A 54,096-nucleotide genomic window follows, 5' to 3' on the forward strand; every position below is an offset into this window, starting at 1 on the left:
ATGAGAGCACACGTGAAATCAGTGAAGATCGTATACCACCGTGACGAGGGCGCATGGTGGGCCGACTCCCCGGACATGCCGGGGTTCTCCGCCGTCGGGGACACCTTCGACGACACGAGGAAGCTTGCCCTCGAGGACATCCTCTTCTACTTCGATGGCAATAGGCCCGATATCGTGGACGAGCGCATGGAGAACGGGGCGAGCCTGATGCCAGGCAGCGTCATGTTCTTTCCTCGCCCGGCGGAATCCCGTATCGAAGTAAAGCGAAATGGTGACGGAATCGGATCCATCGTCAACGCGAACCAAACCCGAAGCCTGCAGGTGGCGTGACATGAGCGCGATATCTGAATCCGCGACCATCAACGTCATGCTCGCCGACTATGCCGCGATGGATTCGACCGGCGTGAAGGCGAACATCCTCGGGGTCGGCGGCAACATACTTCCCATCACGCCCGCCGGGCTCACCGTCCGGTTCTCCTTGGTCACCCAGATTCATGTGCCGGCGGACGCATGTCCGGCGGAGACTGCGTTGGAGATCGCCCTGAGAGACAGTTCGGGGCGGATATTTGAACTTCCCGGGCAGGTCCCACAGCCCGTCAGATACGCGGTTGTCCTCACGATATCGGCGAACCCCATCGCCGTCGGACTGGAGCAGACGAACTACATCGGCGCGATGAGCACGAACGTGGTCGATTTCAGCAACGGCATGCCCATTCCTCCTGGAGACTATGCCTGGCATGTCTCTCTGGACGGGGACGAGGATCATGCCGTCGACTTCCGGTTCTGCGTGCCCAAGCCGGTTACGACGCCGGTCATAGGCTGACGAAGTTTCATCTGAATCAGATATCTCACTGCCCCGATCCGCAAGAGCGACTTGTGAACCGGGTTTTCCCTGTGCCGTAACAGGGCCCTCTCTTCTAGAGATAGAACCCCGGCGCTCGCGGATATGCGGGCACCGGGGGCTTTTTCATTGCACGCACACGCCGGAATCGTACAATAGCTGCCGGTAGTCGTTCAGCACCTGGATGGTGACCCCCAATTCCACTGCCATCATCCACATATTGCCCTCGTACACCGTCTCGGCCATGCCGTAATCCACCGGACTGATCAACGCCAACGCGGTCTCCCTGCGGCAACGGCGCTCGCATTTGATTCCGTATTGGCTGCCACAGCCGGGGTCGTGGTGTCTGGCGTGTATGAGCTCGTGGCACAAGGTGCAGCGGCGTTGGAATCCGGCCAGCCGTTCGTCGAGGATGATGAGGCGGAGCGGATCGTAGTAGATCCCGCACCTGTCTCCGGACAACCGGCGTTCCTCGATCCGGACTCCCAATGTTTCCGACCAGGATGTCAGGATGCGGTCATTCACCTGTTTCGGTATCCTCGTTTCTGAAGCCGGTTCCCTCGATGCGCTTCTCGTCGCGCTTCGCCCTGCGCTCGACCTTCTTGATGTCCTCCATCGCCGGAAGGTCCTCCGGCGCGATGCCACGGCTGAACAGGCTCTTTCGCACGGCCTTGTTGTTGTCCACATGCTCCCGTGTGATCGCCGGCGTCCCGTGCAGGTCCCGTTCCTGGATCCCGTAGTTCGTCATCTGCGTGGCGAGCTGCTTCGCCGTCACGGCGATCGGATGGAGCACATCGGCCAGCGGACGGTTCTTCGGCACATCGAGCTTGAATTTCATTTCCGTCGTGCTCATGCCGAATAGCGCCTGATCGCCGCGTGAACGGATCACGCCGAAGTCCTTCTCTCCGACCCCGCGCTTGTATGCGAGCGAGCTGAGCTGCTTCTCCTCGGCGGTCAACGCGTGCCTTCCCGCGATGCGCAGGATCTCGCCCATGCGCTGCTCCAGAAGCTCCGCGGTACGTGTCTGCACGGCGAAATAGCTTTGCAGCAGCGCGACCTCCTCTTTGCGTGGATCGCCGTTCTGGGCCACCAGATAGCAGGCGTAACGGGTCAGCTTCACATCATCGATGGAACGGATGGCGCCGCTGCCAAGCTCGACGTCCCGTTTGGCATCGCGAAAATGCGCTTCGACCGGCTGCCCGGCGTTCTGGCATGCCGATTGGGCGCGCTGTATTACTTTTGCGAAGTTCTCCCATTTCGTATAGCCCATATACTTCATCAGTTCTCTTGCATGCCAGAATTCCACGCCATTCTCATCCTTATTGAGGAGCGTATCCAAGGACGCGGCGTATCGGGCAATGGTTTCCTTGTCCATATTCATCCTTTCCCAACCATTTTCCTGACGTCGGCAAAATGGTCTATTGCTAATGTTTCCAATGGTTTTTGGCCGGATTGCCGTTCACTGCTTGGCGGTCTTCACCACTGTGGTGGTGCCCATCGCGGTGGTCTCCCAGCTGACGCCGTCCGCCTTGGTGTAGGTGAAGTCCTTGGTGGCGTCCTGCGAGCCGAGCAGGGACGCCTGCATCGCCGCGGTGTCTCCCTGGCTCGTCCACTTCCAGTCGCCGGCCTTGTCCGGCGCATTGTAGGAGCCCTTCCAATACAGGCTCTTCGTATCGCCGTTGTCGCTGACCCACTGGACGGTGATCGTGTCGGCCGTGATCTCGGCCTCCATCCAGGAATCCGTGCTGCCGGAGTTGGTCTGCTTCCACGTGCCGGTCAGATCCGCAGGCTGTTCTACCGGCTTCTTCTCTTCCGGCTTCTTCGTCGTCTGCGATTGGCTCGCGCTGCCGGCGTCGGCGGTTTTGGCGTCACTGGCGCTGCCGCATGCGCCAAGCCCGAGAATGAGCAGACCGGCAACGGCCGTTGCGATTGTCTTCCTGTACATGGTTTCCTTCTTTCCTTGGTTGATTTGCATTAAAAATTCAATCTCTTGGCGTTTCCGCTTCGAGTGTCTTGTTCAAATCCTTGCTTGCGGCCACGTCGAAGTCCTCCGGGTGCGCGGCGATGCGATCCACCAGATCATCCGTGACCTGGAACTCGCGCTCGCGGGCGGCGTAGGCGCGGGCGGCCTCGCTGCCCAGGGCGCGGGTGTAGATGTCGAGGCTGGTGAGTCCGAATGTGGAGGCGATGTGCTCCACGTCTGACGTGTTCAACGGTGCCTCGTAGCGCATACGCATGTACCAGTAGTTGTTTCCTAATCCGCTAGCAGACAGGAATTCTTTAATACCCATACCGCTTGCCGAGAGCAAATCTCGGCAGATGTCAATGATCTTGCGGCTGTCTTCGGTGACTTCATTTTTTGCTTTGTATGCCATACGCCCATATTACGAATATGGGTAGAAAATGTAAAGATTACCGACTTTGGTAATCATATAATTACCGAAGTCGGTAAATTAAAGGTGTCGCAAGGGAACGGAGCAATCAAGAAAGGAGCGGCAACCAATGAGCGAAACGGAAACCATCGCACGAAACCTCAGCGGCGAGCTCGCACGGCACCGCAAGACACAGGCCGCGCTCGCCAAGGAACTCGGCATGAGCGAGAAAACCGTCAGCGAACGACTGCGAGGCAAAGGAGCATTCGATACCGAGCAACTCGAGAAAGCCGCCGGAATGTTCGGCATGAGCCTCTACCAGCTCATGATCAAACTCCTGCAACCAATCGACGGCATCAAACAGGTCAAACCGTGAGCAGCGCTCACCGACGAATGAATCGAAAGGAGAATCCGAAATGAGCAACGATATTAAGATTTGGCCGGCGACCAAGACCATTGTTCCGGTTTCAGTTGAGGAGTTCAAGAAGAGGCAACCGGCATTGCTGGGCGCGATAAGGGAGGTTGTCCGCGAGGAGCTGGCCGCCCGCGAGGAATCGCCGGTGTTCGATCATCCGCAGGACATGCTGCTGGGCGGTTCCGAGGATTGGCACCCGCGATTCAAGGTCACCCCGGCGTTCGGTGATGGCAGATTCCTGCTGACCATTCAGCTCGGCGCATCGTACGGGTTGAGCTTCCACTGTGATGCGCATGATCTGCTCAACCTCGTGAATCTCGTGTCCGCGCAGGTTCTGAAAGGTGAAGCATGAGCGGCAAGCTGAGGAAAATGCGCAGGTCCGATGTGCGCGAATGGATTCCCGGTGAACCGCTCGAACGTGTCGACTTCGGCAACGGCTGCACGGGGATGAACAAGAGCACTCCGAAAGAGCCGGGGAACGCTGGCGACTTCAAGCGTCTCATCTGGAAATGCCGCGCCATCGAAGCGGATGGAGGACCATGCCTTGATGTGCTTCCATCCGAATACTGGATCGATGACGTGAAGCAGGCCGGCTATTTCGATGTGGTCACCTGCACGTCAAACTCAGGGCCGTACCGATTCGATGACGCATGGATCTATCTCAGTGGAATCGAAAAAGGGTGGCATCTCGCGCGAAAGGAACATCATTCCAGGCATATACGCCATTTTGCACCCTTTTCAATCATGAAAACGTTTCTAAGGAGAATCTGATGAACAACGAAATCCAGAAGTTCGACTTCAAGGGAGCGGCATTGCGCACCTTGACCGATGAGGCGGGGGAGCCTTGGTTCGTCGCCAAGGACGCGTGCGACATCCTCGGCATTGACACAAATCATCTCCGCGAAGCTCTTGATGATGACGAAATCACAAACCTCCGTAATTCGGAGGTTTGGAATCAGCCAGGGCGTGCGCCTCTCATTATCTCTGAGCCAGGCCTGTACAAGCTCATCATGCGCTCGCGGAAGCCGGAGGCGAAGGAGTTCCAACGCTGGGTGACTCACGAGGTGCTGCCGCAGATTCGCAAGACCGGCGGCTACATTCCCACCAGCGAGACCGATGATGACATGACCATCCTCGCGAAGGCCGTGATGATCGGCCAGCGCACCATGGAAGCGCAGAAGCGGAAGATCGCCGCCCAGCAGTCGCGCATCGACGAGCTCCAGCCGAAAGCCTCCATGTGGGACAACTTCGTCGACATCCCCGACGTGCTCTCCGTGGGCAACAGCGCGAAACTGCTCAGCAACCTGGGCAGGCCCATCGGCCGCAAGACACTGTTCTCCTGGCTCGAACACAACGGGTGGGTCTTCCGCGAGAACGGCCACTGGAGCGCACGCCAGAACCGCATCGACGCCGGCCACCTCGTCATGGTCCCGCCGAAAACCCACGGCACCCACAGGGACGGCACCACATTCAGCTTCGCGCCGACAGTGAAGATCACCAGGAAGGGACTCGGCCTGATCGCCCGACGCATGAGCGAGGCCACCCTCCAGCTCGAATACACGAAAGCGGGCGCGTGATGGCTGGGACATGGCTGCCGGCATGCATATCACTCACGGCCGGGCTGTTCAGTCTTTCCCTGGCTTTGATCCGGATCCTCATTGATCTTGATCCGATCGGTTGGATCCTGTCGTTGGGTAAGAACCCAGAGTCCGGGAAATCGGATGCAGTCGGGGATGCGCAAATAACCATAATCCCAGTCTCGAATGCTCGAACCGGTATCTCGTCAGAGTCGGGAAATGCCGTCTCGTCTCCGGTATCGGATGACGTGGCTGTTCCGGGAGCGACCCATGAATCGAATAGGAGCGGAACACGCGGCGCATCAAATGCGTCGGTTGCTTCGTCCAATGGAGGCGGATTGCTATGACATCGACTTTCTCATCGGCGTGCATGATGATATACGCGCGGTCGGCCGCTTTGAATTGCGCGATGCTGCTCGGCGTCATGAACTCGGTGTTGTCGCCGATGGTTCTCAGGAGCAGGAAATACGCCTTGCATCCAATCCCCTCGATTGAGACGTTGTACGCGTCGCCGTCACCGGAATTGTACACGGAGCAGACGGAATCCGGCTCGGCCTCGCCGCGAGATTTCAGCCAACCGGAAAACCCGGGAATCGTTGCGGAGATTGGACGTCCCGGATCCGACAAGTGCGTCAACAGGGTCCAATCCGCCTGCGGCCTGTTATGCCATGGCCACCAAACTGTCAATCCGGCGCCAAACAGCGAGGCGGCGGCGCCAGCCCATGCGGCCAATACGGATCCATCCATTGATTCTTCTCCTAACTGTTCGGCCCGCACGTCGCAAATGCGGGATGACACCGATTTTAGGAGGGGGCCGGGCGGTTCTCCTAACGCCGCCCGGCATCACACACGCAAAGGAGGCGCGTGATGGCCCCGCAAACCGAATTCAAGGACCCGAGCCGCGTACCGCTCGGCGAACGGCTCGCATGGAGCCCGGAACAAGCGGCACAGGTGTACAGCCTCGACCCGCGCGGCCTGCGCCACGCGATCGACGTCGGCGACCTCGACAGCTTCCGGGCGCCAACCAGGGAAGGCAAACCCGGACGAAGAAAAGTCAGCAAGACAGCGATGGAACGCTGGATCAGATCAATGGAGGAATGAGAACCGATGAGCACCATCAAACACTGGCTCGAGGAACGCGAACAGACGCTCGCCGACATCACCGCACTCATCGCCAGGCAGGAGACCGACCCCATCGCCATCAAAGCATTCGACGCCGAAATGGACGCGCTCCTCGACCGGCTCTACCTGATCGACAACCCGAAGGAGACGAAATGAGCTGGATGGACGACGGCGGATTCGAGATGCAGACCTTCACCGCCCAGGACGGCAGGAAGATGGCGCGAATGGTCTTCCGCACATCGACCGGCCAATACGACGTCAACCTCACCAAGACCGAAGTGCAGCGCATCCGCCGCGAATACACCCGCACCCTCAAGGAAATGGAGGCAGACAAATGACCGACCACGACCACCGGCTCGAGGACGACCGCAGGCCGCTCACCGCCGCGCAACGCACACAGAAGACCATCGCCTGCGCCATCCTCGCCGCCGCCAACGCGACCGCAAGCCTGTGGGGACTCGCATGGACGCTCGCCGCCGCCGCGGACGGCACCCTCAGCATCCTCCACATCACGGTCATGCTCGCCTGCGGGCTGCTCGCCGTCACCTTCGGCGACATCGCCGAACGCGAACTGCCGAACCTCTAAGACATGCCCGCGCTTGTCGTCATGGGCGCGGGCACCCGGGGCGGATGCAAGGCTGGCCGCCCGCCGAGATCGCGCGACTTCCTTCCAACCATCACATTGGGCGCGGCAAAGACGGGCACGCGGTTCGAACCCGCGCCGCCCCACGAACAGGCCAACCAGCAGAAAGGAACACCAATGGACAACCAGACCAGGACCAAGGACGACATCGAAATCGAGACCGCCACATGGGACATCCGACGAAGGATCCTCGACAACACCGTCAACGTGATCGCCGACATCGCCAAAACCCGCGACACCAACCTCACCGACCAGGCATGCACCGCGCTCGCAGCCGTCAACCGGCTCCGCGGCCGCATAGACATCGAGCTCGAAATGCTCGACGACGAGGCCATGGAGATGGAAGAGAAGGAGGACGAGTGACATGGCAGGGGAGACCATCATCACGATTGTCGGCAATCTTACCGCGGATCCCGAGCTGCGCACCACGTCAAGCGGCGCTTCTGTGTGCAGCTTCACCATTGCTTCGACTCCGCGCACCTATAACCGTCAGACCGGCCAGTTTGAGGACGGCCAGCCCCTCTTCCTCCGCTGCAGCGCATGGCGCGACCTCGCCACGCATTGCGCACAGTCCCTCGCAAAAGGCATGCGCGTCATCGCCCAAGGCCGACTCCAGCAACGCAGCTACCAGGCGCAGGACGGAAGCAACCGCACCGTGCTCGAACTGCAGATCGACGACATCGGCCCATCGCTCCGCTACGCCACCACCCAGGTAAGCCGCACCAGCCACACACAGGCGCAACAGGGCGCATACACCGGCGGCGCCACCGGATACGGCAACCCGAACCCGACCGCCACCGGCGAGGACCCATGGAGCACACCCGACAACGGCCCCGTCTACGGAGCCGCGCAAGGCGAGGAGGAACCCGAATTCTGATGAGGGGAATCTACGACACGATCCTCAACGACCCCGCGCTCGCCACCCAGATGCGCCGGGCGCAGAACCGCACGGACTATCGAAACAAACCCGCAAAACCGAAGGAAAGGAAAACCACCATGCCACGACGCAGCACCAAGGAACTCGAAACCCTGTCCGAACGCAAATGGGGCGAACTCACGCCAGGCGAACGCAGAAGCGTCCGCAACTGGATGAAACGCACACACGACGACGACACCGAACTCGACCTCGAAACCGCCGACCTGCTCGAACACAACCAGCACATCAGCATCGCCAGAGCCTACGCCATCGTCCACAACGTCACCGCCGAACCCGCACCCACGGCACCCATGGAACCCGAACCAGCCGCCGAACCCGCACCCACGGCAGACACGCTCCAGGCGCTCGCCGACGAGAACAACATCCAATGGCTCGACGAATGGCCCGACGACGCGACCACGGCCCACAGGCGCATCGGACGCTGGCAGAAGGTCGCCGACGCGCTCCGCAGCACCGGCAGACCCGCCGTCATCTGCGACGGCCTGAACCGCAAAGGCTCCCTCGCGCTCGCACGCGCCATCAACGAGGGTCGGACCGGCACATGGCGGCCCAAGGGCGCATACCGCGCCGGCGTGCGCGACGGCGACCATCCGCAGGTCATCGCCCAATGGATCGGAGGCGAACGGTCATGAGCGCGCAGACCATCTCCATCCGCATCCCCAGGAACGAATGGTGGAGCCAGAACAGGCGCGGCGGCTGGCGCGTGAAGCACCTGCACACCAGAACCGTCAGACGCCGCGCCCTCCTCGCCGCATGCGACGCCGTCAACCGCGGGGCGCTCGACAGGCCGACACGATGGCCCGTGCGCGTCATCGCCGTCATCCACCCGCTCACCCACGGGCGGTTCGACCCCGAAAACGCGGCGCCAATGGTCAAGGCCATCATCGACGCGCTCACCCAGGCGGGAATCTGGCCCGACGACGACGGCACCCACATCACCGGCCCCGACTACAGGCCGGGCGATCCCAGCGAGGAACCCGGCTGGTACCGGATCGACATCGAAATCACCGAAGGAGAAGCATCATGAGCATGAAGGCGCTCGAATGGGCCATGTACGAAGTCCCCGCCGAAATGGTCAAGGGAGCGCTCCTGCGCATCCTGCTCACCCTCGCCGACCACGCCGACACCAAGGGCGAAGGCGCGTTCCCAAGCCAGAAGCGCCTCTGCGCCCTCACCGGATACAGCCGACGCACCATCCAGAACGGCCTGCACGAACTGGAGGCCTCCGGCCTGATCGTCAAGGGCGACCAGCGGCTCACCGAACACTACGGCCGCCACCGCCCAATCGTCTGGAACCTCAGCATGGAGGATTTCAGGGGCGCAAAAACTGCGCCCCTAAAAAACAACGAATCCGAGGCGCAGCATACTACGCCTCAAGCCGCTCTAGGGGCGCAATTAGGGGCGCAAAAAACAGCCGTAAGGGGCGCAATAAGGGGCGCAACATCACTACGCCCAAACCTATATAAGGAAGAAAGTTATATAGAACCGAGAGAGAGTAACGCGCGCGCGAGAAAAATCGGCGACTGGAAACCCACACCCGAACACCGCGCGCTCGCCGCCAGACTCAACCTCGACTGCGAGGCCGAAGCGGCCAAATTCACCGACCAGGCACTCGACCAGGGAACCCTCAGCGCCGACTGGGACGCCAGATTCAGAAACTGGCTCCGAAGAGGCCACGAACTCGGCATCACCAACACCAACACCACCGGCACCGGCAACAGCCACCAACACACCTGGAAATGCCGCCACACCCTCCAACTCCTCCACCGCAGCGAACCCGACGCCATCTGCGACGCGCTCGCCTGCACCGTGGCCAGCGCCCTCAACGACGGCATCGACCCCGACAGGATCGCCCGAACCATCCGCGACGGAGACACCGGCCGACTCCAGGACCTCACCTGGGAACCCGCATAACCCACGAACCCACGAAAGGAAAACCAATGACCATCGGCATGAAACCCGAAGCGCTCCTCTGGATCGACACCGAAACCACCGGCCTCGACCCCGAACACGACCAGCTCCTCGAAATCGCCATCCGATGCACCGACACGCACGCCGAAACCACCTACGGCGCATGCCACCGCATCATCCGCCCCCACCACCTCGACCTCACCGCCATGGACCCCATCGTCTTCACCATGCACACCGACAACGGGCTCCTCCACGACATCATCGACGCCGACCCGCAGGCCAACAGCCCCGAAGCCGCCCGCAACGCCATCGAGGAGACCATCGAAAGCCTCGCCCAACGATTCCACCTCATCCCCGCAGGCAGCAACCCCGCATTCGACCTCGCCTTCACCCACACGGCCGGATATCGCATCGAACACCTGCTCGACCACCGCCGATACGACCTCAACACCATCCGATGGCACCACAGATTCATAAACCAGCCCGACCCAATGGCCGACAACCACGCCACCAGCCACCGCGCACCCGACTGCATCCAACGCGACATCAACGAACACCGACACACCATCCAGAAGGAAACCAACCAATGAGAAACACCATCTGCGCCACACTCACCGCCACCACACTCGCCCTCTGCACCGCGCTCGCGGGCTGCGGGAGCGCGTCCAAACCATCGACCACGGCGCACGCCATCGCCGCCACCGGCACCACATGCTCCGCCTCGCAAAGCGGCATCAGGATCTGCACCGTCACATTATCCGACACACGGCAGGTCGACTGCGTCATCACGGCCGGCACCTACGGCAAAAGCGGAATCACATGCGACTGGGCGCATGCCAGCTGAAGCGACGAGGAGCCCACACGATGACCGAACGTGAGAAACGCGAGACCCTCAGAACGTTCAGCCTGATCTGCCAGACCAGCGCCAACACCGGAATCACCGCCGCCCGCAAAGGCGACACCGAAACCACCATCCACACCGCCCAACAGATCATCCACCACGCACGCGAGATCATCCGACTCATCAACACCGCCGACTGAAAGGAACCGCGATATGAACGCCAACTCGCTGGATGCCTACCGTCTTTTCGAACAGTGGCACCTGTCACAATCGGAGGCCGACGAATGAAAGACCGGACTCCGCATCTGTGCCGGAACGCTCTCGGCACAGCCATCTGCGCCAGCAATGGCATCGGACCATCCCAGGATGCCGACCGGCGTATAGAGCATTGCATCATCTGCGGCAGGTGGTGGAAGATCCACGCCGTCACGCCGCACCTGACCATCTGGGCCGAAGTGCCAGCCTGGATGATCTGGCTGTCCTGGCACAGAATCTGGGAGACCGGCCATAAATCATCCCACGGAAAGGAACCGGAACAATGAGCGAGGAAACACTCGAACAGGCGCTCGCCGCCATCCACAACCACAAGGAAACCAAATGAAACAAACCATGAAAGACCTCATCATCAACTGGGCACACGCCGGCTACACCATCGACGAAATCGCACCACTCATCCCACAAATCCCACGAGACGAAATCGCCGCCATCATCACCAACCAACAGGCATAAAAAAGCCCCCACCCGAAACCGAGCAGAGGCACACCCAAAAACCATCATAGCGCGGAACGGGAAGGCGAACAAATGTCCGAAAACACCAGCAGTCAAACCACACAACCAAACCCACAACACCAGCGCAAACTCGAACAGGCGCTCGCCGCCATCCACGACGGCGACGAGGCGCTGCTGGCCATCGCACGCAAGCAGTGCCGCATCACCACGCGCACGAGCGGCCACGGCGTGCGCACGGTGGCGCCGCTGCCGATCAACCTCGGCGCATGGCAGCTCGCCCAGGACATCGACGAGCTGATCCTCTCGATTGCGCGGGCGCTCGGACTGCCGACGCGGGAGAGGGACACCGTGGCGCTGACCTGGGCGATCGGCCAGCCGTGCAACATCGAACATCTGTTCGAACGCGACGACGCGGCCGCCATCGTGGCGCTCGTGGAACAGGCGGCCAGGCGCATGGCGCGGTTCCTGGAACCCGAGCCAGACCGCACCATGATCGGCCGGTGCCTGGGATGCGACGCCGACCTGTGGGCCGAGCAGTCGGACATCGACGGCGGGTGGATCGTCTGCGAGGCGTGTGGGCGCGAGCAGCGGGTGAGGGACGTGGCCGAGGCGCGGGTGCTCAGGCTCGTCGCCTGCGACGCGACCGGCACCGCTGCCGAGCTCGCCGCCCTGCTCGGCAGATGCGGGGTGACGGTCAGACGCAAGACCATCAGCGAGTGGAAGCGGCGCGGGATAGTCAGGCCCATCGGCTTGGAGGGAGGCAAGCCGGTCTACCGGCTGTGGGACATCTGGCGGGCGTCGAACCGCAACGCTGTGGACGAAACTTGACAGCGGCCTGCTGTGGACGTATAACACACTACAGTTAGATTTTTCATATCGGGAGCCACGGGCCAGCACGGTTCGTGGCTCCTGTCGTATACGGGGAGGGGTGTCTTCGCAAAGGGGAGGGACATCGTCGAACGACGGGGAGCCCCATCGAGATACGGGACCGGCATGCACGGGAGCGCCGGCGCCGTCCAGACGAAACGGAGCGAAGCACGCCGGCAAGCCACGGGATCCCGCATCTGCACATGGAGGCCACGATGAGCAAGCGCCGCAACGAGCGGGTCAGCAACGGGCACAGGCGTAGGCAGATCAGGGCAAGGGTGCTGGCCGCATACGATGTGTGCGCCATCTGCGGCAAGCCCGTCGACAAGACGTTGAAGACACCGCATCCGATGAGCGCCGAAGTGGACGAGCTCATACCGGTCTCACGAGGCGGCGACCCGTACAGCTTTGCGAACTGCAGGCTCACGCACCGCATCTGCAACAGGATGAAGAGCGACAAGACCGACGAACACGCACGAGCGCTGCTGGCCGGCAAGCAGGACATCAAACCAAGCTCGATTCCGTTCAAAACGTTCGGCATCTGACCCGATACCAGGGCAGGGTACCCGGTCATACCCCCTTGGGGTCGCCTCGGGTGCAGTGCCGATATCCCTCCCGGAATACAAACGTCGGAAACAGGGGAAACGACGAAAGGTCGGAAAGCGAGGGAAGCGCCGATGAAGTGCGAACTCTGCGGCAAGGAATTCCGGCCTTCCGGCCACGGGCGGCCGCAACGCTACTGCTCCAAATCCTGCCGCCAGAAAGCGGATTATCGTCGGAAAAAGAACCGGCCACCGCAGACGGCCGCGAAAAAGACCAAGACCAGGACGAAACAGGAACCGGAATCCGACCTCGACCGGCGGAGTTTCGAACGGATGATGGACGGCTCCCATGAGGACACGCTCCGCGAAATCGTCGGCAGACTGCGCGAGGCTCTGCATGACCCGTCGACGCCGGCCAACGCGTTGCCGTCGATCAGCAGCAAGCTCGCCGAATTCGACGAGCGGATGCGCATGGCCGAGGAATCCGGCAGCCTGTTCGATGCGAATGATGATGTGACGGAGGTGGCGGAGGATGTCGGAGCGTCGATTGTCTGAGATCGCCCAACGGCTCGTGAAGCCGGAAGACATCACGTCGAGCGACTTCAACCTGATCAACAACGCGGCGGCCAAGGCCGGAATCCACTACGACCTGTGGCAGAAGGGCTTCCTCTACCTGTTGTTCGCCAAACGCGCGGACGGCAAATACGCCTGTGGCTCCGGTGGGGCGGTACTGTCCAGCTGCAGGCAGATCGGCAAGACGTTCACGGTCGGCACCGCGATGTTCATCCTGTGCGCCGGACGCGCCGGGACATTGGCCATCTGGACCGCGCACCACACGCGCACCTCCGACGAGACGTTCGCCGACATGTGCGACCTGACACGCAATCCGAAACTGTCCAGGTACGTGCTGAACGTGCGTCGAGCGAACGGCCAGCAGGAGATCCGTTTCACCAACGGCAGCCGCATCATGTTCGGCGCCCGCGAGAACGGTTTCGGTCGAGGCCTGCACTCCGCAGACATCGAGGTGTTCGACGAGGCTCAGATCCTCACCATCAAGGCTTTGGACAACCTGATTCCGATCGTGAACACGAGTCCGAATCCGTTGATCGTGTTCATGGGCAATCCACCGAAGCCGGGCGACCAGTGCGAGGCGTTCGAGGAGAAACGTTCCACCGCGTTGTCCGGCAAGTCGGACGACATGCTCTACGTGGAGCTTGGCGCGGACCGCGACTGCGATCCGGACGACAGGAGCGCGTGGGCGAAAGCGAACCCGTCGTATCCGAAACGCACCAGCGAACAGGCGATACTGCGCATGCGCAATCTCCTCGCCGAGGATTCGTTCCGCCGTGAGGCGCTCGGCATCTGGGATGAGACCGCCGCCGCGTACGCCATCAGCCCCGACCTGTGGAAGGCCGCAGCCGTTGACGACGTGCCCGAAGGCGGCACGGTGAGCTTCGGCCTCGACATGCCGCCCGACAGGAGCGTGCTGACCATCGGCGCCGCATCGCGGTACGAGGACGGGTCGGCCGTCATCCAGATGGCGAACATCAAGGACGCGCGGCAGGCGGGAACCATGTGGGCCGTTGACTGGCTCGCCGAACGCTGGCCGAAGACCGCCAGCGTGGTCATCGACGCGCAGTCCCCGGCAATGAGCCTGCTGCCCGACCTGAAGGCCGCGCACGTGAGGGTCACGGTGACGAACATGCAGGAGATGGGCCGCGCATGCGGCCGGTTACTCGACATGCTCAAGGCCGGCACGCTCAAACACCCGCCGGACGAATACCAGCCGCAATTGGCCACCGCCGTCAAGGGCGCGACCACGCGGCCGTTGGGGCAGTCCGGCGCGATCGCCTGGAACAAGCTCGGCTCGGATATCGACATAACGCCGCTCGTATCCACCACACTCGCCCTGTACGGCGCGTTCACCACGAAACGGCACCCCGGAAGACGACAGGAGGTGATGGTCTGATGGTGTTCTACATGGCCGACGGCACCACAATCAGCACAGCGCCGAAATTCACCGGCAGCAGCTACCTCGACACAGCTAGCGGCAACGTCGGCACCATCCTCGGCGTCGACGACGAGGACATGCCCGTCATCCACGAGCTGCTGCGCGTCTGGCGCGAGAAATACCCGCGCAACCTGATCCGCGGAGCCTACTACGACTGCAAGGAACGGTTCAAGGACTTCGGCATCTCCATCCCCGACCAGATCAAGAACAAGGTCGAGGCGATGATCGGATGGCCCGAACTCGCCGTCCGATCGTTGAGCGACCTGAGCGACCTGGAAGGATTCAGCATCTCCGGCGACGACACGATGGGCATCAACGACCTGTTCGAGGACAACCAGCTGGATGTCACCGCATCCGAACTGATCGTATCCTCATACAAGCACTCATGCAGCTTCCTGACCATCGCCGCAGACCCGGAGGATCCGGAACGAATCAGCATGATCCCCCGTTCCGCCGACTGGTCCGCGGGAATCTGGGACAGGCGCAACCACCGCCTGGCCGCCGCGCTGACCATCACCGAGGACGACAAGGACGGACGGATCTGCTCGTTCAACGTATGGCTCCCCGGCAAGGTCTACGAATGCTCAGGGCGCCCACTGCCATGGCGCGCGGAGAAAATCGAAACGAACTTCGACCAGCCGACGGTCGTCGCGCTCGCCTACGACAGGCAGATGGACCGCCCGTTCGGCCACAGCCGCATCAGCCGCTCGCTCATGAGCCTCGTGGACGCCGGATTCCGCACCATGGTCCGCATGGAGGCATCGGCCGAATTCTACTCCGTCCCCAAACTCTGGTTCATCGGAGCGAACAAGGACGCGTTCAGCAGCAACACATGGAAAAGCCTCATCCAGGCGATCAACGCCATCAGCGCCGACGAGGACGGCAACCTCCCCCAACTGCAGCAGGTGCAGCAGGCGTCCATGACACCCCATTCGGACATGCTCAAGACCATGGCCATGCTCGTCGCCTCGCAGACCCGCGTGCCGGTCGACTACCTGGGCATCACCCTGGACAACCCGACCAGCGCCGAGGCCATGGCATCCGCCGAACGACGGCTCACCCGCATCGCCGACAAGCAGAACGTGGCCTTCGGACGCGAACTCAAACGTGCCATGGGCATCGCCGTGGCACTGCGCGAAGGCGCGAACGCGATACCCGACTCCATGCGCGACGTACACCCGGTATGGGCACCGACAAGGGAGATCTCCGACGCGGCGCGCGCCGACGCGTTCACGAAAATCGCCGACAAGGTCACCGGCTACGCCGACTCCGACGTCGGACTCGAACGCCTCGGCCTGAGCCGCGAGGAAATCACCCGCCTACGCGCCGACCAGCGCAAGGCTCGCGCACAGAACGTCGTGGACCAGCTCAAGATCCGAACAGCGCAAAACAGCCAGCAGGAGGCATCAGATGGAACTGAACAATCTGAACCTGCCGCCGGAACGCCGCAAAGCGCTGGAACAGGTGCTTGACCAGGCATGGAAGGACTATCAGGACGACCTCACCAACCTGACCGACGCGGCCGCCGATGAGATCGAAACCGTACTGGAACGCGACCCATTGAACGCACGCGAAACAGTACGCGAATACACGGCCGCGGCCAACAGGCTCGCCGACGACTACTACACGACCGTACGCACCGCATGGGCCGAATACGCCGGCGTCACCATGCCCGACTTCGACCCCGGCGCCGACCTGGAACCAGAACGCGTGCTCTGGCAGGTCCAAGGCGGCTTCTCCAATACCGACTACAACGGCCTGACCTACTCGCAGGTCATGGCCGGCCAGGCACGATCCGGTGCGACCATCGACGACCTATGGCCATCATTCTCGAACATCGACGACGCACAACAATTCATCACCGACATGATCCGCACCGGAGCACGCCTCACCGAACGACGGAACATCCGACTCGACCCCACGAAACCAAAATGGGCAAGAGTACCAAAAGGACCGAAAACATGCGCGTTCTGCGCCATGCTCGCCTCACGCGGCTACGCATACACCAGCGAGGAAGCGGCAGGCGGCAAAGGCAACACCTATCACACCGACTGCCACTGCCAACCCATGCCCAACTGGGGCAAACAAGCCCTCACCGGATACGACGAAGCCGCATACAAGGCCGAATACGAGCGGATGAAGGCGCTTGCCGACCGTGAATACGATGGCGACATCCTCAAGGCGTACAGGCGGTCTCCCGGCGTGTGTACGGATTCGGTCGTTCCCGAGGCTTTGAAGAAGACCCCCGGACGCCCGCCGAAGTTCGACGCGGATCATCCGTTCAGAACCTTCCTGGGTAGCAGGAACCTGAGGGATGCGGTCATGGGAACGAATCCGATGTTCGGCGAGGGGCCGGAATACCAAAACAACTGCCAGCGCTGCGTCGTCGCGTACGAGATGCGCAGGCGAGGATACGCCGTCACCGCGATGCCGAGACCTATGGATCCGAGAACGGGACTTCCGGCCATAGATACGGATACAAACCGATGGGTAAACGCGTTCAAGGGCGATTGGAGGTCTTGCGGCCCCGATACGGGATTGGACGGCGCTTCGAAGCTTTTGTGGGAATGGGGCAAGGGTAGCCGCGCGTTCATCGAAGTGGAATGGCTCGACGGAACAAGACATGTGTTTGTCGCGGAGAATCTGAAAGACGGAATACACTTCATCGACCCGCAAACCGGGTCGATGAACGCATCCCGGTATTTCGGAATCGTCAACCATGGCATGACCCGTATAATGAGGGTAGACGACGCAGATCCTACCGAACTGGTACTGAAATACTGCAAGGAGGGCTAGATGATATTAGATGATGCCATCAGTCTCGTCCTTGACGAGTACCCCGGCATGAAAGCGATAGGCGCCGCGGAGAGTCCCGACGCATGGATCATCGGCCTTGACTTCGCCTCTTCTACCAGCGAACACCCTGTGCCGGGCACGCCGAGCATCGCGGTCGAGAAGACGTCGGGCGTTCTGCACAGTCTTGTTCCAGGGACGGACGAATTCTGGCATTACATGACCGGCGCCAGAAAAGTGCCCATCCCACAAGTCTGAAATTCTTTTCAAGCCACCCACATGGGTGGCTTTTCTTATGCCTGAAATCAGGGTGGATTGCCGGAGCAGACGAACGGACCCGACTGTAAATCGGGCGCATTTTGCCACGCGGGTGCGAATCCCGCATCCACCACTCGACCAGCCGGTCCGGTTGGCGGCGACCATGCGCCGTATCACATGGGAGGACCATACAGCGCACCGTGGCGCGGTCGAACTCGAATCCACGGGAAACAGCAAGAAGGAGCACAGCATGTTCAATAGATTCCGATTCCCGACCCGTATCCGTCTCATCGACGGTGGCGTGGACGAGGGCGGTTCCGGCGAAGGCACCGAGCCCGAGCCGAAATCGTTCACTCAGGAGCAGGTCGACCAGATCGTGGAGAAAAGACTGGCCAAGGAGCGCGGCAAGTACAAGGACTACGACGAGCTCAAAACCAAGGCCATGAAACTCGACGAGATGGAGAACGCCGGCAAGAGCGAACTCGACAAGCTCAAGGAATCGAACGCCGCATTGCGCAAGCAGATCGACGACGCCGCGGCAGAGAAACAGCACGCCGAATGGGTGTCCGAAGTCGCCAAAGACAAGGACGTCCCCGCCGAACTGCTCCGAGGAAGCACCAGGGACGAGCTCGAAGCGCATGCGGAACTCCTCCACAAGGCGCTGAACCCGTCATCCAAAGCCCCACAGGTGAGGAACCAGACGGGCTCTCCATCGCATCAGAACAGCAACAAGGACGCCGAAGAGCTCTCGTACATCCACCAGCTCCTCGGCAAATAATCCGACCGACCGAAAGGACAAGCCATCATGGCGATGAAAACAGACCAGATCAAGCTCCCCGTGAGCGTGGCCACCGAAATCGTGAACAAGGCCAAGGACACCAGCACCATCGCGTCGCTGAGCCCCAGCACGCCGCAGATCTTCTCCGACGCCGACTACCTCGTGTTCAACGGCAAGAGCGAAGCCGAGGTGGTGGCCGAGGGCGCCGTCAAGAGCAGCTACGAGCAGACCGTGGATTCCGTCGTGGCGAAGCGCTTCAAAGTGCAGACCACCACTCGCGTCACCAGCGAACTCCAGTGGGCGGACGAGGACAACCAGCTGCAGATCATCCGCAGCATCCAGGCGGATCAGGCAGCCGCTTTGGGTCGTGCGCTCGACTACGTGATCTACCATGCGATTAACCCAAAGACCGGCGCCGTGCTTTCCGGATTCGAGTCGTTGAGCACGTCCGCCATGCAGGTGACCGCCGGCGATGACGACATCAGCAACGTGGATGCCTTGGCCGACGCGCTGAACGACTCCTACGACATCAACGGCGTGGCATTGTCCAAGACGTGGGCGTCCCGTCTGCGCAAGCTGCGCGTGCCCTCCACCGGCATGCGCTTCTACCCGGAGATCCCGCTGAACCTGCAGGCCGGCAGCCTGGACGGCATCACAGCCGCGACCTCCGGCACCGTCAACGGGCGACTGGCCACGACCCCGACGAAGGTGCTCGCGTTCATGGGCGACTTCTCGCTGATCAAATGGGGAATGGTGCGCGACCTGACCAGCGAGATCATCGCCTACGGCGACCCGGACCAGACCGGCGTGGACCTGAAGGCCCACAACCAGATCGCATACCGCACCGAGGCGATGTACGCGTTCGCCGTCATCGACCCGCACGCGTTCGCCGTGCTCAAGACCAAGTGAGGTGAACGATGAGCTTCCCCATCCAGACACTCGTGATCAACCCCGCAGGCGATGAAAAGCACACCGTCGGCCCATTGGACGCACAGGTGCGGCTCGTCAACCAGGACGGCACCGCCTTCCCGGGAACCGGACAGCACGCCTTCAACGAGATGATCGGCAACGCCAACAGCAACGTGGCCACGACAACGACGGCAAACCCGACCAAGGACGAGTACAACAAGCTCGTCACGGCCTTCAATGCGTTGGCCGCGCAGTTCAACACCCTCGTGACGGGACTCGCGGAAGGCGGACTCATCAAACTGCCGGATAAGGAGTGACCATGACGGACGAGCCCGACATGTTCGCCACCTCCGACGACCTCGAACGGAGGTGGCACAAGCTCACCGACGGGGAACGCGAGAAGGCCGACACGCATCTCATGGACGTGACCGACTACATCAAGGAACGCTCCCCGAACTGGCGACGTCTCCAAAAAGAACGGCCACGCCTGCTGACGAAGGTCACCTGCGACATCGTCCGCAGGATCATGCAGTCCGACCCGCTCGACATCCCCGGCGGCGTCACGCAGATGAACCAGACCACCGGCAGCTTCAGCGAGCAGTACAGCTTTGGGGCGCCGACCGGTGACCTGTGGCTGCGCGACGACGAGAAACGCATCCTCGGCATCAATGCCCAACGCGCGTTCAGCGTCGACATGGCCACGGGGGAGGTGTCCTAGTGGAAACCATCGAAGTGTGGCGCGGCCAGCCCACGGCCGACACGGACGGCAACCCCATCCAAGGCAAGCCAGTCCGAATCGGCACATTCCAGGCGATGGTCGCGCCGGTCTCCGTCATCGACCAGACCGAGGAAAACGCCAATCCACGGAACATCGAATACACGATCCACATCCGCGGCAGCCGACCGACCGGCATCCGGGCCACCGACCTGATCAAGGTCAGAGGCCGGCTGCTGCCGGTCAAAGGCATGCCGCAGGTGTGGGACAACCTCCGCGGACGGTACGTCGGCGACGTGGTCACCGTGGGCGAACGGAAGGGATAGGCCATGGCCAAACGATGCAGATTCGTGTTCAACCGCAAGGCGTTCAGCCAGCAGGTATTGAAGAACGAGACCCTGCGGGACCGTATGCGCGACGCGGCCCACGAGGCCGTCACCGACAGTCGGTGCATGGTGCGCGACCATGATGGCGCGAACCGCAATGGCGTGGCCATCCTCTGTCCCGCACCCGTGGAGCGGGCGCACGGCACGTTGGAGGACACGCTCGGGAGGATGCGCGTATGAGCATCCCCGTCACCCCGCGGCGCACGGAGCCGCTGCTCCTGCCCAGGCTGCTGGAGTTGTTCCCCGGCGTGACGTTCGACACCATCGAACGCAACGACCTCGAACCGCCCTTCACCGAAGCCACATTGGCCGACTCCATGCAGGGCATGAGCACTCCCATCTCCCAATACGTGCGGCTGCGGCTGGGCGTGCGCTGCATGAGAGAGGACCACACGGGCGACTGGGACAAGGCCGCCCGCCTGTGGGCCGACATCGCGGGGGAGATCATCAGGCTCGGAACCGTCGCGCCGCTCATCGACGCCTCCCTGGAATCCGGGCCGGTACGCATGACCGACGAGGACAAGAGGCTGGTGAGCGCGTACGGCGTGCTCCTGCTCGAGGTCTCCGTCAACTGAAACACAACAAGACGTGCCGCCACACGGGCAAGAACGAAAGGTATGGATGAATGTCCGACAACAACGAAGAAACCACCGTCGCCATGCAGGGGGCGGCCGACTACGGGTACGTGTCCAGCGGCAACGACTCCGGCAACGTGCGCCTGATCAAGAACTACGCGCTGTTCCTGTTCCCCAAGGGCGACAGCACGTTCACGGCCCCGACCGGCGTGAACTGGACGCCGCCGGAAAACAAGAAGCCGATCGGATACAGCACCGAGGACGGGGCCGTACTGCATCCGGAGCCGGGCGACAGCACCGACTACAAGGCGCACAACGGCGACATCGTCCTGTCCGACACGGATCCGGGCTACTGGACGCTCCAGCTCGCCGCGATGGAGGGACGCAAGGACGTGGTGTCCGCCTACTTCGACGTGGACGTGGAATCCGACGGCGGCATCAGCATCAAGGGAGCCGGCCTGAAGAAGGAATGGATTCTCGTCCTGGTCGCGCTCGACCAGCAGGACCGCCCCTTCCTCCTGTACGGCACCAACGCGAAGGTGAGCGACCGCGACGACGTGAGCCTGAAGTCCAGCGAGATCATGAACTTCAGCATGACGTTCAAGATGCTCAAGGGAGACAAGGGCGAGCAGTTCCACGCGTGGGGCCTCGTCACCGAAGACGCCAAGTAGCCCATCGATTCTTCCCGTGCCGCCGATGGCGGTCGACGGCACGGGATCCTTTTACCAACCGCCAACATCAGAACGGAGCCAACATGAGCGACAACACCTACCATGTCGTGGACGTGGACCTGACCGACGCGGAGGAGCTCAAGCCCGACGTGCACCTCGAGGTCGCCGGAGTGAAACTCGACCTGCCGAACCTCAACAACGCGGAACTGCCCATCGAACTCGTGCAGGCCATCCTCCTGGTCAAGAGCAGGCCGACGCTCTCCGACGAGGAGACCAGCGCGTGCATGGCCGCGTTCCTCGCGTACTTCCAGGCGATGAAGCCGAACTTCTGGAACGTGCTACGCAAGACGGAACGTCCGATCGCCTACCTCACCGCCACGGTGAAGGCGTGGGCCGACGAATCCGGACTGGACCCAAAAGCGTTTACCTCGCCCACCTCTGGAACAACAATCGCGCGGCGTTAGCCTACGACTGGATCCGAGCGTACGGGCAGGTCTACAGGCCCGTACGCTTCCAGGAATGGCTCGCCGGAGCCCGCCCGCGAACCGACTGGGGACTCGCATGGGCATTGACCCGCGAGATCCTCAAAGACCATACGAGCCACTCGTGGATGGCGTTGCAGAACGCCGTCTACGTGCCAAGCGCCGCCGAACAGGCCATGTGGCTTACCGCACCGGAACGGAAGAAGCGTCCATGGTTCGACCATGAGCACGATCCGCTCCGCCAGCCGACACCGACGCACAGCCTCACCCGTCGGCAGCGCGAGGACAGGGAACGGCTCAAAGCCTACTTCCACATCAACGACGACCTCTGATCCCGACCGCCATCGGAATCCCGACACACAGCAAGGAACACGATGGCAGCACAGGACATCGGCGTCGTATACGTCCACGTCGAACCATCCGGCAAGGGATTCGGCAAAAGCATCGAAGGCGACATCGGCGACGCCGTCAGCAAAGCCTCTAGGAAAGGCTCCAACACCCTCATCTCGAAGATCGGCGGCGCGTTCGGCAAGATCGGCAAGGTCGGCACCGGCGCGATCGCCACCATCGCAGGAGGCATCACCGCCCTCGCGGCCAAAGGCGGCTTCACCCGCGCGCTCAACATCGAGAACGCCAAGGCCAAGCTCAAAGGCCTCGGCCACGACAGCGCAAGCGTCACCGAGATCATGAACGACGCCCTCGCATCCGTCAAGGGCACCGCATTCGGCCTGGGCGACGCCGCCACCGTCGCGGCCAGCCTGTCGGCCTCCGGCGTCAAGGAGGGCGGGGAGCTCACCCAGGTGCTCAAGACCGTCGCCGACACCGCGCAGATCAGCGGCCGCAGCCTGACCGACATCGGCACGATCTTCGGATCGGTCGCCGCCAGAGGAAAACTCCAGGGCGACGACATGCTCCAGCTCATGTCGAGCGGCATTCCGGTCCTCCAGATGCTCGGCAAGCACCTGAACAAGACCAGCGCCGAAGTGTCCGACATGGTCTCGGACGGCAAGATCGACTTCCAGACCTTCGCCGACGCTATGAAGGAGGGCCTCGGCGGCGCCGCCCAGAGCGCCGGCACCACGTTCACCGGAGCCCTGGCCAACGTGAAGGCCGCGTTGAGCCGACTCGGCGAAACCGCGGCCACGCCCGTCCTCAACGGCCTGCGAGGCCTGTTCAACCAGGCCATACCGCTCATCGACTCGTTCACCGCCGCCGTGAAACCGACGCTGGAGCAGGTCGGCGCGGGATTGCAGAAGGGATTGGAACAGGCCATCCCCACGGTCACCGCCTTCTTCGACAAGCTCGGCAAAAGCCAGACAGTCCAGCAGTTCGCCTCCTATCTCGCTTCCCTCAAGGACGATCTGAAGGAACTCGGCTCATCCCTGTCGGGAGCTGCCGGAGCCGTCTGGAACGTCATCTCCGAACCGCTCTCCGAACTCTACAATCAGGCGAAAGGACAATTGCCCGCAATCGCTGACGGATTCAAAACACTCCTGCATGCCGTGTCAGGTCTTCTTGACTACGTGTCGGCCCACGCGGACAGCATCATCCCGCTGGCCAAGGGAATCACCGCGTTCGTCCTCGCCAGCAAAGGCATCGGCGCGGTATCAGCCGGCTTCAAAGCATTGCCAGCCGCATTGGACGGCATCAGCAGAAGCGCCACTGGAATCACCACAGCGGCAAAAGGCATCTCAGGATTCGTCAACCTTGCCACCGACCTCGGCGGCATCGGCCCGGCATTGAAAGCCACCGCAGGCAACTTCGGCATCGTGCAGACAGCCGTCGGAACGTTCAAAACAGTCGCCACCGCGGCGCGAACCACATGGGGACTGTTCACAGGACTCCTCGCCGCGAATCCATTCGTCCTCGTCATCGCAGGCATCACCGCGGTCGTGGCCGCACTGACCTGGTTCTTCACCCAAACCGAAACGGGCAAACGACTCTGGAACAGCTTCACCACATGGTTCACGGGAATCTGGAACCAGATCAGCACAGCATGCCAACCCGCACTGCAAGCCATCGGAACATTCATCACCCAGACCATGAGCCAAATCCAGCAAATCTGGCAAACCGGATGGACACTCATCACCACCGTCCTCCAAAACGTCTGGAACACGATCGGCCCCATCATCATGATCGCACTCACCGCGATCATCACTGGCATCCAAACATTCATCACCATCATCACGCCACTCCTGCAAGCCGGAATGCAGATCATCCAAACCATCTTCCAAACCGCCGTCACAATCATCAGCACGGTCTGGAACGGACTATGGAACACCATATCCACCGTCGTACAAGGCGCATGGACCATCGTCACCACAATCATCAGCACCGCACTCGCCGTCATCCAAGGCATCATCCAACTGGCGCTCGCGGTCGTCAACGGGAACTGGAGCGCCGCGTGGTCGGCCATCCAGGGCATCGTGTCGGCAGTGTGGGGCGGCATCCAAGGTGTCGTCTCCGCTGGCATCGGCATGGTCAGCGGAGTGGTATCCGCCGCATGCTCGACCATCCGAAGCGTGTGGGCCGCGTTGTGGAATGGCGTCAGAAGCATTGTGTCGAGCGTCTGGGGCGGCATCGTCGGCACCGTAAGCAACATGGTTGGCCGTGTCGGGAGCGTCGTGAGCGGGATCGGCGGAACCGTCCGGAGCGCGGTGTCCGGCGCGGGAAGCTGGCTCGTCAGCGCGGGACGCAACATCATCCAGGGATTGATCAAAGGCATCACGGGAATGGTCAGCTCGTTGTATTCCAGCATCACCAACGCGTTGTCGGGCTTGGTGGACAAGGCCAAGAACGCTTTGGGCATCCATTCCCCGTCGCGTGTGTTCCGTGACGAGGTCGGCGTGATGATCGGACGTGGCATGGCATTGGGCATCGACGATTCCGCGCATGTGGTCAGCCGTTCCATGGATTCGCTCGTCTCCACGATGAGCCTCTCCGACGCGGACTGGTCGAAGACCGGCAGGCTGAACGTCACGGCCGGCACCGGCGCCAATGCCGGCGACGGCGATCTGCGGGAACTCATCGCGGCCGTCGAATCGCTGCACGACGACCTCGGATCGATCATCGCCAGGTACACGCCGACGATAGGGGACCGCGACTTCGCAAGGAAGGTGAGAAGTGCAATCGCTTGAATACGCCTCCGCCGCCACAGGTGAGCGAATCGGCTTCGAAGGGCCTCTGTACGGCGAAACGCTCGCCGGACTGCGCGGCCGCGTCTGGGACTACAGCATCGGCGCACGCGGCCTGACCGGCGTCACCCGCAAGACACGCGAAACGAACGTCACGGTGAGGATCCATGATTCGCCGGCCACGCTCGACCTGCTGCGCCGTCTCGCCGACGCCGACATGTCCGCCGGCACGCCAGGCACCCTCGTGGCCGACGGCGAATGGGAGACCAGGGCGTGGATCCCGAAAAGCGAGCCGCAGACCATCACGCCCACGATGGTCGAGACGCAGCTGACCATCGTGCTTGCAGACGGCGTGTGGCGGCGCGGGACCACCGAACACCACGACCCGCGAACCGACAAGGCCGGCGGCGACCTCGACTACCCGCACGACTACCCGCACGACTACGCCGGAATGAGCATCCTCGGCACCGTGACCAACGCGACCGGCATGCCGCAGCCGGTGAAGCTCACGATCTTCGGCCCGTGCGTCAACCCGTACATCATCATCGGCACGAACCGGTACGAGGTCGACGCGACCATACCGGCCGGAAGCCGCCTCGAGATTGACGCGGCCTCCGATAGCAGAACCGTCACGATGATCTCGGACACCGGCCTACGCACCAACCTCTTCGGCAAAGCCGTGCGAGGCGCCGGGCGAGGAGCCGGAACCTACGTCTTCGAACCGCTGCCGCCCGGCACAAGCAGCATCAGCTGGGCCGGCGGATTCGAATTCGACCTGACGGCAATCGAGGAGAGGAGCGAACCTCCATGGACCTGATCGTCACCGACGCGGCCGGCATCCCGACCGGCTCATACGCCTCGTGGACGCTTGACCTGGCATACGGGTCGGGGGAGAACGACTTCGACCTCCGATGCCCGGCACGTCTGCAGCCCGGATGCCGGTGGTGGGTCGACGGGACAGGTTGGGGCGGCATCGTCGACGACGTGAAGACCAGCGTCACCGGAGGCGAAGGCGAGCTGACCTACCACGGGCGCGACTGGCACGGCCTGCTCGCCTCGAAGATCCTCGAACCGGACAAGGGCAAGGACTACCTGACCATGAGCGGCACGATCGGCACGCTCCTGCGCACCATCATCTCCCGTATCGGACTGCAGGACATCATCACCGTCACGGAAGGCACGTCCAAAACCGCACGCTGGCAGTTCGACCGGTACTGCGACGCGTGGAGCGGCCTGTCCAAGATGCTGCGCGCATCAGGACTGCGGCTGCGCATCACCGCAGCGCAGAACGGCGTGACAGTCGACGCGCCGCCGATCACGGCCGCCGGCGACCTCATCGACTCCGACCTCATCGACTTCGACGCGACCCTCGCCTCGCATCCGATCAACCACCTGATCTGCCTCGGCAAGGGCGAACTCAAGGACAGGATCGTCGTCCACTGGTACGCCGACCAGAAAGGCGCGCTCAGCCACACGCAGACCATCAAAGGCGCGGACGAGCGCACAAGCATCTACGAGCTCAGCAACGCCGAAGCCACCGAACTCGAGACCAAAGGCAAGACAAAGCTCCAGGAGCTGCGAGATACAGGCAGCATCGACGTGGATGTGGAATCCGACGGCATCGACCTCGACGTGGGCGACACCGTGACCGGCCGCGACAACACCACCGGCCTGCAAGTCACCGCCGAAATCACCAAGAAGATCGTCAAGATCTCGGACGGCCTGCCGACCATCACCTACGAGGCGACCACCGCATCCACGGAATCGACCGGCGAGACCGGCGGCGGTGGATCAAGCTCCGGAGACGGCCACGCCTACTACGCCGGCAGCGGCCTCACCCTCTCCAACTGGACGTTCAGCGCCGACGTGACCACAAGCGACCTCGAAACGGTCCGCAAAACCGCCACCGAAGCCAACAAGGCCGCAAGCGACGCCGCCGCCGAAATCGCCGGCGCACGAGACCTCGCCACCCAGGCGGACGGCAAGGCCGACAAGGCGCAAACCACCGCGGATGCGGCGAACACGCTCGCAGCCCAAGCGAACGACACGGCACAGGAACGGGTGAAGACCATCGCCGCCGGCACAGGCGTCACCGCCACCCGCGCCGGAAGCACGGTGACCCTTTCCGCGCCGAACACGCTGCCCGCGCCCACCAGCCTCTCCAGCACCGACCTCAACACGCTCAAAACCGGCTGGGGCGCCTACTGGGCGGGCGGCGGCAACACCTGCGCGCACAAGCCCAGCGGCGTCGGACACTTCGGCCTGATCGTGCAACGCACCGCAATCGGCTGGACCACGCAGATCCTCACCGACCCGCAGACCGGGAAGATCTGGCGCCGCACCTGGAACTTCAACCGCTGGGACGAATGGAAGGCGCTGGCCGAGGACCGGGACGCGACCACGACGATCCACGGCCTCATGAGCATCGCCGACAAGCAGAAGCTCGACGGCATCCAGGACGGAGCGAACGCCTACACTCTGCCCGTGGCCGCAACGGATGCCATCGGCGGCGTCAAACCCGACGGCAAGACCATCACCATCGGCGAGGACGGCACCATCACCGCACAATCCAGCGCGACAGCGGCATCCTTCCTCGCCGCACACCCAATCGGCTCGCTCTACTGGTGCGTCGCCGGAGACCCCAACGACCAGGGCGGCACATGGAAGGAAATCCCCACCATCATCGGAGGACACGTCTGGCAACGACTCGCCTGAAAGGACCACCAATGGCAAAAACCACCAATATCACCAAATACACCTGCGACCGCTGCCACGGCAGCGCATACCTCACCGACGGAGATCCGCGCACGTCGAGCGACTGGCACCAGATCACACACACCACCGCGGACGGAGTGACACAGGAGGCGCTGGCATGCACCTCATGCCAGCAGGAATTCAAGAAATTTGCCGCCACGCAGGATGCGGTCTGGGCGGCATGGCTTACCGAGGGAAAGGACTGACATGACCACCACGCTCATCACAGGCAAGGGCGGCACACCGCACATCACCAGCGGCGACATGGGCGCCATGCAGTCCGGCATCATCGGCAACGGCAGCTACCTGCTGCAGGGCAGCGACGGCACTTTCCCTACGGTGACCATGCAGGATGCGAATCACGCGCTGATCCCCGTCCTCAACCTCGTGGTCGAAGGACGATACGCGCGCGTCACCGAGGCCGAGACCGCGACCATCGAAAGCGGCGTGAGCGGCCAGAACCGCAACGACCTTGTCTGCCTCAAATACACACGGAACAATCAGAACATCGAGACCGCTGCCATCGCCGTGCTCAAAGGCACGCCAAACACCGGAACGGCCGCCGACCCGACCATCCCGTCGGGCAGCATCCACTCGGCCTCCGGCACGGCGTGGATCCCGATCGCCCGCATCCCGATCAGCGGGATCACGCCCGGCACGCCGGTCATGCTCATCAAACAGCTGCCTCCCATGTCGAAGCTGTTGGATTCCGTGACCCTTGACCGGAAGATTTGGAGTGGCCCCTACGGCATGAAGGTGCGTCTCGCCAAGGTCGGCATGATGGCGTTCGCTTTTGGCAGCACGTCCTTCACATCCAACATCAATTCCAACGGCCAGACCGTGCATGAGACGATGGACGCCGGTTTCCTGCCGGCCGATGAAGCCGCGATACTGCTGGAAGGCGTGAACGGGCAGCATGGATCCTTGTCCTTCTACTCTGACGGCAAGGTCACGATCAGCGGCAGCATGAACAGCGGATACTATTTCCGCGTCTGCGGCTGCTGGCCGGTGAAATAGCATTCAGCCGGATAATCCCCGCACATCGTCGCGTTGCCGTGGGGCGCGCGGGTGTGTGGGTTCCCCCATTGTTCCATATCCCTGTTTTTAGGAGGATGTTTTGACTCAGATCAAATTCGATTTCGGCCATCCAAGCGCCGACGGCATAGCGGACTTGGCCGGCGAGAAGATTCATGTGGTCCCGACCGGACGGTTCAGGAACGGCAGTCGAAGAGGCTTGACCCATGGGGGAGCCGATGCCGCCGCTTGATCTCTTGTCGAGTACGGAATTCTGGACGTCGCTGCTCGTCGCCTTGGTCGGCGGCGGGGGAGTTGGCGCGATCATCGGCGCCGTCTCATCATGTCGCAAGGACACGGCGCAGATCGCCGCCCAAGCCTGCGACATCCTCACCGATTCCGTCATCAAACCTTTGCGTGAGCAGGTCGAATCTCTGGAAGAGCAGATCCAGCACCTCGAATCGCAGCAGCGAAAATATTTCGCTCTGACGGCCTACACTCGCTCGCTTTTTCATTGGCTGCAGACCTTCTGCGAGATCATCGAGCCGGATTTCCTGGCGAATCATCCGAAGCCGCGCCTGCCGGACGAATTGCGCGCCGACATCGCGCCGGAAACGCTGAAGGAGGAATCGTGACACTTGTCCATTTCCATCTGGCCGACGCCGAGGGGCGCGGTCTGGACGGCAGCGTGAGCCTCGTGCCCACGCGCCGTGTGACGGTGCGTGACGCGATCAGGCTGCCGGTCGCGCAGACGGTCAAGCTCGACAAAGGCGAGGCCACCGTGGAGGTGATGCCGAGCACCACGCAATGGGTGTGGCGTGTGAGCGAGCTGGTGGCTGCCGGCGCCACCCGCTACGTGGAGGTGCCCGACAAGGAGTCGGCGGAGTACTCAGGGCTGGCGGACGTGGATCCCAAGACGTTGGACCAATCCTCGGAGACCGTGGCCGCGTGGGAGACCGTGACCCGAGCCGCCCAGTCCGCTCTGGATCAGATCGAGTCGATCGACGACAAAGTGACCCGTGCGGAAAGCTCCGCGCAGGCGGCGAAGGCCAGCGAGGGCGTGGCCGGGCAGGAGAGCGCGAAGGCGGCGGATGCGGCCGCGAAGGCACTCGCATCGCAGACGGCGGCGGCATCCAGCGCCAGTCTTGCGCACGAAGCCGAGACCACGGCCAATGGTCTGATCGGCGAGGCGAAGACCATTGCCGGTCAGCTCACCGAAACCGCCGGACAGGTCAAGCAGGATGCGGCCACGACATCCCAGGCGGCGGAGACCGCCACCGTCAAGGCCGCTGCCGCCGCTACCGCTCAGGATAGAGCGGAAACGGCGAGGCAGGCTGCGGAGACGGCCATGCAGACGGCTCAGGCCAAGGCGGATGCGGCTGGCGTGAGCGCCGACAAGGCGCGGGCTTCCGAGACTGCGGCTGCGAAGTCGGCCGAGAGCGCCGGACAATCCAAGTCGGCGGCATCGGCATCCGAGAGCGCGGCGGCATGGTCGGCGACGGCGGCATCCAATTCGGCGGCGAAGGCAAAAGACAGCGAGACCGCGGCCAGTGCCAGCGCGGCCAGCGCGAAGACGGCCGCCGAATCAGCCAATACCTCCGCCAGCACGGCCACCGGCAAAGCGCATGATGCGGCCATCTCGGCCGATAAGGCCAAGGCCAGCGAGACCGCCGCCAAGGCATCGGAGACGGCGTCGGCCAAGTCCGCCACGCAGGCCGCCGACAGCGCCGCAGCAATCCCGAAATGGATCCAGTGCACGGACGCGGCTGACGCCGCCTCCAAAAGCGCCGCAGACCCGCTTAACTTCTACTGGTGGCCAAGGGAGGCGGCATGAGCGGCGTCAGCATCATGGGAAGGCAGGTGGGCGGCGCATGCCATGCGGGACAACGCATCGGCCTTTCGCATTCCGGCACGCGCCTGCTGCCCGCGCTTGGAGGGAACCTCATCGTCAATCCGGGTTTCGAGACCGGCGACCTCACCGGATGGACCCTGGTCGGCAGAGACGGCAACGTGGTCGACCATCACAGATCGTCCGTCAACGCGCCGCATTCGGGGCGCTGGTGGTTCGTTTCGCAAGACTTGTCCGGCATCAGCCAGCGCGTCGAGGTGGAACCGGGCAGCGTCCTGAGACTGTCCTTATGGCGAGCCGAAGGCGCCGTCGATAACGTACGCTTCGGCATGGCCACGGTCACGGCGGACGATGCGAGCACGCTCGCCACCATGCGACTGACGGTACCGAAAGACGTCGCCTGGCATGAATGGACATGCGATTTCGACGTGCCCGATGGCGTGACCGCGGTGACCGTCACCATCACAGGGAACACGTGGATCAGGATCGATGACGTCAGCGTTCGGCAGATCATCTAAGGAGACAATAATGACCGATTATCCGCTTCGGGGGGGGGGGTATGCGTCAATGGCCTGCCGGTCGCCGGAATCTGCCATGCCGGCCGGCGCATCGGCCTGACACGCGACGGCGCACTGCTCGTGCCTAGCGGCAAGAACCTGCTCCGCTGGTCGGAGATGACGGCCTTCGACGGACTGGTCAAGACCGCTGTGGCCGATTTTCCAAAAAACCGCAAGGCCATCTCTTCGGAGATGGCCTTTTCTATTGCCCCGAATCGGGGCGGGAAGGAGAGGAATTTGGACATCCTCAACAAAGGCAAGCCGGCACACAGACACGCGCGCATCCCGCGCAGGATCCGCACGCCGCTGGCCGCGCTCGCCGTCGCAGTCTCCATGGCGTTCGCCCCGGCGGCGATGGCCGACATGGACGGATACGACATCTCGAACTGGCAGTGCGGCATCAACACCGCGAGCGTGCCGGCCGATTTCGTCATCGTCGGCACCACGTGGGGGTCCGGCGACGTGTACGGCGGATGCCTGTCCAACGGCGTCAACACCGACGCTAACCGTCAGCTCGCCGGAGCCATCAACAGCGGCAAGGAGACCGGCGTCTACCATTACGCGCGCGGCGGCAACCCCGAGACCGAAGCCCGGTTCTTCGTCGACAACGTGCGCGGATACGTGCACAAAAGCGTCCTGATCCTCGACTGGGAGGCGCAGGACAACGCCGCCTGGGGCGACAAGCAGTGGCCGCGCCACTGGGCGCGCGAGGTCAAGCGTCTGACAGGCGTTAACCCGATCATCTACACGATGGACTCCGGGTACTGGCAGGTCGCGGGCATGGAGACGGAGCTGAACTGCGGCATCTGGATCGCACAGTACGCCACGAACCTCGTCACCGGATACCAGACCGCACCGTGGAACCTCGGCGCGCGCGGCGAGGTGATGAGGCAGTACACGTCCAACGGCAGTCTCAGCGGCTGGTCCGGGCGCCTCGACCTGAACAGGTTCCGCGGCGACCGCGCGGCTTGGCGCAAGTACGCGAACCCCGACGACAAGGGCGCGGCGAGCCTGCCGAACGTCAGGCCGACGCCACAGCCCACGACCGCGCCGAAGGTCGACCTGGACGCCCTGGCCACGCGCACCATCCGCGGCGACTTCGGCAACGATCCCGCACGCCGCCAGGCGCTCGGATCCAACTATGCGGCGGTCATGGCCATCGTCAACCGGCGTCTGGGCGGCGGAACCGCCTCGACCGGCGCGAACTGCGGCGGCGTGTGCGTGACGGTCCGCGCCGGAGACACGCTCGGTTCCATCGCCGCCCGCAACGGCGGCACCTGGAGCCAGTGGACCGGCTACCGCAGCGGCAATCCGGACCTCATCTACGCGGGCGAGACCGTATGCCGACGGGCAGCCGGCTCCTCGACCGCCATCGCCTCCGCAACCGGAGGTCATGTGGTGCGCTCGGGCGAGAGCCTGTGGAGCATCTACGGCACCGGCTGGCAGGCGGCGGCCCAGCGCAACGGCCTGCACGCCCCGTACACGATCTATCCCGGCCAGCATCTGCGCTGACCGGCCTAGAGGGAGGTGATAGGAATGGATGAAACCAATGAGCCGCAATCCGGCTACCTGCTGCCCGACCGCGTCTACGACGCGCTCAAATGGCTCGCGCTGATCGCCCTGCCGGCCATCGCGGTCTTCGCACAGGCGGTCGGCCCCGCATGGGGCCTGCCGCACATCGACCAGATCGTCGCCACGATCGACGCGCTCGGAGTGCTCCTTGGCGCCCTGATCGGAGTCAGCGAAATCAAGGCCAGGCTCACTGCCTGACACATGCAATGCGCCCCTCTCCCGACCGACACGGCCGGGAGAGGGGCGCTTTTCTGTTTTGACGGTTATGATATCCATAAAAACGGAGTGCCTTTTGAGTGCCCGACAGTGCACGGAAGACTCAAAACCGTTGAAAACACTTGAGACATGGAAATGTAGCAGAGTTCAAGTTCAACGTCTCCAAGTAGCGGTTTCCGCCATCTGGAAACGGCTTGTTTTCAACGGTTTTGAGCTTCCCGACCGTTGGAAACGAGCCGTTTTTGAATGCGCTCGGAATGGCGGTTTCTGCCACGTCTCGGGCGGCTGTTGCCATCGCTTGAGTACCTTTAGAGTACCCTTGCGAAGGCAGCCGATCAGGAAGGCATCAGGACATTTACAGTACGCTGCCGATGATGCTCCGTTACCATAGGGACCACTACAAAAGACGTGTATTGCATGATTTTTTCTGATAGTGATAAGGCCATGACTGTTTTGCATGAGCATGATGCCGAAAGCACCGAAAGTATTGGTGATAGGAGTGACGCCGGTGCATTGGATCCGACGTTACTCGATTGCCCGCGTGGCGTATCCGTGATTATCGCCGGCGTCGATCTGGACGAACGCCATCGTTTCCGACTGTGCGAGATCGGATTGGCTCCCGGGGCAATGCTGAGGGTCACGCAGAAAGGTATGTTCGGAGGGCGCGTCATCGCCTTCGGCTCCGAGCGCATCGCTCTGGACAGGGACACCGCCCGCGCCATCCATGTGCGCCCTATGCAAGACCCGGCCAACCGGGCGGAAGCGCCGTTTGAAAACGATGAAGCAACGGATAGGAAAGCCTGCAACCAATGAGCAAGAAGTGCCACTGCCAATCAGAAAAGACAATCAACGAGACAGGGCGGAACACGCGCGCGGCAGGGCAATCCTGCTGCACGGAACGATCCGGCCATACCGGGCGGGTCAACAAGACATGCGACGGAGGCTGCGGAGCACATCGTAGGGGACTCGCGGCGCTGTTCGACGGCCATTCCTCCACAGCGGTACGATTCGATGAGCAAGCGGCGGATTGCACCGTGAACCTGTCCTCCATACGGCAGGCGAACCATCATCCCCGTGCGGACGGTTCGCTCAGACGCGTCGTATTCGTCGGCAATCCGAATGTAGGCAAATCCTCATTGTTCAATGCGCTGCTGGGCGCAAAGACCCGCACGATGAACGCGCCGGGCACAACGGTTTCCATCACATGCGGCCAATACCACTACGAAGGGCATGGCGGCGCGAACGACTCCGAAGACTGGCTGTTCGTGGATACGCCGGGCACCTATTCGCTCTCCCCGATGAGTCCGGACGAACAGGTCGCGGTCGATGCCCTGACCGGTGCCGCAGGCATGCCGGTTCCCGATCTGGTGGTCATGGTGCTGGACGCCACCGCCATGTCGCGATCGCTATACCTGCTGTCGATGGTGGCTGAGATCGGATTGCCCACCGTGGTCGCCCTCACCATGAACGATCTTGCCACGCGTAGCGGTTGCCGCATCGAACCGGCGCGTTTGTCGCAGCTGCTCGACGGCATGCCGGTGATTGCCATCGACGGGCGCACCGGCGAAGGGCAGAATCATTTGGCGGGTGCTATCGCCGGGGGCTTCGACGGAACCCCGTTGCCGCAGGGCTTGCGGATTGCCGAAGGTGACGTCATCGATATGCGCGAATGGACCGAATCGCGCGCCGATGTACGATTCGACTGGGCTGCGCGTGTGCTTCGAGAGCTTGATCTCAAGGCATCGGACAAGCCTACGCTGTCCGATCGCGTGGATCGTGTGCTGCTGCATCCGGTGTTTGGCATTCTGGTGTTTCTGGCGGTCATGTACACGGTGTTCCAGGCGACCACCACGCTGGCAGGTCCGATGCAGGACTGGTTCGACGTGACGGTGCGCGGATGGTGCACCGATGGCATCGATTGGCTGTTCGGCTTGTTCGGGCCGTCCGCGGCCGGCGGCTGGGCGTATTCGTTGCTGGTGGACGGTGTGCTGGACGGCATCATCACCGTGCTCACCTTCATTCCGGTGATGGGCATCATGTTCCTGATGCTGTCGATGCTGGAGGATTCAGGCTATCTCGCCCGCGCCGCGTTCGTCATGGATCGTGCCATGCGCGCATTGGGATTGGACGGTCGTGCGTTCCTGCCCATCGTCGTCGGTTTCGGCTGCAATCTGCCGGCATTGGCTGCCACACACACTCTGCCCGATTCACGGCAGCGTGTGATGACCGGCATGCTCATTCCGTTCGCATCCTGCTCGGCACGCCTGACGGTGTTCCTGGTACTTGCCCACGCGTTCTTTCCGCAGCAGGCCGGCCTTGTCGTATTCCTCATGTACGTCGCGTCGGTGGTGATCATTCTGCTGGTCGGCGTGCTGCTCCGCCACACCATGTTCCGCGGGCTCAAACCGGAGCCGCTGATGCTGGCATTGCCTCCATACCAGTGCCCGCGTGCCGTGCAGCTGGTGCGTTCCGTGGCGGTTCGCTTGTGGCAGTTCATTCGTGGCGCCAGTGTGATCATTATCTCGATGATTGTGGCATTGTGGCTGTTGCAGGGCATTCCCGCAACAGCGAATGCAGGTGGTTTCGCCAAGGTGGACGATGTGCACGATTCCGCATATGGTGTGCTCGCCGATGCCGTCGCCCCCGTGTTCGCGCCTGCCGGATTCGACGACTGGCATGCTTCCGCCGCGCTGATCACTGGATTCGTGGCCAAGGAGGTGGTGATCGGCTCCATGTCGCAGTCCTACCATGCGGACGAACCGGATGAATCCGGCCAGAATGCGGACAAGGGGACATTCGGCCAGAAACTGCGTGCCTCGTTCGAACAATCCTCGCATGGGCATGGCAAAGCCGCGGCCATAGCATTCCTGTTGTTCACGCTCGCGTACACGCCGTGTCTGGCGACGGTGGCGGAACTGCGACGGCAATACGGCACGAAAGTGGCCGCGCAATCGGTATGCCTGAGCCTTGTGGTGGCATACGTGCTGGCCGTTGTAGCCTTCCAACTGTTGCGATTGGTGTGGTGACATGCCCTGGCATGGTCTGGGCGCGAGAGGCTGGCGGCATACCGACAAGCGGCCTGGGGCGCAGCGGAGTGGCGGTTCGTCGGGGGATATCGTCATGGACGTGGCCTGCGACGTGGAAGCCGGATTGTCCATACGGCAGGTTGCCAATCGACGTCACCTGCCGGTCGATTTCATCGTCATGGCCATTTCACGCGCGCAGGAACGCGGCCTGCTGCAGGTGGCGGATCTTACGTCCCGCTCGACGTGTGGGGAAACGACATGCCAGCCCGATCCTTCGTCGCTGATTTGTGCGGGGTGCCCGTTTCGGCCGCGTGCCGACGCATAGTTAGCCGTGGGCGTCCTTCAAGGTCGTTTGCGCGACACGGCAGTGCGAGCGATGCTCGATGCCGATAGACAACATGCCGAAGCGAATACGCGTGTTACGCGTGCGCTGCGGCTACAGTATTCGTCGCGGGAGCAGATCGAGGAAAGGAATGGAACAGATGGGCGAGGCATTACGGCAGACGCAGGGTGACGGCGACGTGCGAAGCCGGGATGATTCCACGCATGAGGGCATAAGCGTATCCAGAACCATCGCCCGTCTGATGATGCTCGTCAATGCCGCCGTATGGGGTTCGGGGTACACCATGCTCAAACATGTGCAGGGTGTTATGACGACCCAGTGGATGATGTTCTTCCGTATGGCCGCATCGGTTATTCTCATGGCGTTGGTGTTCCTGCCGCACTTGCGCAAGATCGGACTTAAGCGCTATATCGTGCCTGGTCTCGTGCTCGCCCTGACCTACTGGATGGGATTTCTGCTGCAGCTCAAGGGGCTGGAGACCACGTCGCCCGGGCGTAACAGCTTCTTCACCGACACGTATTGCGTGATGGTGCCGTTCGTCATCTGGGCGCTGACGCGTAAACGCCCCAGCATGCAGCATATTGCCGCGGCGTTCGTGTGTGCGTTCGGCATCGGTCTGGTCTCGTTGAGCGGCACAAGCGGGTCGGATCTTATCGGCATGAGTTCCGGCGATGTGCTGACGATCATCGGAGCGTTGTTCTATGCGATCAATCTGGTGGTCGTGGGCATGATGGGCAGGAAATTCGATGCGGTGGCGCTGATGCTGGCCGAATTCGCCTGGTGCGCGGTGTTCTTCGGTGCCGGCGCCGCACTGTTCGATGGTTCGCCTTCGGCCTCGTGGCTGCGTTTGGATGTGGTGCTGTGCCTTGCCTATCTGGTGATTGGCTCGACCATCATCGCGCAGATTTTCCAGACCATCGCCGTGCAGAATCTGCCGGCTACTGAAGGCTCGGTGATTTTGAGCACCGAATGCATCTTCGCCATGGTGGTCGCCGTGATCTTCACCGGGGAACGGCTCACCGTACCGTCCGTCTGCGGGTTCGCGGTGATTTTCGGCGCGATACTCCTTTCGGAAGTGCAGTTTCCGGCACGGCGCAAAGCCAAGTAGCGTGCGATGAGTCGGTATATGACTTCATTGGTTCGGACGTCAGCCGTGCCGCCCGGTCTGCGCGTCGGCAAGCCGATGATGCCATGGCTCGGCTACGTTGGTAATCGATAAGCGCGGCCAAATACGGACGTCATCTTGATGTTGCTGCGGTAGGTTCCGATAAGCGTAGCCGAAAACGGATGAAGAACGGGAATGCCTACGCTAACAGGCGACGAGCGTAACCAGATACGGATGCCAACCGAATGCCGCCGCGCTAAGAACGTGATAGGCGTGGCCAAAACCGGACGGCGCTCGCATCCGGCTGCGTTTACTGGATTATTGGTACGACATACGTCAGCGTGCCGAAAGTGGACGCCATGGGGTACGGTAGGGTAGTTTGCGCAAACGGCGCAATACCTGAACGAAAGGCCACTGTGCCCAATATCGATAATTCTTCCGAATATTCCGAGCAGAGCATCGTGAACGATGCCGCACCTACTTTCACCGAGCTTGGCGTGCCGGGCGCTTTGGCGCATGTACTCGCCAGCGACGGCAAGCGTACCGCTTTCCCCATCCAGGCGGACACTCTTCCCGACTCTCTTGCGGGTCGCGACATTCTTGGCCGTGGACGCACGGGTTCCGGCAAAACGCTTGCTTTCTCCATTCCGCTGGTGGCACGTCTGGGTGTCAGCGAGCATGATGTCGCCGCCATCGAGCGTGAGGCCGATCGCCGCGGCAGTGCAGGGGGCAAGGCTGCGACCAATCTGCCGCGTCCTCGCGCTCTGGTGCTTGCCCCCACCCGTGAGCTCGCCAAGCAGATCGACGAGGTGCTGTTGCCGCTTGCGCAGGCGTATGGCATGACTACCACCACCGTGTATGGCGGTGTGAAGTATTCCCGTCAGATCGCCGAGCTCAAGGCCGGTGCGCAAATCGTGGTCGGCTGCCCGGGCCGTTTGGAGGATCTGCTGCGTCAGAACGCGCTTACGCTGAGCAGCGTCGAATGTGTGGTACTCGATGAGGCCGATGAGATGGCCGACATGGGCTTCCTGCCCGGCGTGGAGCGTCTGCTTGGCCAGATTCCGGCCGATGCGCAGCATATGCTGTTCTCCGCGACGCTCGATCATGGCGTCGACAAGGTAGTGGAACGCTTCCTGCATGATCCGAAGGTGCACAGCGTTGACGACGCGACCAGCCCGGTCGATGAGATGACGCATCACGTGTTCGAGATCACCAAGGGCGATAAGCCCGAGATCGTACGCACCCTGGCTTCCGGCGCAGGCAAGCGCATCCTGTTCACCCGCACCAAGTTCCAGGCGAAGAAGCTTTCCCAGAGCCTGACCAAGCAGGGCATCCCGTGCGCCCAGTTGCACGGCAACCTCAACCAGAACCAGCGCGACCGCAATCTCGCGGCCTTTGAAACCGGCGAGGTGAACGTGCTTGCCGCCACTGACGTGGCTGCACGCGGCATCGACGTCAGTGGCGTGGAGCTTGTGGTGCAGGTCGAGCCGCCGGAGGATCCGAAGGCGTTCCTGCATCGTTCCGGCCGTACCGCGCGTGCCGGCAACCAGGGCGACGTGGTTACGCTTGTGTTGCCTGAGCAGCGCCGCGAAACCAGGTTCATGCTGCGTAAGGCCGGTATCAAGGTCAAGCCCGTTGCCGTGACGGCCAAGTCCCCGGAGGTGCTGGAGCTGGTGGGCGAGCGCGCGGAGAAGATCGACGGCTGGGAGCTTTCCCCGCTGAAGAAGAAGACCAAGCCGTTGCCGAAGAAGGGCAAGGGGCGCAATAAGCGTGGCGGCGAGACTGAGACTGCCGGCGGCAGGCGTTCCGACGCTCCGAAGCGCAGGAAGAGGCAGGAGCAGACCGGGCGTTTCGACCGTTTCGATGAGTCCGATTACAGGGATTACGACGGCTACGACGAGTATGGTGCGCGTGGCGGTTATGACGAATGGTCGGATGATCGCGGTTTCGGCAAGAAGGGCAAGCATCATAAGCGCACTAAGCGTGACCGTTACGATTGGCAGGATCGCGATGGCCGTAACGATCGCAGGGGCCGCGGCGGCTATCAGGATCGTGATGACCGCAAGGGGCGTGCCGATCGTAGGGATCGTGGCGGCCGAGGGGAGTCCTTCGATCGCAATGGTCGTTATGATGCGGTCGGGCGTGTTGTCGAGGAACCGCGTAAGGGCGGCAAGCGTGTGCATAAGAAGCCGATCCGCGTGGTCGAGGACCTGCGTGGTGAGGACGCCAAGCGTTATGATCGCCGCATGAACGCCAAGAAGGCGAAGTACGACGATCAATCGTCGCGCAAGAAGGGCAAGCGTGGCGGCGAACGGCAGCGTTATGACGATAATCGTCGTGATCAGCCGCGTTACGAGCAGCCGCGCCGTAGTGATAAGAAGCGCAACGGCGGCGACAATCGTCGTTCCGCGCAGGGCTTCCGCAAGCACAATAAGTCGAAGCGCACGCCGTTCCGTAATTCGCACCGCTGATTCGGTGCCACGGCGGTAAGGTGGCGGCTCGGCTGCGGGGTCGCCGAAAAATGCGTTGAGGCCCGTTCCGCAAACCGTGTGTGCAGTATGTGCTCACGGTTGTGGAACGGGCCTCAACGGGTATTGGCTTGGGTCTACATTTCCTCGTGCCAGTGCGGGTCCAGCGCTTTGCACCGGCCTTCGGGATTGTCCATCAGCGCGATGTCGTGCATGTCCTGTTCGTCCAGTTCGAATCCGGTGATGCTCAGGTTCTCGCGTTGACGTTGCGCGTGCAGCGATTTCGGGATCGATACATCTCCGATCTGCAGATGCCAGCGGAGCACGGTCTGCACTTCGGTCACGCCATGCTTGTGCGCTATGCGCTGGATCGTCTCGTCCTGCAGCATCTGATTGGCACGGCCCAGCGGACTCCAAGCTTGGGAGATGATGCCATGTGCGGCGTCGTATCGGCGCTGTTCGGTCTGCTGGAAGTAGGGGTGCAGCTCGATCTGGTTGACGCTGGGGGTCACTGCGGTGGCACGAATCAGCATATCGATGTGACCGGGCAGGAAGTTGCTGACGCCGATATGCCTGATCAATCTGTCACGCTGTGCGTCGACAAGAGCCTGCCATGCCTCGACGTAGAGGCCTTGGGACGGGTTGGGCCAGTGGATCAGATACAGGTCGAGATAATCGAGTCCGAGCCGGCACAGGCTTTCCTCGATGCAGATGCGGGCCTTGTCGTATTGGTGGAAGCGTCCGGGCAGCTTCGAGGTGACGATGATGTCGTCACGCGGCACCGATGCCATGCGAATCGCTTTGCCGACCGTGCCCTCGTTCTCATAGTTCACTGCGGTGTCGAGCAGTCGGTAACCGTTCTCCAGGGCCGAGGCGATGGCCTGCGCACCGGCGAATCCGCGTACCTGGTAGGTGCCGAATCCCATGGCGGGAAGCGCAAGCCCGTCATGAGCGGTGCGGATCGGCAATGGCGCGGCGGAAGGGGTGGTGGAATCGTTGCTCATAGTGTTCCTTTGATGTCGAATCTTACGTCCGTCGATATAGCAGATGGGTGGCATGGCGTATGACCGGCCATACCACCCATCGGGTTCGTTATGCGTGTGCTGCTCACGGGAGGCTCACTCCACGTTGGCGTGGTTGGCGTTCGCGTCGGCATCCGACACGTTGTCGCGGCGGGAGAGCATCAGACACAGGGCGTCCAATGCGATGTGCACGGACTGGTCGAACAGCGAGCTCAACAGCTGGATGGATCCGCCCGTCTCGCCCTTTACTCGTCCCGGCACCACAATCACGGCGTCGGCGGCATCGGCTAGGGGAGAGTCGGGCTTTGAGGTCACCGCAATGACCTTCACACCGAGCTTTTTGGCGGCTTCGGCGTCCTCCACGGTTCGTCGGGTCTTGCCGGAGCCGGAGATGGCCAACAGCACGTCGCCCTCATGCATGGACGGGCAGATGGTTTCACCCATCATGTAGCTCGTGTAGCCGATGTGCATCATGCGCATGGCGAAGCTGCGCGCCTGGAACCCGGACCGCCCTTCGCCGGCCGCGTAGACGCGGCTGTTCTTGGTGATCAGCGGCATGGCCTGTTCGAGGTCGTGCTCGTCCATTTTGGCGATGACGCCCTGTACTTCTTCGACGATCTGGTCGAGGATGCGTTCGTTGGTGCTCATTGCATTTCCTTCCTGCATGCCTGGCATGCTGCTGTGATGTCGTCGGCCTTGGTGATGGCCGAACCCATGATGACGATGTCGATGTTCTCCTGCGCCAGAGCTGCGAGCTGATGCTGCTTGATACCCCCTGCGATCGCTATATGGCGAATCTGCGGGAATCGCGCCTTGAATGCGCGCACCTGCGCGACCGGATCGGCCGTGGCACCGGAATCCACGGAGGTGTGCAGGCAGTATATCGCGTTCTGGAAGCCGCTGATGCGTTCGATGCGCTGCTCGTCGCATTCCAGCAGGTCGATCATCATTACCCTGCCGTGTGTTTCGGTGGACTTGGCGCATGTCTCCAGCGTGCCCATCGAGGCCGATCCCATGACCGTCAGGTAGTCGAATCCCAGATCGAATCCCAGATCGAACTCGTAGGCGCCTTCGTCGCAGGTTTTGATATCGGCAAGCACCGAGGTGTTGCCTGCCGCTTCAAGAACAGGACGGAGGGCGCGAAGCCCGAACTCCTTGGTCAGGGACGTGCCGATTTCGATGATGTCGGCCTGGCCGTCGATCGCCTGTATGATGCGTACCGCCTGTTCCACTGGCACGCGGTCGATGGCGACTTGCAGTTTCATGATGATCCTTTCTGCTGATTGATTGGCTTGTTAGGCGCGGTCGCCGCAGACTCTACAGGGAGAGTTCCTTGCGCGGTGTGGAAGCGATGAAATCGCGAAGCTCCTCGGCGGTCGGCAGACCTTCCGAATCGGAGACGCTGGTGACCTGGATGGCTCCCACCGCGTTGGCGCGTTCGAGCAGATGCCTGGTGTCGAGTCCCTCAAGCAATGCCGTGATGACACCGGAGGCGAAGCCGTCGCCGGCGCCTACGGTATCGACCACGTTGACCGTGAAGCTGGGGACCACGGTCTTCTGCACGGAACTGTTGCCGTCCAGCTCGAACAGCGCCGAGCCTTCATCGCCGAGCTTGATGATGACCTTGCCGACTCCCATGTCGAGATAGAACTTTGCGATATCGTGCGGATCGACGGCTCCGGAGAACAGGCGTCCCTCCTCAAGTCCGGGCATGAACACGTCGGATTTGGCCGCCAGCTTGTTGGTCGCGGCGATCATGGCTTCCTTGCCCGGCCAGAGGGTCGGGCGCGGATTCGGGTCGAACAACACGGTGACGCCATGCGATCGTGCCGCGTCCACCAGGTTGCTTACCGTGTCGTACGTGTTGGGGGCGAGCGCGGAGAAGATGCCGGTGACGTGCAGGATTTTCACGCCGTCGAAGTCGATGGTGTCTACGATGTCGGGCGTGGTCTGGGAGGCTGCGGAGCCTGAGCGGAAGTAGATGACTTTTGGCTCGCCGTCGCTGGAGCGTACTTTGAGCTGGTAGCCTGTTGCGGCTCCGGTCATGCGGCGGATGTTCGTGGTGTCGATGCCGATGCCGTTCATGTATTCGAGGATGAGGTCACCTTGCCAGTCCTTGCCGAGCGTGGTCACATAGCTGACGGTGTGGCCTTGGCGGCTGACTCCGATGGCCACGTTGAATTCGGCGCCGGCCATCTGCCTGGGCAGGGTGCGGGCTTCGAGATAGGTTTCGTTGGAATCGGCGATGAGGTTCACCATCGGTTCGCCGATGGTCATGACTTCTGACATTGGTGTTCCTTAGGGTTGCGGTCGGTTGGTTGTTGTGGTTGATGGTGTTTTAGGAGTGTGCGATGGCGTGGCGTACGATGTCGACTTGTTCGGCGACCTGTTCGGCCGGGATGGGGAATTCGAGGAAGACGGGGATGCTGGCGGACAGTCGGTCGAGCATGGGTTGCCAGTCGATGACACCGTCCTGAAGCATGGTGGTGGCGAGCTGGCTTTTGTCTTGTGAGCCGTTGACGTTCTTCAGGTGGAACACGGTGATGTAGTCCACGAGTCGGTTGAACGCCTGCTGTGCGTTTTCGTCGCGCCAGTACCAGTTGCCCAGGTCGAAGGTGTATCCGATGGTGGATCCGTTCGCCGTAATGTGGTCCAGCGATGCCTGGGTGCAGGCGAAGGTGCCGTTTTGCGGCGTCTGGTCGTTTTCGATGCTCAAGGTCAGGTTGCGTGCGGCGGCTTGGTTGTCGATGCGCTGCAGCACGGTGGCGTCCACGTCCTTGATGTCGCCTTGGTTGAATTTCACGTTGCGTGCGCCCATGCGCGCCGCTTCGCCGAGGTATTGCTCGAACTGTGGGTTGGGCTCGCCGTTGACGGTGATCGATTCGGGTACTGAGTAGAACAGCGTCATGTGCTGTTGTGCGGCGGCGTTGGCGATGGCGTCGTATTCGGCGTTGTCTGCGATGTACTCCCGGCGTACTTCCGCGAGGGTGATGCCGTGCGCGGCGATGGTGGCGAGCAGTTCGGATTGCGGTGTGCCGTTGCGCAGCGCGTCCATGTATACGAGGGTGTTGATGCCGATGGTGGTCATGTTCGGTCCTTTGCAAGTGGTGTTGTTACGGGTGGCGTTTGCCTGCGTGATGCATTGCGATGTAGGGGTGCCGGCAGGCCGGGGCAGGAGACCGGCCGGCCGGCATGGTGTTTGGAACGTTTCTAGAACAGCAGCAGGGAGGCGAGTCCCATGATGGGGAAGGTGCACAGCCAGTAGACCGGCACGCCGTTCTTGAGGAACGTCTTCGGCTCGAGCTCGTTGTATTCGACGGCCCACATGTTCCACGACTGGGTCACGCAGCTGGAGATGCAGGTCATGGACGGTACCACGAGCAGTGCGAACAGGAACCAGGCGTTGAACACGCCCATGCCCATCAGGATGCTGATGACTGCGGATCCTGCGCCATAGAGCTCGAGCGGGCCGCGGAACAGTGCCAGCGGGGCGAGGATGCACACTGCAATGGCGAGGATCATCTCGTTGTTGGGCACCACGGAGGTCAGCGCCGGGCCGAAGTCGGCCATCACGGTGACGGCGGCGTGCTGGAAGAAACGCAGCACGAGCAGCATGATGATGAGGCTGCCGATGTCGCCGATGGCGGTTTTTGCCGTGGAGTTGAGGATGTTGACGAATCCCTTGTAGGTCTTCATGTGGCCGGTGCCGAGGAAGGCGATGATGGAGGCCAAGAACAGTGCCGGCACGGCATCCCATTGGAAGATGATGCTCAGCGCGACCGGTACGACCGGCCGCAGGTAGGTCCAGATGGGCACCTGGGGGATTTCGACGTTGCGTTCGTCCGGGTCGCCCACTTCGTACGGCTTGCCGTTCTTGATGGCCTTGGCGTTGATGAGGATGAAGACGATCACGCCGATCATCTGTACGATCATCGCGGCGATGCCGAAGCGCAGATAGTGGCCGCCCCATTCGATGACCTGACCGTCGGGGGACTTGTAATCCTGGTAGAAGGCCGCGAACTGCACGAACAGCACGCTGTTGATCCACATGGCGGCGCCGATGGAAAGCGTGAACACCGGCACTGCGACGCGCTTGGGTACACCGAGGCGGCCGAGGATGGGGAAGAGGATCACGCCGATGGCGATGGCGGAGCCGACGCCGTAGGCGCTGGTGAAGATGAGGCAGGTGACCAGGGCCGTGCAGATGGTGGCCAGCACCGGGCTTTTCTCGCCGACCTTGGCGGTGCGGTAGGAGATGGAGGCGGCGATGCCGGTGTCAACGAGCACACGGCCGAACCATGCGCCGCAGATGATCTGGATGATGGTCGATCCGTAGGTGAGCGCCGGCTGGGCGAAGGTCTCTTCGATGACGTTGAAAGGTTTGCCTATGCCGAACGGGACGCCGAGGAAGTAGACCAGCGTCCAGACGATGGTGAGGATGAAGAATCCGATGGTGAGATTGCCGCCCTTCATCGCGTAGATAACGAAGCAGATGAAAGAGGCGATCAGCAGCAGGCCCATGACCCAGATGATCATGATGCTCCTCCTTGAGCCGTGATGGTTGTTGTTTCAGTGTACTCGGTCGTTATGTTGACCGATTTAGTTTACCGGTTACGTTTATCGGTTAACAACAAGGGTACACTACAATATGTGTACCGGTTAACTACGGCGTGTCTAAAGCGGTTTCAGGGATTTTGTCCTATGAATATCAGATCTGGGTTGATGCGAACACACATAGGCGTGTGGGAATCTCATCCACCGAACATGGGTTCTTCGCACCGTCGTAGACGCGAGAGAACAGCTTCCGCGCGGCGGTGCGCCCCATAAGCACCGGATTTTGATCGAGGCAGGTGATGCCGAACCCGCTGTACTTGGCCCACTGCTCGTCGGCGAACGCGCAGATGCCGATGCGCTCGCGCGTCTGCGCGGAGGTCGCCTCGAGCACATCGCGCATGCTCTCCTCGTTGTTGGCGAACAGGCAGACCTTCTCGGCGCCATGTGCGTCCAACAGTTCCTTGATGCGATCCGCCAGGTCATGCGCGTCGGAATCGTACACCAGCACATCGCCGTCTATGCTGTGGGCGCCTACATACTCCTCGAATGCGATACGGCGCGTGGTACGCGTGCTGATGCCATCGCCCGGCCTGGTGACGAACGCCACATGGTCGAACCCACGGGATGCGAGATGGTCGAGCATCGAACGCACGGCTCCGGCATTATCGCTGGACACACTGTCATACGTCGGGGGAGTCATGATGCGGTCGAGCATGACCACGGGCTTGCGGTTCTTCCTGCCATGGAAGTCCGCAAGCCACGCGTCGTTGTTGCCTACGGTGTTGACGATCAGACCGTCGACCTGTGCGTCCAGCAGCGATTCGATGTTGGCGCATTCCAGCTCGGGGCGATTGTTGGCGTCGCATACAAGAAGCTGAACGTCGCGGGCCCGGCATTCCTCCTGCATGCCTTTGATGAGCAGCGAGCTGAACGGGTTGCCCACATCGGCGATGCTCACGCCGACCATGTGGCTTACGGTGGCCTTAAGCCCCTGCGCCATCCTGTTCGGTCGGTATCCGAGCTCGCGGATCACCTGCTCTATCTTCGCTTTGGTCTCCGACGACATGTAGGCGTACTCGCCATGCAGATACCGTGAGATTGTGGTCTTGGAAACACCTACGGCCTCGGCCACGTCCCCCATGCTGGGCTTTCGATTCATCTTGCTCGCGTTCACTCCCACCCCCGGGATCGTACGTTCGTTGTTCTTCCATCAACAATAGCGTGCCCGCGGGCGACATGGCGCTTACGGTTTGTCCTGCAGCGACGGAACACTGGACTTTCTATGAGAGAATTTTGCAAGAAGTGGTATCAACGCATTGCCACCAGAGACATGGCGTTCATCGGCGTACTGACCCTGGTCGCCTCCTGCGTAGCCTCCTGGCTCAAACAGCTTCCGGTACTCAGCCTGTTCGGCGCCCTGATCATCGCCCTGCTGATCGGCATGGCGGCACAGTTCCCGGTCCGAAGCTGGTATGTCGGCGACTCGGCCGACCGCAAGGCCGGGGTCAAGGACGCGGCCGGGCTCATCTCCAACAAACTATTGCGGTTGGGCATCATCCTGCTCGGATTCAAACTCAACCTGCAGGTGCTGTTCACCCAAGGCATCAAATGCCTGCCGATTGCCGTGGCCGTGGTGACGCTTACCATCGTCGTGTGCTATGCCATCGCCCGCAGGCTCGGTGTCGACCCGCAGCTCGCCATCCTCGTGTCGGGCGGCACCGGCATCTGCGGCGCCGCTGCCGTCATGGGATTGTCCGGCTCGATCAAAGTCCCGCCGGAACAGGAAAGCGAAAAAGCGGACAACGAGGTCATGGCCGTGGCCATCATCGCCATCATGGGCACCATATTCGCGCTTGCGGAAATCGTGCTCGGCCCCTTGACGGGGCTTTCCGCCACGCAGCTGGGCATCACCGCGGGGGCGTCCCTGCATGAGATCGCGCATGCCGTGGCCGCAGGCGCCGCGTTCGGCGCCGTCGACATCGCCACCATCATGAAGCTCTCCCGCGTACTCATGCTCGTGTTCGCGGCCATCGTCATCTCCATCTGGTGGGACAGGCATCATTCCGCCGTGCCGGCCTCCGGCAAACGCACGGTTTCCTTCCCCTGGTTCATGCTCGGCTTCATCGGCGCGTCCATCATCGGCACCTTCGTGCCCTTTATCGCGTCCGTCACTCCTCGGCTGGTGGACATCGCCTACGTCGTGCTGGGCATGGCCATGGCCGCGCTCGGCATCACCGTGAATTTTGCTGCCATCGCGCAAAAGGGGCGTAAGGCGTTCCTCGCCAGCTTCCTCACATCGATTCTGCTGATGTGCTTCGCCGCCGGCATGGCCATGCTGTTCTTCTAACGTTTGGCATCAGCTGCCCATACGGGCACTTCGATACATGGTGCCTTCCGCCATCGGAAGCGGAAGGCACCATGTTATTCACCGTCGGGCATGGCTTGTGCAGCGTCTGTCTTGCCGCCGCGCCTGCGCTCCAACAGGGCGCGGACGAGCCGGCATAATGGCAGCAGATACAGCAAACAGGCGAACAACAGGCTCGCCTCCGGCGCACCCACCGAGGCAAGCGGCACCGCGCCCGCAATCGACCAGGGGATAAGCGGCGCCACCACTACGGCGGTGTCCTCAAGATCGATGGCCCGGCGCTGCCGGTCGGATTCGACATTCGCGCACAACTGACTGGTCAGCATAATCGACAGCGTCTGATTGCAGGCGACCGCGCTGGCGACCAACGACGTCGCCAGCGTCGCGCCGAATGCGCTGCAACGCCGCGCCAACGCGGAAACGATACGGTGCGCGCCATCCAACAGACCGGTCTCCTGGAAGATGCCGGAATACGACGAGGAGATGCACACGATAAGCATCACCTTGACCATGGAGACGATGCCACCGCCATCGATAAGCGGCGCCACCCGCTCGTCCGCGCAGTGGAAACCGAACACCAGCGCACGTGCCAGCGCCTTCACATCCATATGCTGCACGAGAACGCACACCGGCAATGCGGTAAGAATACTGGCACACATGGTGATGCGCACGTCCACGCGCGCGACGGCCAGCACCACCAGCACCACCGCAGGCAGAACCGTCGTCCAATGCAGGCAGAACGTCTTGCCGAACAATCCGCGCACATCCAACGATCCCGCCGAAGGATGCGTGCATAGCGCCAAGGCGGCATACGCCGCGCAGGTCAGCGCGAAGGGGACGGCGGCGGTGCGAACCATGAGTCGGATGTTCTCGAAGATGTTCGTATGCGTCAGCGTTTTGACCAGCTGGGCGCTGGTGGACACGGGCGAGCACCGGTCTCCGAAATAGATGCCGGACAGGATCGCGCCGCCAAGCAGCATGGGGGAGACCTGCATCGACGTGCCCAAGGTCATGGTGATCACACCCATCGTCGCAGCCGAGGCGAACGAGGAACCCGTCAGCAGCGACATGAGGCAGTTGAGCAGGAACGTCAGCAGAATCACCGCATGCGGGCGGATCAGCGATGTCGTGTTCGCCACAATGAACGGTACGGTTCCCGCGGCGCGCCACAGAGTGGTCAACAGGCCGATCAGCACGAAGGTGACCACCACGATGCTGGCCGCGCGCATAGTGGCAAGGCCCTTGCGAATCATCGCGCCCCATGTGTGCCCGGTCAGCCGCCCATGAACAAGGAAGATGGCCAGGCCGGCGACCAGCGCCGGAATAATGGAGATGCCGGTCGCGATGCAGCCGATAAGCGCCGCGCAGAACAGCGCCATGGTGATGATCTCTGGCATGGGTGCCTCTCTTCTCGATGATCCCCGTCGGGCATGCGACGGCTATGGCTTTGCCCACAGTAGCAGGGCGAACGCTTCAGCATTTTGTTTCGAATCACAGGCCAGACACGGTGTATGCATTCCGCCGGCGTGGCGAGCGACCATTGGGTGACCGCGGAGCAGGATGATTTCCTCGAATCGATGGCCGAAGCCGACGAGGCGGTGATCAACCACATGCGCGGCAAGATGATGTATCTGAACGTCATGAACCGCCTGTCCGTGGACTGTGATTGCCTCCCCAACCCGTCCGAGCCGGACATGCACGACATCGGCGTGCTGTCTTCGCTCGACCCGGTGGCGCTCGACCAGGCGTGCGTGGATCTCATCCATATCGCCCCCGACGGCGCGTCCGTCACCGAACGCATCGCCTCACGCCACGGCGAGCACACGTTCGAATACGCCGAAGAGCTCGGCATCGGTTCACGCTCGTACCGGCTGACCGTGGCCACGGCGATCGCCGTATTCGCCTTCGGCTCGACCAACGCCATCGCCGCCACTTGGACGAGTGATTTGGCCGCAGGCCTGCCGGGGCTCGCGCTGCAGTGGGCGCTGATTCCGCTCGCCGCATATTGAACCGAATCGCTGATCGCCAAGCGCGGACGCTGAATTGTGACGTTCGGGCGTGGCGATGCAACCACGTTCTGAACAAGTCCGACATTCCGGGAGTCAAGCCGTTAAGCTTGGCTCCCGTTGTCATATCGGCTCCGGGATCGAGGGAAGTGATCATGGTCGCAGGCGTGTCCGTCGTCACCTTGCTGTTGGTGCTTATCTCCGGAATCGGCGCGGGATTCGTCGGATACGCCGTCGGAGCCTCGTCGCTGATCTCCTACCCGGCATTGCTGGCGTTCGGCATCCCACCGGTGCTGTCCAACACCACGAACACCGTGGGCGTGTGCGGCACCGGCATCGGTGGACTGCTCTCCGCCAGAAAGGAACTCGCCGGCCAGCACAAGCGCGTGATCATCTACGCCTGCATCGGCCTGGTCGGTGGCATCATCGGCGGGCTGCTGCTCTTGGAGCTGCCGGCAAAAGTGTTCGAATGCGCAGTCCCGCCGCTCATCCTGTTCAGCGCGTTGCTCATTGCGCTCAACCCGCGCAAGAAAGCCGCCGCACGCGACGCCGTCGCACAGGCGTTGCCGCAATCGCACCAAGGCAAGCGCGCAGAGCAGATCGCCAGCAGAACCGCCAGCGGCAGCCTGCGCAACGACCCCTGGTGGCTGTGGGTCGGCGTGAGCTTCGTCGGCATCTACTCTGGTTACTTCGGTGCAGCAGCCGGAACATTGGCGCTTGCGATTCTCGACCTGGGCAAGATCGGCCCGTTCCATCAGATCAACGCGCTGAAAACCGTGGTGGGATTCGGCGCGAACATCTCCGCCGCAATCATGTTCATCATCCGAGGCTCCGTCTACTGGCCGTTCGCCATCGCCATGTGCCTGGGCTGCATCATCGGCAGTTCCATCGCGCCTCCGGTCACCCGGCATATCCCTGAAAACATCATGCGTGCGGCCGCCGTGCTCACCGGCATCATCCTCGCCGTCAAGCTCGGCTGGAACACCTATTTCTAGAATTTCTTCGACTGGGGCAGCGCTTGTGCATGCCTGTGCATGTTTTTCCGCTGCCCGGCGCATTCCGTAGGTGGTTTTTGGCTTCCGTAGGTGGTGAGAGCCGATAACCCGTTTGGAAATGGCTTGATATCAAGCCATTTCCAAAGCCGGTTCTGAGGGCAACCACCTACGGAAGCGCAAAACCCCCTACGAAAACCTGGAACGCAGAAGATGCTAAATGCTGTTATGAATGATTTGACTGATTTCGGATCATTACAGCTTTGTTAGATAAGTGTTGACAGCGCTCGCATGACAATATCCACGTCCTTGTTTTCTAATTCACGAATGACATGCAGATAGGTTTCCTGTGTTGTGGTCATACTGGCATGGCCGAGACGGCGTGACACACTAGCAATCGATACGCCGGCGAACAGCAACAGTGATGCGTGCGTATGCCGCAATCCGTGGATGGAAATGACTGGCACATCCACGTTTTTGCAATGTCTGGCGAGCACATCGTTAGCTGTTGAGTTGTAGACCTTGCCATGTACAAAAATGGGTTTGTCATGTGGAAGGTTCTTAAGCAACCCGGAAAGCTGCATGATGAGCTGCCAGTCAAGCTGCACCTTGCGCACGGATGATTCGTTTTTCGTGGGCACGAATCCGCCGCCGTTCTTGTAATCCCATGTTTTGCTGACGGAAAGCGTTTGATGGGCGAAATCGAAGTCATCGGGCGTGAGCCCAAGCGCTTCGGAGAATCGGAGTCCGGTTTTCGCGATGAGGAGGATGAGCCAATCCCAACTTGCCTCAGCGCCAAGATCAAGATCGGCGAGCATAGCGTGCAGCTCAAATTGGTTGAGATACTTCATTTTCTTGATACGTGGCTGCTTGCCTTTGATGATGACCTTGCGCGTCGGATCACGGGGAATGAGCCCTTCATCAACGGCATCGAGGATGGCGCCTTTGATCTGATGGTGGAAATCCATGGTGGTCTGGCGCTCATGATGCTGCGCGTATCCGTTGATAAGCCGTTGATAAGCGGTCCGATCCATATCAGCAAGCTTCAGCTCGGGAATAAGCTTTCCGAGCCAGGATTGTGCAAGTCGGTATTTGCCCATGGTCACGTCCCGGATGGCGCCTTCCTTGTACGTTTTCACCCATTGGGTGTAGTAGTCGCAGAACAGCGATTCGGAAGTGATGGTTTCCTGCATGGCATGCACCTTTCTCAAGAAAAATAGGGGATAAGCGCAGCCATCATACTCACGCTGATGAAGGGTGATGAGCGAGTCCAGATGGTCGAAGAATGAGCCAAGCTGAGCTTGCTCTTTCAACCTCGGATAAGGAACTTTCAGTTCCATAACCTTGTTTTTAGAGATGTTGAATCGCGATATTCCCTGGGCCAGCAAAGTCAAATCACTTCGTACGTTTTGGGATCTAAGCATATAGGCGAGGTATCGCGAATCAAAGCTGCCGTCTTGCCGGTAACCAAAGCAAAAACTGTTCAGGTAAACATTTGGCTGGTCAGAAAGCCAAACTGATGACATGCCAACTTCCCCTGGCGTCTCGGAAGATACGGTAAACAATGCATCGCCATACCTAACTTCGTTTTGCTTCGAGTCTTTTTCGATGGATTCAAGTCGATTGCTGTCAGTGATTGGATTATCGAAAACGTTTGTATACGGAACAAACTTAGCGGTACCGCGACCAAGGTCTTCCTTCGTCTTGCCAGACAGCCCACCATAAGCAGACCCGCAGTCTCCCAACTTACGCTGTTCCCAAGGGTCAGTGAAACCAGCGAAACGAATCTCCGGATACAGGGAACCCCCTTTAGGGAACATCTTGTCGAGCATGGATTTTTTCAGCACGCAGAGCTTGTCATACTTACGCTGATGAAGGGTGATGAGCGAGTCCACAGTTTTAAATACGCGGCTGATTTTCTTTTGTTCCGCTTTATCTGGCACCATTGCTTCAACTTCGACAAGGTTGCTTACAGCAAGTCCTGGTTGTGCCGATTGCCCTGAATATTGGCCCAAATCAAGCGTGCCAAACAAGTAATAGAGGAACGTCGTATCATTAAGATGATTTGCTTTTACAGCAACAGCATGCTCGGTGAAATATGACTTTCCATCTGCAATATTGACATTCCCGCACAGTGCGCCTTGGCGTCCAATAAGCGTATAAAGACCTTCATGGTTGAAAGTTGTCGTATAGCCTCTTAAACCATTGCCGCCGTAGACTGGATAAGAACCAGACTCCGACACATTGTCAGCGCAGATGAATTCGCCGCTTTTGAATTCAGTAGACAGTTCACCCAGCTTACGCTGTTCCCAAGCGGGGGTGCGGTATTCTTGTGAAAGATGTGCAGTCGCTCGTGGAACCGAGCTTTTCCGGTGCCGCAATGAGGAGGGATAGATGAACAAGCAGCAGCTCGCTTCGAAGATTTGGGAATCCGCCAATAAGATGCGTTCCAAGATCGAGGCGAACGAATATAAGGATTACATTCTTGGCTTCATCTTCTACAAGTTCCTTTCCGAAACCGAGCTGATGCGCTTGAAAGCCAGCGACTTCACTGAGGATGACCTTCCGCAGCTCACGGAGGATAATCCGGACATTGTGGAATTCGTGCAGGGTGAGTGCGGCTACTTCATCGCCTATGACAACCTGTTTTCCACATGGGTCAAGCAGGGCAACGATTTCGAGATTTCCAATGTGCGTGATGCGCTTTCGGCGTTCTCCCGCAATATCAATCCTGCGCATAGGAA

General features: G+C 61.5%; 71 protein-coding genes, 1 tRNA gene and 1 pseudogene (2 of these 73 running past the window's edge). 58 read left to right on the plus strand and 15 right to left on the minus strand.

The genetic code is table 11. The features are described 5' to 3' along the window. The 3 genes in view from BUB29_RS04245 to BUB29_RS04255 are tightly spaced (at most 8 nt apart) and all read left to right on the plus strand, a layout consistent with a single transcriptional unit that may run on beyond the window. On the plus strand, positions 1-4 hold the end of the coding sequence (locus BUB29_RS04245) for a type II toxin-antitoxin system HicA family toxin (RefSeq protein WP_033523751.1). 230 nt of this gene lie to the left of the window's left edge; only the last 4 of its 234 coding nucleotides appear in the window; its start codon lies off the left edge, out of view; the stop codon is at positions 2-4. 8 nt (positions 5-12) lie between these two features. Next, the gene (locus BUB29_RS04250) at positions 13-330 is read left to right on the plus strand and encodes a type II toxin-antitoxin system HicB family antitoxin (RefSeq protein WP_033523752.1); all 318 of its coding nucleotides are present in this window, start codon (positions 13-15) and stop codon (positions 328-330) included. A gap of 1 nt (position 331) precedes the next feature. After that, positions 332-823, plus strand: coding sequence for a hypothetical protein (locus BUB29_RS04255; RefSeq protein WP_033523753.1), 492 nt, complete (start codon positions 332-334; stop codon positions 821-823). A gap of 144 nt (positions 824-967) precedes the next feature. On the opposite strand, the gene BUB29_RS04260 is transcribed toward BUB29_RS04255, so the two are convergent. From BUB29_RS04260 to BUB29_RS04275, 4 genes are all read right to left on the minus strand, one after another. Further along, the gene (locus BUB29_RS04260) at positions 968-1,366 is read right to left on the minus strand and encodes an ImmA/IrrE family metallo-endopeptidase (RefSeq protein WP_033523754.1); all 399 of its coding nucleotides are present in this window, start codon (positions 1,364-1,366) and stop codon (positions 968-970) included. After that, positions 1,359-2,216: a DNA damage-inducible protein D gene (gene dinD / locus BUB29_RS04265; protein ID WP_033523755.1), complete on the minus strand. Its 858-nt coding sequence runs from the start codon at positions 2,214-2,216 to the stop codon at positions 1,359-1,361. The genes BUB29_RS04260 and dinD overlap by 8 nt, the downstream gene beginning before the upstream one ends. Before the next feature lie 84 nt (positions 2,217-2,300). After that, on the minus strand, positions 2,301-2,786 hold the full coding sequence (locus BUB29_RS04270) for a hypothetical protein (protein ID WP_033523796.1): 486 nt from the start codon (positions 2,784-2,786) through the stop codon (positions 2,301-2,303). A 37-nt stretch (positions 2,787-2,823) separates the two neighbouring features. Then, positions 2,824-3,132: an XRE family transcriptional regulator gene (locus tag BUB29_RS04275; protein WP_234945687.1), complete on the minus strand. Its 309-nt coding sequence runs from the start codon at positions 3,130-3,132 to the stop codon at positions 2,824-2,826. A gap of 211 nt (positions 3,133-3,343) precedes the next feature. Here BUB29_RS04275 and BUB29_RS04280 point away from each other — a divergent pair, with 211 nt between their 5' ends. From BUB29_RS04280 to BUB29_RS04295, 4 genes are read left to right on the plus strand one after another with little or no spacing between them, the layout of a single operon-like run. Further along, positions 3,344-3,589 (plus strand): helix-turn-helix domain-containing protein, encoded by a 246-nt coding sequence (locus BUB29_RS04280; RefSeq protein ID WP_033523757.1) that lies wholly within the window; start codon positions 3,344-3,346, stop codon positions 3,587-3,589. Positions 3,590-3,629: 40 nt separating this feature from the next. Continuing rightward, positions 3,630-3,980: a hypothetical protein gene (locus tag BUB29_RS04285; RefSeq protein ID WP_033523758.1), complete on the plus strand. Its 351-nt coding sequence runs from the start codon at positions 3,630-3,632 to the stop codon at positions 3,978-3,980. After that, positions 3,977-4,399 (plus strand): hypothetical protein, encoded by a 423-nt coding sequence (locus tag BUB29_RS04290; RefSeq protein ID WP_033523759.1) that lies wholly within the window; start codon positions 3,977-3,979, stop codon positions 4,397-4,399. Before BUB29_RS04285 ends, BUB29_RS04290 begins: the two co-directional genes overlap by 4 nt. After that, positions 4,399-5,205 carry a phage antirepressor gene (locus BUB29_RS04295; protein WP_051915132.1) on the plus strand — a complete coding sequence of 269 codons (807 nt, stop codon included), beginning with the start codon at positions 4,399-4,401 and terminating at the stop codon, positions 5,203-5,205. The genes BUB29_RS04290 and BUB29_RS04295 overlap by 1 nt, the downstream gene beginning before the upstream one ends. A gap of 78 nt (positions 5,206-5,283) precedes the next feature. Here BUB29_RS04295 and BUB29_RS04300 read toward each other — a convergent pair whose 3' ends face one another. Next, entirely contained in the window at positions 5,284-5,952 is a 669-nt protein-coding gene (locus BUB29_RS04300) for a hypothetical protein (protein WP_033523760.1), read from the minus strand. A 120-nt stretch (positions 5,953-6,072) separates the two neighbouring features. Here BUB29_RS04300 and BUB29_RS04305 point away from each other — a divergent pair, with 120 nt between their 5' ends. The 47 genes from BUB29_RS04305 (at position 6,073) to BUB29_RS04525 (ending at position 40,416) form a co-directional block, all read left to right on the plus strand. Then, positions 6,073-6,306 (plus strand): hypothetical protein, encoded by a 234-nt coding sequence (locus BUB29_RS04305; RefSeq protein WP_033523761.1) that lies wholly within the window; start codon positions 6,073-6,075, stop codon positions 6,304-6,306. A gap of 6 nt (positions 6,307-6,312) precedes the next feature. Next, the gene (locus BUB29_RS09805; protein WP_156098210.1) at positions 6,313-6,483 is read left to right on the plus strand and encodes a hypothetical protein; all 171 of its coding nucleotides are present in this window, start codon (positions 6,313-6,315) and stop codon (positions 6,481-6,483) included. Continuing rightward, entirely contained in the window at positions 6,480-6,665 is a 186-nt protein-coding gene (locus BUB29_RS04310) for a hypothetical protein (protein WP_033523762.1), read from the plus strand. The genes BUB29_RS09805 and BUB29_RS04310 overlap by 4 nt, the downstream gene beginning before the upstream one ends. Then, positions 6,662-6,913, plus strand: coding sequence for a hypothetical protein (locus BUB29_RS04315; protein ID WP_033523763.1), 252 nt, complete (start codon positions 6,662-6,664; stop codon positions 6,911-6,913). Before BUB29_RS04310 ends, BUB29_RS04315 begins: the two co-directional genes overlap by 4 nt. Positions 6,914-7,087: 174 nt before the next feature. Further along, complete coding sequence (locus BUB29_RS04320) at positions 7,088-7,333, plus strand: hypothetical protein (protein WP_033523764.1); 246 nt, start codon at positions 7,088-7,090, stop codon at positions 7,331-7,333. 1 nt (position 7,334) lies between these two features. Continuing rightward, a complete protein-coding gene (locus BUB29_RS04325; RefSeq protein ID WP_033523766.1) occupies positions 7,335-7,847 on the plus strand; it encodes a single-stranded DNA-binding protein in 513 nt (170 codons plus the stop codon). Continuing rightward, positions 7,847-8,539 (plus strand): hypothetical protein, encoded by a 693-nt coding sequence (locus tag BUB29_RS04330; protein ID WP_033523767.1) that lies wholly within the window; start codon positions 7,847-7,849, stop codon positions 8,537-8,539. Before BUB29_RS04325 ends, BUB29_RS04330 begins: the two co-directional genes overlap by 1 nt. Continuing rightward, entirely contained in the window at positions 8,536-8,934 is a 399-nt protein-coding gene (locus tag BUB29_RS04335) for a RusA family crossover junction endodeoxyribonuclease (RefSeq protein WP_033523768.1), read from the plus strand. Before BUB29_RS04330 ends, BUB29_RS04335 begins: the two co-directional genes overlap by 4 nt. Continuing rightward, positions 8,931-9,821 carry a helix-turn-helix domain-containing protein gene (locus BUB29_RS04340; protein WP_033523769.1) on the plus strand — a complete coding sequence of 297 codons (891 nt, stop codon included), beginning with the start codon at positions 8,931-8,933 and terminating at the stop codon, positions 9,819-9,821. Before BUB29_RS04335 ends, BUB29_RS04340 begins: the two co-directional genes overlap by 4 nt. A 26-nt stretch (positions 9,822-9,847) precedes the next feature. Further along, positions 9,848-10,408 carry an exonuclease domain-containing protein gene (locus tag BUB29_RS04345; RefSeq protein WP_033523770.1) on the plus strand — a complete coding sequence of 187 codons (561 nt, stop codon included), beginning with the start codon at positions 9,848-9,850 and terminating at the stop codon, positions 10,406-10,408. After that, a complete protein-coding gene (locus tag BUB29_RS04350; RefSeq protein ID WP_033523771.1) occupies positions 10,405-10,662 on the plus strand; it encodes a hypothetical protein in 258 nt (85 codons plus the stop codon). The genes BUB29_RS04345 and BUB29_RS04350 overlap by 4 nt, the downstream gene beginning before the upstream one ends. 20 nt (positions 10,663-10,682) lie before the next feature. Continuing rightward, positions 10,683-10,859, plus strand: coding sequence for a hypothetical protein (locus BUB29_RS09810; protein ID WP_156098209.1), 177 nt, complete (start codon positions 10,683-10,685; stop codon positions 10,857-10,859). Between the two features lie 84 nt (positions 10,860-10,943). Next, on the plus strand, positions 10,944-11,201 hold the full coding sequence (locus BUB29_RS09680) for a hypothetical protein (RefSeq protein WP_034249790.1): 258 nt from the start codon (positions 10,944-10,946) through the stop codon (positions 11,199-11,201). A 55-nt stretch (positions 11,202-11,256) separates the two neighbouring features. After that, complete coding sequence (locus BUB29_RS04355) at positions 11,257-11,388, plus strand: hypothetical protein (protein ID WP_033523772.1); 132 nt, start codon at positions 11,257-11,259, stop codon at positions 11,386-11,388. Between the two features lie 72 nt (positions 11,389-11,460). Continuing rightward, entirely contained in the window at positions 11,461-12,216 is a 756-nt protein-coding gene (locus BUB29_RS04360; protein ID WP_033523773.1) for a hypothetical protein, read from the plus strand. A 254-nt stretch (positions 12,217-12,470) separates the two neighbouring features. Further along, positions 12,471-12,800 carry an HNH endonuclease signature motif containing protein gene (locus BUB29_RS04365; RefSeq protein WP_033523774.1) on the plus strand — a complete coding sequence of 110 codons (330 nt, stop codon included), beginning with the start codon at positions 12,471-12,473 and terminating at the stop codon, positions 12,798-12,800. Between the two features lie 132 nt (positions 12,801-12,932). Continuing rightward, entirely contained in the window at positions 12,933-13,352 is a 420-nt protein-coding gene (locus BUB29_RS04370) for a hypothetical protein (protein WP_033523775.1), read from the plus strand. Next, a complete protein-coding gene (locus tag BUB29_RS09930) occupies positions 13,330-14,766 on the plus strand; it encodes a terminase (RefSeq protein ID WP_033523776.1) in 1,437 nt (478 codons plus the stop codon). Before BUB29_RS04370 ends, BUB29_RS09930 begins: the two co-directional genes overlap by 23 nt. Beyond that, a complete protein-coding gene (locus tag BUB29_RS04385; RefSeq protein WP_234945688.1) occupies positions 14,766-16,280 on the plus strand; it encodes a phage portal protein in 1,515 nt (504 codons plus the stop codon). The genes BUB29_RS09930 and BUB29_RS04385 overlap by 1 nt, the downstream gene beginning before the upstream one ends. Beyond that, the gene (locus BUB29_RS04390) at positions 16,219-17,604 is read left to right on the plus strand and encodes a VG15 protein (protein ID WP_051915129.1); all 1,386 of its coding nucleotides are present in this window, start codon (positions 16,219-16,221) and stop codon (positions 17,602-17,604) included. The genes BUB29_RS04385 and BUB29_RS04390 overlap by 62 nt, the downstream gene beginning before the upstream one ends. Then, positions 17,605-17,859 carry a hypothetical protein gene (locus BUB29_RS04395; RefSeq protein ID WP_033523779.1) on the plus strand — a complete coding sequence of 85 codons (255 nt, stop codon included), beginning with the start codon at positions 17,605-17,607 and terminating at the stop codon, positions 17,857-17,859. Between the two features lie 51 nt (positions 17,860-17,910). Next, a tRNA-Tyr gene (locus tag BUB29_RS04400) sits at positions 17,911-17,992 on the plus strand. 117 nt (positions 17,993-18,109) lie between these two features. After that, positions 18,110-18,637 (plus strand): capsid assembly scaffolding protein Gp46 family protein, encoded by a 528-nt coding sequence (locus tag BUB29_RS04405; RefSeq protein ID WP_159430608.1) that lies wholly within the window; start codon positions 18,110-18,112, stop codon positions 18,635-18,637. Between the two features lie 27 nt (positions 18,638-18,664). Further along, positions 18,665-19,546: a phage major capsid protein gene (locus tag BUB29_RS04410; protein ID WP_033523781.1), complete on the plus strand. Its 882-nt coding sequence runs from the start codon at positions 18,665-18,667 to the stop codon at positions 19,544-19,546. 8 nt (positions 19,547-19,554) lie between these two features. Beyond that, the gene (locus tag BUB29_RS04415; RefSeq protein ID WP_033523782.1) at positions 19,555-19,863 is read left to right on the plus strand and encodes a hypothetical protein; all 309 of its coding nucleotides are present in this window, start codon (positions 19,555-19,557) and stop codon (positions 19,861-19,863) included. Positions 19,864-19,865: 2 nt separating this feature from the next. Next, positions 19,866-20,264 carry a Gp19/Gp15/Gp42 family protein gene (locus BUB29_RS04420; protein ID WP_033523783.1) on the plus strand — a complete coding sequence of 133 codons (399 nt, stop codon included), beginning with the start codon at positions 19,866-19,868 and terminating at the stop codon, positions 20,262-20,264. Continuing rightward, positions 20,264-20,587 carry a head-tail adaptor protein gene (locus BUB29_RS04425; protein ID WP_033523784.1) on the plus strand — a complete coding sequence of 108 codons (324 nt, stop codon included), beginning with the start codon at positions 20,264-20,266 and terminating at the stop codon, positions 20,585-20,587. Before BUB29_RS04420 ends, BUB29_RS04425 begins: the two co-directional genes overlap by 1 nt. A gap of 3 nt (positions 20,588-20,590) precedes the next feature. Beyond that, the gene (locus BUB29_RS04430) at positions 20,591-20,827 is read left to right on the plus strand and encodes a hypothetical protein (protein ID WP_033523785.1); all 237 of its coding nucleotides are present in this window, start codon (positions 20,591-20,593) and stop codon (positions 20,825-20,827) included. Continuing rightward, complete coding sequence (locus tag BUB29_RS04435; protein WP_033523786.1) at positions 20,824-21,222, plus strand: hypothetical protein; 399 nt, start codon at positions 20,824-20,826, stop codon at positions 21,220-21,222. Before BUB29_RS04430 ends, BUB29_RS04435 begins: the two co-directional genes overlap by 4 nt. Positions 21,223-21,272: 50 nt before the next feature. Next, positions 21,273-21,893, plus strand: a complete 621-nt coding sequence (locus BUB29_RS04440; RefSeq protein ID WP_234945689.1) for a phage tail tube protein — start codon at positions 21,273-21,275, stop codon at positions 21,891-21,893. Positions 21,894-21,976: 83 nt separating this feature from the next. Next, complete coding sequence (locus BUB29_RS04445) at positions 21,977-22,357, plus strand: hypothetical protein (RefSeq protein ID WP_033523788.1); 381 nt, start codon at positions 21,977-21,979, stop codon at positions 22,355-22,357. 146 nt (positions 22,358-22,503) lie between these two features. Next, positions 22,504-22,707 (plus strand): hypothetical protein, encoded by a 204-nt coding sequence (locus BUB29_RS04450; protein ID WP_033523789.1) that lies wholly within the window; start codon positions 22,504-22,506, stop codon positions 22,705-22,707. Positions 22,708-22,749: 42 nt separating this feature from the next. Further along, the gene (locus tag BUB29_RS04455; RefSeq protein WP_033523790.1) at positions 22,750-25,512 is read left to right on the plus strand and encodes a tape measure protein; all 2,763 of its coding nucleotides are present in this window, start codon (positions 22,750-22,752) and stop codon (positions 25,510-25,512) included. Then, entirely contained in the window at positions 25,499-26,326 is an 828-nt protein-coding gene (locus BUB29_RS04460; protein WP_033523791.1) for a hypothetical protein, read from the plus strand. Before BUB29_RS04455 ends, BUB29_RS04460 begins: the two co-directional genes overlap by 14 nt. Further along, positions 26,317-28,224 carry a head fiber protein gene (locus BUB29_RS04465; protein WP_051915125.1) on the plus strand — a complete coding sequence of 636 codons (1,908 nt, stop codon included), beginning with the start codon at positions 26,317-26,319 and terminating at the stop codon, positions 28,222-28,224. The genes BUB29_RS04460 and BUB29_RS04465 overlap by 10 nt, the downstream gene beginning before the upstream one ends. 11 nt (positions 28,225-28,235) lie before the next feature. Next, positions 28,236-28,469, plus strand: coding sequence for a hypothetical protein (locus BUB29_RS04470; RefSeq protein ID WP_033523792.1), 234 nt, complete (start codon positions 28,236-28,238; stop codon positions 28,467-28,469). A gap of 1 nt (position 28,470) precedes the next feature. After that, on the plus strand, positions 28,471-29,280 hold the full coding sequence (locus tag BUB29_RS04475) for a hypothetical protein (RefSeq protein ID WP_033523793.1): 810 nt from the start codon (positions 28,471-28,473) through the stop codon (positions 29,278-29,280). A 100-nt stretch (positions 29,281-29,380) separates the two neighbouring features. After that, positions 29,381-29,530 (plus strand): hypothetical protein, encoded by a 150-nt coding sequence (locus BUB29_RS09815; protein WP_156098208.1) that lies wholly within the window; start codon positions 29,381-29,383, stop codon positions 29,528-29,530. Further along, positions 29,517-29,912: a hypothetical protein gene (locus BUB29_RS04480; protein ID WP_033523794.1), complete on the plus strand. Its 396-nt coding sequence runs from the start codon at positions 29,517-29,519 to the stop codon at positions 29,910-29,912. The genes BUB29_RS09815 and BUB29_RS04480 overlap by 14 nt, the downstream gene beginning before the upstream one ends. Next, positions 29,909-31,111, plus strand: coding sequence for a hypothetical protein (locus BUB29_RS10100; RefSeq protein ID WP_234945690.1), 1,203 nt, complete (start codon positions 29,909-29,911; stop codon positions 31,109-31,111). The genes BUB29_RS04480 and BUB29_RS10100 overlap by 4 nt, the downstream gene beginning before the upstream one ends. Continuing rightward, positions 31,108-31,644 carry a hypothetical protein gene (locus BUB29_RS04490; protein WP_033523795.1) on the plus strand — a complete coding sequence of 179 codons (537 nt, stop codon included), beginning with the start codon at positions 31,108-31,110 and terminating at the stop codon, positions 31,642-31,644. Before BUB29_RS10100 ends, BUB29_RS04490 begins: the two co-directional genes overlap by 4 nt. 120 nt (positions 31,645-31,764) lie before the next feature. Then, complete coding sequence (locus BUB29_RS04495; RefSeq protein WP_081888422.1) at positions 31,765-33,195, plus strand: GH25 family lysozyme; 1,431 nt, start codon at positions 31,765-31,767, stop codon at positions 33,193-33,195. A 24-nt stretch (positions 33,196-33,219) separates the two neighbouring features. Continuing rightward, a complete protein-coding gene (locus tag BUB29_RS04500; RefSeq protein WP_033523984.1) occupies positions 33,220-33,453 on the plus strand; it encodes a phage holin in 234 nt (77 codons plus the stop codon). A gap of 435 nt (positions 33,454-33,888) precedes the next feature. Further along, positions 33,889-34,284 (plus strand): FeoA family protein, encoded by a 396-nt coding sequence (locus BUB29_RS04505; protein ID WP_234356155.1) that lies wholly within the window; start codon positions 33,889-33,891, stop codon positions 34,282-34,284. Next, the gene (gene feoB, locus BUB29_RS04510) at positions 34,281-36,497 is read left to right on the plus strand and encodes a ferrous iron transport protein B (protein ID WP_234356156.1); all 2,217 of its coding nucleotides are present in this window, start codon (positions 34,281-34,283) and stop codon (positions 36,495-36,497) included. Before BUB29_RS04505 ends, feoB begins: the two co-directional genes overlap by 4 nt. Positions 36,498-36,970: 473 nt before the next feature. Next, positions 36,971-37,948: a DMT family transporter gene (locus BUB29_RS04520; protein WP_234356157.1), complete on the plus strand. Its 978-nt coding sequence runs from the start codon at positions 36,971-36,973 to the stop codon at positions 37,946-37,948. A 356-nt stretch (positions 37,949-38,304) separates the two neighbouring features. Further along, positions 38,305-40,416, plus strand: coding sequence for a DEAD/DEAH box helicase (locus BUB29_RS04525; protein ID WP_407640913.1), 2,112 nt, complete (start codon positions 38,305-38,307; stop codon positions 40,414-40,416). Positions 40,417-40,550: 134 nt separating this feature from the next. On the opposite strand, the gene BUB29_RS04530 is transcribed toward BUB29_RS04525, so the two are convergent. The 7 genes from BUB29_RS04530 to BUB29_RS04560 form a co-directional block, all read right to left on the minus strand. Next, positions 40,551-41,417 carry an aldo/keto reductase gene (locus BUB29_RS04530; protein ID WP_051915122.1) on the minus strand — a complete coding sequence of 289 codons (867 nt, stop codon included), beginning with the start codon at positions 41,415-41,417 and terminating at the stop codon, positions 40,551-40,553. Between the two features lie 114 nt (positions 41,418-41,531). Next, a complete protein-coding gene (gene hxlB, locus BUB29_RS04535) occupies positions 41,532-42,083 on the minus strand; it encodes a 6-phospho-3-hexuloisomerase (protein ID WP_003826593.1) in 552 nt (183 codons plus the stop codon). Beyond that, on the minus strand, positions 42,080-42,700 hold the full coding sequence (locus BUB29_RS04540; protein WP_033523928.1) for an orotidine 5'-phosphate decarboxylase / HUMPS family protein: 621 nt from the start codon (positions 42,698-42,700) through the stop codon (positions 42,080-42,082). Before BUB29_RS04540 ends, hxlB begins: the two co-directional genes overlap by 4 nt. A gap of 52 nt (positions 42,701-42,752) precedes the next feature. Then, entirely contained in the window at positions 42,753-43,724 is a 972-nt protein-coding gene (locus tag BUB29_RS04545) for a sugar kinase (RefSeq protein ID WP_033523927.1), read from the minus strand. A gap of 49 nt (positions 43,725-43,773) precedes the next feature. After that, positions 43,774-44,523 carry a sugar phosphate isomerase/epimerase family protein gene (locus BUB29_RS04550; protein WP_033523926.1) on the minus strand — a complete coding sequence of 250 codons (750 nt, stop codon included), beginning with the start codon at positions 44,521-44,523 and terminating at the stop codon, positions 43,774-43,776. A 122-nt stretch (positions 44,524-44,645) separates the two neighbouring features. Next, the gene (locus tag BUB29_RS04555) at positions 44,646-45,971 is read right to left on the minus strand and encodes a hypothetical protein (RefSeq protein ID WP_033523925.1); all 1,326 of its coding nucleotides are present in this window, start codon (positions 45,969-45,971) and stop codon (positions 44,646-44,648) included. 172 nt (positions 45,972-46,143) lie between these two features. Beyond that, on the minus strand, positions 46,144-47,130 hold the full coding sequence (locus BUB29_RS04560; protein ID WP_193349686.1) for a LacI family DNA-binding transcriptional regulator: 987 nt from the start codon (positions 47,128-47,130) through the stop codon (positions 46,144-46,146). A 141-nt stretch (positions 47,131-47,271) separates the two neighbouring features. Between BUB29_RS04560 and BUB29_RS04565 the strand changes: the two genes are divergently transcribed. After that, positions 47,272-48,336 carry a YeiH family protein gene (locus BUB29_RS04565; protein ID WP_033523923.1) on the plus strand — a complete coding sequence of 355 codons (1,065 nt, stop codon included), beginning with the start codon at positions 47,272-47,274 and terminating at the stop codon, positions 48,334-48,336. A gap of 74 nt (positions 48,337-48,410) precedes the next feature. Here the strand turns inward: BUB29_RS04565 and BUB29_RS04570 are convergent, their stop codons facing one another. Continuing rightward, complete coding sequence (locus BUB29_RS04570; RefSeq protein ID WP_033523922.1) at positions 48,411-49,751, minus strand: Na+/H+ antiporter NhaC family protein; 1,341 nt, start codon at positions 49,749-49,751, stop codon at positions 48,411-48,413. A 114-nt stretch (positions 49,752-49,865) separates the two neighbouring features. Between BUB29_RS04570 and BUB29_RS04575 the strand changes: the two genes are divergently transcribed. Both BUB29_RS04575 and BUB29_RS04580 read left to right on the plus strand, forming a co-directional pair. Beyond that, positions 49,866-50,363 carry a DUF362 domain-containing protein gene (locus tag BUB29_RS04575; RefSeq protein ID WP_234945691.1) on the plus strand — a complete coding sequence of 166 codons (498 nt, stop codon included), beginning with the start codon at positions 49,866-49,868 and terminating at the stop codon, positions 50,361-50,363. Positions 50,364-50,515: 152 nt separating this feature from the next. After that, positions 50,516-51,355, plus strand: a complete 840-nt coding sequence (locus tag BUB29_RS04580) for a sulfite exporter TauE/SafE family protein (protein ID WP_033523929.1) — start codon at positions 50,516-50,518, stop codon at positions 51,353-51,355. Between the two features lie 263 nt (positions 51,356-51,618). On the opposite strand, the gene BUB29_RS10255 is transcribed toward BUB29_RS04580, so the two are convergent. Continuing rightward, positions 51,619-52,545, minus strand: coding sequence for a tyrosine-type recombinase/integrase (locus BUB29_RS10255; RefSeq protein WP_033523921.1), 927 nt, complete (start codon positions 52,543-52,545; stop codon positions 51,619-51,621). 108 nt (positions 52,546-52,653) lie between these two features. Beyond that, positions 52,654-53,805: pseudogene (locus BUB29_RS10260) on the minus strand (restriction endonuclease subunit S); the annotation flags it as partial. Between BUB29_RS10260 and BUB29_RS04600 the strand changes: the two are divergent. Next, positions 53,747-54,096 carry the 5' portion of a type I restriction-modification system subunit M gene (locus BUB29_RS04600; protein WP_033523977.1) on the plus strand. Its footprint extends 2,212 nt past the window's final position, so only the first 350 of its 2,562 coding nucleotides appear in the window; its start codon is at positions 53,747-53,749; the stop codon falls past the right edge of the window. The pseudogene BUB29_RS10260 and the gene BUB29_RS04600 sit on opposite strands and share 59 nt — an antisense overlap.

It is taken from the genome of Bifidobacterium merycicum DSM 6492 (assembly GCF_900129045.1).
Lineage (GTDB): Bacteria > Actinomycetota > Actinomycetes > Actinomycetales > Bifidobacteriaceae > Bifidobacterium > Bifidobacterium merycicum.

Bases quoted from the DNA above. Each gene is read 5' to 3' on its own strand.
- BUB29_RS04575 (WP_234945691.1), top strand. From the start codon at position 49,866: ATGCATTCCGCCGGCGTGGCGAGCGACCATTGGGTGACCGCGGAGCAG.
- BUB29_RS04325 (WP_033523766.1), top strand. From the start codon at position 7,335: ATGGCAGGGGAGACCATCATCACGATTGTCGGCAATCTTACCGCGGAT.
- BUB29_RS09810 (WP_156098209.1), top strand. From the start codon at position 10,683: ATGACCGAACGTGAGAAACGCGAGACCCTCAGAACGTTCAGCCTGATC.
- BUB29_RS04285 (WP_033523758.1), top strand. From the start codon at position 3,630: ATGAGCAACGATATTAAGATTTGGCCGGCGACCAAGACCATTGTTCCG.
- BUB29_RS04530 (WP_051915122.1), bottom strand. From the start codon at position 41,417: ATGAGCAACGATTCCACCACCCCTTCCGCCGCGCCATTGCCGATCCGC.
- BUB29_RS04310 (WP_033523762.1), top strand. From the start codon at position 6,480: ATGAGCTGGATGGACGACGGCGGATTCGAGATGCAGACCTTCACCGCC.
- BUB29_RS04415 (WP_033523782.1), top strand. From the start codon at position 19,555: ATGAGCTTCCCCATCCAGACACTCGTGATCAACCCCGCAGGCGATGAA.
- BUB29_RS04360 (WP_033523773.1), top strand. From the start codon at position 11,461: ATGTCCGAAAACACCAGCAGTCAAACCACACAACCAAACCCACAACAC.
- BUB29_RS09805 (WP_156098210.1), top strand. From the start codon at position 6,313: ATGAGCACCATCAAACACTGGCTCGAGGAACGCGAACAGACGCTCGCC.
- BUB29_RS04565 (WP_033523923.1), top strand. From the start codon at position 47,272: ATGAGAGAATTTTGCAAGAAGTGGTATCAACGCATTGCCACCAGAGAC.
- BUB29_RS04540 (WP_033523928.1), bottom strand. From the start codon at position 42,700: ATGAAACTGCAAGTCGCCATCGACCGCGTGCCAGTGGAACAGGCGGTA.
- BUB29_RS09930 (WP_033523776.1), top strand. From the start codon at position 13,330: ATGTCGGAGCGTCGATTGTCTGAGATCGCCCAACGGCTCGTGAAGCCG.
- BUB29_RS04505 (WP_234356155.1), top strand. From the start codon at position 33,889: ATGATTTTTTCTGATAGTGATAAGGCCATGACTGTTTTGCATGAGCAT.
- BUB29_RS04445 (WP_033523788.1), top strand. From the start codon at position 21,977: ATGAGCGACAACACCTACCATGTCGTGGACGTGGACCTGACCGACGCG.
- BUB29_RS04270 (WP_033523796.1), bottom strand. From the start codon at position 2,786: ATGTACAGGAAGACAATCGCAACGGCCGTTGCCGGTCTGCTCATTCTC.
- BUB29_RS04275 (WP_234945687.1), bottom strand. From the start codon at position 3,132: ATGGGTATTAAAGAATTCCTGTCTGCTAGCGGATTAGGAAACAACTAC.
- BUB29_RS04290 (WP_033523759.1), top strand. From the start codon at position 3,977: ATGAGCGGCAAGCTGAGGAAAATGCGCAGGTCCGATGTGCGCGAATGG.
- BUB29_RS04550 (WP_033523926.1), bottom strand. From the start codon at position 44,523: ATGACCACCATCGGCATCAACACCCTCGTATACATGGACGCGCTGCGC.
- BUB29_RS04355 (WP_033523772.1), top strand. From the start codon at position 11,257: ATGAAACAAACCATGAAAGACCTCATCATCAACTGGGCACACGCCGGC.
- BUB29_RS04470 (WP_033523792.1), top strand. From the start codon at position 28,236: ATGGCAAAAACCACCAATATCACCAAATACACCTGCGACCGCTGCCAC.
- BUB29_RS04340 (WP_033523769.1), top strand. From the start codon at position 8,931: ATGAGCATGAAGGCGCTCGAATGGGCCATGTACGAAGTCCCCGCCGAA.
- BUB29_RS04525 (WP_407640913.1), top strand. From the start codon at position 38,305: ATGGGGTACGGTAGGGTAGTTTGCGCAAACGGCGCAATACCTGAACGA.
- BUB29_RS04300 (WP_033523760.1), bottom strand. From the start codon at position 5,952: ATGGATGGATCCGTATTGGCCGCATGGGCTGGCGCCGCCGCCTCGCTG.
- BUB29_RS04255 (WP_033523753.1), top strand. From the start codon at position 332: ATGAGCGCGATATCTGAATCCGCGACCATCAACGTCATGCTCGCCGAC.
- BUB29_RS04580 (WP_033523929.1), top strand. From the start codon at position 50,516: ATGGTCGCAGGCGTGTCCGTCGTCACCTTGCTGTTGGTGCTTATCTCC.
- BUB29_RS04520 (WP_234356157.1), top strand. From the start codon at position 36,971: ATGGAACAGATGGGCGAGGCATTACGGCAGACGCAGGGTGACGGCGAC.
- BUB29_RS04455 (WP_033523790.1), top strand. From the start codon at position 22,750: ATGGCAGCACAGGACATCGGCGTCGTATACGTCCACGTCGAACCATCC.
- BUB29_RS04555 (WP_033523925.1), bottom strand. From the start codon at position 45,971: ATGATCATCTGGGTCATGGGCCTGCTGCTGATCGCCTCTTTCATCTGC.
- BUB29_RS04435 (WP_033523786.1), top strand. From the start codon at position 20,824: ATGAGCATCCCCGTCACCCCGCGGCGCACGGAGCCGCTGCTCCTGCCC.
- BUB29_RS04430 (WP_033523785.1), top strand. From the start codon at position 20,591: ATGGCCAAACGATGCAGATTCGTGTTCAACCGCAAGGCGTTCAGCCAG.
- BUB29_RS04365 (WP_033523774.1), top strand. From the start codon at position 12,471: ATGAGCAAGCGCCGCAACGAGCGGGTCAGCAACGGGCACAGGCGTAGG.
- BUB29_RS09680 (WP_034249790.1), top strand. From the start codon at position 10,944: ATGAAAGACCGGACTCCGCATCTGTGCCGGAACGCTCTCGGCACAGCC.
- BUB29_RS04405 (WP_159430608.1), top strand. From the start codon at position 18,110: ATGTTCAATAGATTCCGATTCCCGACCCGTATCCGTCTCATCGACGGT.
- BUB29_RS04280 (WP_033523757.1), top strand. From the start codon at position 3,344: ATGAGCGAAACGGAAACCATCGCACGAAACCTCAGCGGCGAGCTCGCA.
- BUB29_RS04465 (WP_051915125.1), top strand. From the start codon at position 26,317: ATGGACCTGATCGTCACCGACGCGGCCGGCATCCCGACCGGCTCATAC.
- feoB (WP_234356156.1), top strand. From the start codon at position 34,281: ATGAGCAAGAAGTGCCACTGCCAATCAGAAAAGACAATCAACGAGACA.
- BUB29_RS04570 (WP_033523922.1), bottom strand. From the start codon at position 49,751: ATGCCAGAGATCATCACCATGGCGCTGTTCTGCGCGGCGCTTATCGGC.
- BUB29_RS04420 (WP_033523783.1), top strand. From the start codon at position 19,866: ATGACGGACGAGCCCGACATGTTCGCCACCTCCGACGACCTCGAACGG.
- BUB29_RS04475 (WP_033523793.1), top strand. From the start codon at position 28,471: ATGACCACCACGCTCATCACAGGCAAGGGCGGCACACCGCACATCACC.
- BUB29_RS04545 (WP_033523927.1), bottom strand. From the start codon at position 43,724: ATGTCAGAAGTCATGACCATCGGCGAACCGATGGTGAACCTCATCGCC.
- BUB29_RS04335 (WP_033523768.1), top strand. From the start codon at position 8,536: ATGAGCGCGCAGACCATCTCCATCCGCATCCCCAGGAACGAATGGTGG.
- BUB29_RS04315 (WP_033523763.1), top strand. From the start codon at position 6,662: ATGACCGACCACGACCACCGGCTCGAGGACGACCGCAGGCCGCTCACC.
- BUB29_RS04395 (WP_033523779.1), top strand. From the start codon at position 17,605: ATGATATTAGATGATGCCATCAGTCTCGTCCTTGACGAGTACCCCGGC.
- BUB29_RS04350 (WP_033523771.1), top strand. From the start codon at position 10,405: ATGAGAAACACCATCTGCGCCACACTCACCGCCACCACACTCGCCCTC.
- BUB29_RS04490 (WP_033523795.1), top strand. From the start codon at position 31,108: ATGAGCGGCGTCAGCATCATGGGAAGGCAGGTGGGCGGCGCATGCCAT.
- BUB29_RS04305 (WP_033523761.1), top strand. From the start codon at position 6,073: ATGGCCCCGCAAACCGAATTCAAGGACCCGAGCCGCGTACCGCTCGGC.
- BUB29_RS04410 (WP_033523781.1), top strand. From the start codon at position 18,665: ATGGCGATGAAAACAGACCAGATCAAGCTCCCCGTGAGCGTGGCCACC.
- BUB29_RS04440 (WP_234945689.1), top strand. From the start codon at position 21,273: ATGTCCGACAACAACGAAGAAACCACCGTCGCCATGCAGGGGGCGGCC.
- BUB29_RS04370 (WP_033523775.1), top strand. From the start codon at position 12,933: ATGAAGTGCGAACTCTGCGGCAAGGAATTCCGGCCTTCCGGCCACGGG.
- BUB29_RS04385 (WP_234945688.1), top strand. From the start codon at position 14,766: ATGGTGTTCTACATGGCCGACGGCACCACAATCAGCACAGCGCCGAAA.
- BUB29_RS04450 (WP_033523789.1), top strand. From the start codon at position 22,504: ATGGCGTTGCAGAACGCCGTCTACGTGCCAAGCGCCGCCGAACAGGCC.
- hxlB (WP_003826593.1), bottom strand. From the start codon at position 42,083: ATGAGCACCAACGAACGCATCCTCGACCAGATCGTCGAAGAAGTACAG.
- BUB29_RS04320 (WP_033523764.1), top strand. From the start codon at position 7,088: ATGGACAACCAGACCAGGACCAAGGACGACATCGAAATCGAGACCGCC.
- BUB29_RS04480 (WP_033523794.1), top strand. From the start codon at position 29,517: ATGCCGCCGCTTGATCTCTTGTCGAGTACGGAATTCTGGACGTCGCTG.
- dinD (WP_033523755.1), bottom strand. From the start codon at position 2,216: ATGGACAAGGAAACCATTGCCCGATACGCCGCGTCCTTGGATACGCTC.
- BUB29_RS04390 (WP_051915129.1), top strand. From the start codon at position 16,219: ATGGAACTGAACAATCTGAACCTGCCGCCGGAACGCCGCAAAGCGCTG.
- BUB29_RS04500 (WP_033523984.1), top strand. From the start codon at position 33,220: ATGGATGAAACCAATGAGCCGCAATCCGGCTACCTGCTGCCCGACCGC.
- BUB29_RS04330 (WP_033523767.1), top strand. From the start codon at position 7,847: ATGAGGGGAATCTACGACACGATCCTCAACGACCCCGCGCTCGCCACC.
- BUB29_RS10255 (WP_033523921.1), bottom strand. From the start codon at position 52,545: ATGCAGGAAACCATCACTTCCGAATCGCTGTTCTGCGACTACTACACC.
- BUB29_RS04345 (WP_033523770.1), top strand. From the start codon at position 9,848: ATGACCATCGGCATGAAACCCGAAGCGCTCCTCTGGATCGACACCGAA.
- BUB29_RS04295 (WP_051915132.1), top strand. From the start codon at position 4,399: ATGAACAACGAAATCCAGAAGTTCGACTTCAAGGGAGCGGCATTGCGC.
- BUB29_RS04560 (WP_193349686.1), bottom strand. From the start codon at position 47,130: ATGGGGGACGTGGCCGAGGCCGTAGGTGTTTCCAAGACCACAATCTCA.